Annotated in this window: 53 protein-coding genes, 3 rRNA genes and 1 pseudogene (1 of these 57 cut by a window edge); 30 read left to right on the top strand and 27 right to left on the bottom strand. The window is 71.3% G+C overall.

Annotated features, from left to right (window positions below; all coding sequences use genetic code 11):
- Positions 1–61: 61 nt before the first annotated feature.
- The 6 genes from ELQ39_RS13615 (at position 62) to proC (ending at position 4,351) form a co-directional block, all read left to right on the top strand.
- The gene (locus ELQ39_RS13615) at positions 62–412 is read left to right on the top strand and encodes an SH3 domain-containing protein (RefSeq protein ID WP_242592035.1); all 351 of its coding nucleotides are present in this window, start codon (positions 62–64) and stop codon (positions 410–412) included.
- An 85-nt stretch (positions 413–497) separates the two neighbouring features.
- Positions 498–1,007 (top strand): EamA/RhaT family transporter, encoded by a 510-nt coding sequence (locus tag ELQ39_RS13610; RefSeq protein WP_190004808.1) that lies wholly within the window; start codon positions 498–500, stop codon positions 1,005–1,007.
- Positions 1,008–1,075: 68 nt separating this feature from the next.
- Positions 1,076–1,864 carry a class I SAM-dependent methyltransferase gene (locus ELQ39_RS13605; RefSeq protein ID WP_242592034.1) on the top strand — a complete coding sequence of 263 codons (789 nt, stop codon included), beginning with the start codon at positions 1,076–1,078 and terminating at the stop codon, positions 1,862–1,864.
- A gap of 33 nt (positions 1,865–1,897) precedes the next feature.
- Positions 1,898–2,689 carry an ABC transporter ATP-binding protein gene (locus tag ELQ39_RS13600; RefSeq protein WP_242592033.1) on the top strand — a complete coding sequence of 264 codons (792 nt, stop codon included), beginning with the start codon at positions 1,898–1,900 and terminating at the stop codon, positions 2,687–2,689.
- On the top strand, positions 2,686–3,441 hold the full coding sequence (locus ELQ39_RS13595) for an ABC transporter permease (protein ID WP_190004811.1): 756 nt from the start codon (positions 2,686–2,688) through the stop codon (positions 3,439–3,441). The genes ELQ39_RS13600 and ELQ39_RS13595 overlap by 4 nt, the downstream gene beginning before the upstream one ends.
- 97 nt (positions 3,442–3,538) lie before the next feature.
- Complete coding sequence (gene proC, locus ELQ39_RS13590) at positions 3,539–4,351, top strand: pyrroline-5-carboxylate reductase (RefSeq protein ID WP_242592032.1); 813 nt, start codon at positions 3,539–3,541, stop codon at positions 4,349–4,351.
- 51 nt (positions 4,352–4,402) lie between these two features.
- Here proC and ELQ39_RS13585 read toward each other — a convergent pair whose 3' ends face one another.
- Positions 4,403–5,002, bottom strand: a complete 600-nt coding sequence (locus ELQ39_RS13585) for a cysteine hydrolase family protein (protein ID WP_242592031.1) — start codon at positions 5,000–5,002, stop codon at positions 4,403–4,405.
- 99 nt (positions 5,003–5,101) lie between these two features.
- Here ELQ39_RS13585 and ELQ39_RS13580 point away from each other — a divergent pair, with 99 nt between their 5' ends.
- Positions 5,102–6,091, top strand: coding sequence for a GlxA family transcriptional regulator (locus ELQ39_RS13580; RefSeq protein ID WP_242592030.1), 990 nt, complete (start codon positions 5,102–5,104; stop codon positions 6,089–6,091).
- Here the strand turns inward: ELQ39_RS13580 and trpS are convergent.
- Entirely contained in the window at positions 6,031–7,056 is a 1,026-nt protein-coding gene (trpS, locus tag ELQ39_RS13575; protein WP_242592029.1) for a tryptophan--tRNA ligase, read from the bottom strand. The genes ELQ39_RS13580 and trpS overlap by 61 nt on opposite strands.
- A gap of 760 nt (positions 7,057–7,816) precedes the next feature.
- Between trpS and ELQ39_RS13570 the strand changes: the two genes are divergently transcribed.
- From ELQ39_RS13570 to ELQ39_RS13520, 11 genes are all read left to right on the top strand, one after another.
- A 16S ribosomal RNA gene (locus ELQ39_RS13570) occupies positions 7,817–9,344 on the top strand.
- Between the two features lie 310 nt (positions 9,345–9,654).
- A 23S ribosomal RNA gene (locus ELQ39_RS13565) occupies positions 9,655–12,778 on the top strand.
- Between the two features lie 89 nt (positions 12,779–12,867).
- A 5S ribosomal RNA gene (gene rrf, locus ELQ39_RS13560) occupies positions 12,868–12,984 on the top strand.
- The 16S, 23S and 5S rRNA genes sit together here, the layout of an rRNA operon.
- A 61-nt stretch (positions 12,985–13,045) precedes the next feature.
- On the top strand, positions 13,046–13,711 hold the full coding sequence (locus tag ELQ39_RS13555; RefSeq protein WP_242592028.1) for an HAD family hydrolase: 666 nt from the start codon (positions 13,046–13,048) through the stop codon (positions 13,709–13,711).
- Positions 13,712–13,771: 60 nt separating this feature from the next.
- Positions 13,772–15,082, top strand: coding sequence for an MFS transporter (locus tag ELQ39_RS13550; protein WP_242592027.1), 1,311 nt, complete (start codon positions 13,772–13,774; stop codon positions 15,080–15,082).
- On the top strand, positions 14,973–16,124 hold the full coding sequence (locus ELQ39_RS13545; protein ID WP_225626994.1) for an acetoin utilization protein AcuC: 1,152 nt from the start codon (positions 14,973–14,975) through the stop codon (positions 16,122–16,124). The genes ELQ39_RS13550 and ELQ39_RS13545 overlap by 110 nt, the downstream gene beginning before the upstream one ends.
- Before the next feature lie 80 nt (positions 16,125–16,204).
- Positions 16,205–17,020 (top strand): phosphatase, encoded by an 816-nt coding sequence (locus tag ELQ39_RS13540; protein WP_242592026.1) that lies wholly within the window; start codon positions 16,205–16,207, stop codon positions 17,018–17,020.
- A 129-nt stretch (positions 17,021–17,149) separates the two neighbouring features.
- Positions 17,150–17,362, top strand: coding sequence for a helix-turn-helix domain-containing protein (locus tag ELQ39_RS13535; protein ID WP_157842153.1), 213 nt, complete (start codon positions 17,150–17,152; stop codon positions 17,360–17,362).
- A gap of 155 nt (positions 17,363–17,517) precedes the next feature.
- On the top strand, positions 17,518–17,616 hold the full coding sequence (locus tag ELQ39_RS13530; RefSeq protein ID WP_003948845.1) for a 30S ribosomal protein bS22: 99 nt from the start codon (positions 17,518–17,520) through the stop codon (positions 17,614–17,616).
- Between the two features lie 199 nt (positions 17,617–17,815).
- A complete protein-coding gene (locus ELQ39_RS13525) occupies positions 17,816–18,877 on the top strand; it encodes an NAD-dependent epimerase/dehydratase family protein (RefSeq protein WP_242592025.1) in 1,062 nt (353 codons plus the stop codon).
- 14 nt (positions 18,878–18,891) lie between these two features.
- Entirely contained in the window at positions 18,892–19,947 is a 1,056-nt protein-coding gene (locus tag ELQ39_RS13520; protein ID WP_190005309.1) for a lysophospholipid acyltransferase family protein, read from the top strand.
- Between the two features lie 63 nt (positions 19,948–20,010).
- Here the strand turns inward: ELQ39_RS13520 and ELQ39_RS13515 are convergent, their stop codons facing one another.
- From ELQ39_RS13515 to ELQ39_RS13505, 3 genes are all read right to left on the bottom strand, one after another.
- Positions 20,011–21,255, bottom strand: a complete 1,245-nt coding sequence (locus ELQ39_RS13515) for a DUF5667 domain-containing protein (protein ID WP_190005308.1) — start codon at positions 21,253–21,255, stop codon at positions 20,011–20,013.
- Positions 21,256–21,505: 250 nt separating this feature from the next.
- A complete protein-coding gene (locus ELQ39_RS13510; RefSeq protein ID WP_078492972.1) occupies positions 21,506–22,282 on the bottom strand; it encodes an ECF subfamily RNA polymerase sigma factor, BldN family in 777 nt (258 codons plus the stop codon).
- Positions 22,283–22,640: 358 nt separating this feature from the next.
- Positions 22,641–23,552, bottom strand: a complete 912-nt coding sequence (locus tag ELQ39_RS13505) for an HAD family hydrolase (RefSeq protein ID WP_225644639.1) — start codon at positions 23,550–23,552, stop codon at positions 22,641–22,643.
- Positions 23,553–23,667: 115 nt separating this feature from the next.
- Here ELQ39_RS13505 and ELQ39_RS13500 point away from each other — a divergent pair, with 115 nt between their 5' ends.
- From ELQ39_RS13500 to ELQ39_RS13480, 5 genes are all read left to right on the top strand, one after another.
- Positions 23,668–23,940, top strand: coding sequence for a glutaredoxin family protein (locus tag ELQ39_RS13500; RefSeq protein WP_242592024.1), 273 nt, complete (start codon positions 23,668–23,670; stop codon positions 23,938–23,940).
- A 288-nt stretch (positions 23,941–24,228) separates the two neighbouring features.
- Positions 24,229–25,020, top strand: a complete 792-nt coding sequence (locus tag ELQ39_RS13495; protein WP_190005305.1) for a redox-sensing transcriptional repressor Rex — start codon at positions 24,229–24,231, stop codon at positions 25,018–25,020.
- Complete coding sequence (locus ELQ39_RS13490) at positions 25,017–26,726, top strand: glutamyl-tRNA reductase (RefSeq protein ID WP_242592023.1); 1,710 nt, start codon at positions 25,017–25,019, stop codon at positions 26,724–26,726. The genes ELQ39_RS13495 and ELQ39_RS13490 overlap by 4 nt, the downstream gene beginning before the upstream one ends.
- Positions 26,723–27,682, top strand: a complete 960-nt coding sequence (gene hemC, locus ELQ39_RS13485) for a hydroxymethylbilane synthase (protein ID WP_190005303.1) — start codon at positions 26,723–26,725, stop codon at positions 27,680–27,682. Before ELQ39_RS13490 ends, hemC begins: the two co-directional genes overlap by 4 nt.
- The gene (locus ELQ39_RS13480; RefSeq protein WP_190005302.1) at positions 27,679–29,385 is read left to right on the top strand and encodes a uroporphyrinogen-III synthase; all 1,707 of its coding nucleotides are present in this window, start codon (positions 27,679–27,681) and stop codon (positions 29,383–29,385) included. The genes hemC and ELQ39_RS13480 overlap by 4 nt, the downstream gene beginning before the upstream one ends.
- Before the next feature lie 105 nt (positions 29,386–29,490).
- Here ELQ39_RS13480 and ELQ39_RS13475 read toward each other — a convergent pair whose 3' ends face one another.
- From ELQ39_RS13475 to ELQ39_RS13420, 12 genes and pseudogenes are all read right to left on the bottom strand, one after another.
- A complete protein-coding gene (locus ELQ39_RS13475) occupies positions 29,491–29,688 on the bottom strand; it encodes a DUF397 domain-containing protein (protein WP_225644647.1) in 198 nt (65 codons plus the stop codon).
- Complete coding sequence (locus ELQ39_RS13470; RefSeq protein WP_190005300.1) at positions 29,685–30,518, bottom strand: helix-turn-helix domain-containing protein; 834 nt, start codon at positions 30,516–30,518, stop codon at positions 29,685–29,687. Before ELQ39_RS13470 ends, ELQ39_RS13475 begins: the two co-directional genes overlap by 4 nt.
- Before the next feature lie 81 nt (positions 30,519–30,599).
- A pseudogene (locus ELQ39_RS13465) lies at positions 30,600–30,776 on the bottom strand (DUF4232 domain-containing protein); the annotation flags it as partial.
- A gap of 82 nt (positions 30,777–30,858) precedes the next feature.
- The gene (locus ELQ39_RS13460) at positions 30,859–31,386 is read right to left on the bottom strand and encodes an SMI1/KNR4 family protein (protein ID WP_242592022.1); all 528 of its coding nucleotides are present in this window, start codon (positions 31,384–31,386) and stop codon (positions 30,859–30,861) included.
- A gap of 33 nt (positions 31,387–31,419) precedes the next feature.
- Positions 31,420–32,646 carry a hypothetical protein gene (locus ELQ39_RS13455; protein WP_242592021.1) on the bottom strand — a complete coding sequence of 409 codons (1,227 nt, stop codon included), beginning with the start codon at positions 32,644–32,646 and terminating at the stop codon, positions 31,420–31,422.
- 90 nt (positions 32,647–32,736) lie between these two features.
- Entirely contained in the window at positions 32,737–33,129 is a 393-nt protein-coding gene (locus ELQ39_RS13450; RefSeq protein ID WP_242592020.1) for a hypothetical protein, read from the bottom strand.
- Between the two features lie 139 nt (positions 33,130–33,268).
- On the bottom strand, positions 33,269–34,738 hold the full coding sequence (pdxR, locus tag ELQ39_RS13445) for a MocR-like pyridoxine biosynthesis transcription factor PdxR (protein WP_242592019.1): 1,470 nt from the start codon (positions 34,736–34,738) through the stop codon (positions 33,269–33,271).
- Between the two features lie 14 nt (positions 34,739–34,752).
- Positions 34,753–35,469, bottom strand: coding sequence for a B3/B4 domain-containing protein (locus ELQ39_RS13440; protein WP_242592018.1), 717 nt, complete (start codon positions 35,467–35,469; stop codon positions 34,753–34,755).
- On the bottom strand, positions 35,469–36,074 hold the full coding sequence (locus ELQ39_RS13435) for a LysE family translocator (RefSeq protein WP_242592017.1): 606 nt from the start codon (positions 36,072–36,074) through the stop codon (positions 35,469–35,471). Before ELQ39_RS13435 ends, ELQ39_RS13440 begins: the two co-directional genes overlap by 1 nt.
- Positions 36,075–36,180: 106 nt before the next feature.
- Positions 36,181–37,158 (bottom strand): D-2-hydroxyacid dehydrogenase family protein, encoded by a 978-nt coding sequence (locus tag ELQ39_RS13430; RefSeq protein ID WP_242592016.1) that lies wholly within the window; start codon positions 37,156–37,158, stop codon positions 36,181–36,183.
- A 30-nt stretch (positions 37,159–37,188) separates the two neighbouring features.
- Positions 37,189–37,953, bottom strand: coding sequence for an alpha/beta fold hydrolase (locus ELQ39_RS13425; protein ID WP_242592015.1), 765 nt, complete (start codon positions 37,951–37,953; stop codon positions 37,189–37,191).
- Between the two features lie 81 nt (positions 37,954–38,034).
- Positions 38,035–39,411, bottom strand: a complete 1,377-nt coding sequence (locus ELQ39_RS13420; protein WP_242592014.1) for an FAD-binding oxidoreductase — start codon at positions 39,409–39,411, stop codon at positions 38,035–38,037.
- A gap of 261 nt (positions 39,412–39,672) precedes the next feature.
- Between ELQ39_RS13420 and hemB the strand changes: the two genes are divergently transcribed.
- Complete coding sequence (gene hemB / locus ELQ39_RS13415) at positions 39,673–40,665, top strand: porphobilinogen synthase (RefSeq protein ID WP_242592013.1); 993 nt, start codon at positions 39,673–39,675, stop codon at positions 40,663–40,665.
- 18 nt (positions 40,666–40,683) lie between these two features.
- Here the strand turns inward: hemB and ELQ39_RS13410 are convergent, their stop codons facing one another.
- Positions 40,684–41,187, bottom strand: a complete 504-nt coding sequence (locus tag ELQ39_RS13410) for a hypothetical protein (RefSeq protein WP_242592012.1) — start codon at positions 41,185–41,187, stop codon at positions 40,684–40,686.
- Between the two features lie 156 nt (positions 41,188–41,343).
- Positions 41,344–42,090, bottom strand: coding sequence for a DUF4232 domain-containing protein (locus tag ELQ39_RS13405; protein WP_242592011.1), 747 nt, complete (start codon positions 42,088–42,090; stop codon positions 41,344–41,346).
- 213 nt (positions 42,091–42,303) lie between these two features.
- On the opposite strand from ELQ39_RS13405, the gene ELQ39_RS13400 reads away from it, so the two are divergent.
- Both ELQ39_RS13400 and ELQ39_RS13395 read left to right on the top strand, forming a co-directional pair.
- Complete coding sequence (locus ELQ39_RS13400) at positions 42,304–43,668, top strand: helix-turn-helix domain-containing protein (protein ID WP_242592010.1); 1,365 nt, start codon at positions 42,304–42,306, stop codon at positions 43,666–43,668.
- Between the two features lie 105 nt (positions 43,669–43,773).
- Entirely contained in the window at positions 43,774–44,997 is a 1,224-nt protein-coding gene (locus ELQ39_RS13395; protein ID WP_242592009.1) for an aminotransferase-like domain-containing protein, read from the top strand.
- Between the two features lie 66 nt (positions 44,998–45,063).
- Here the strand turns inward: ELQ39_RS13395 and argS are convergent, their stop codons facing one another.
- Complete coding sequence (gene argS, locus ELQ39_RS13390) at positions 45,064–46,824, bottom strand: arginine--tRNA ligase (RefSeq protein ID WP_242592008.1); 1,761 nt, start codon at positions 46,822–46,824, stop codon at positions 45,064–45,066.
- A 256-nt stretch (positions 46,825–47,080) separates the two neighbouring features.
- Between argS and lysS the strand changes: the two genes are divergently transcribed.
- Positions 47,081–48,823 carry a lysine--tRNA ligase gene (gene lysS / locus ELQ39_RS13385; RefSeq protein ID WP_242592007.1) on the top strand — a complete coding sequence of 581 codons (1,743 nt, stop codon included), beginning with the start codon at positions 47,081–47,083 and terminating at the stop codon, positions 48,821–48,823.
- Positions 48,824–48,890: 67 nt separating this feature from the next.
- On the opposite strand, the gene ELQ39_RS13380 is transcribed toward lysS, so the two are convergent.
- From ELQ39_RS13380 to ELQ39_RS13370, 3 genes are all read right to left on the bottom strand, one after another.
- Positions 48,891–50,150 carry a DUF2637 domain-containing protein gene (locus tag ELQ39_RS13380; protein ID WP_225626964.1) on the bottom strand — a complete coding sequence of 420 codons (1,260 nt, stop codon included), beginning with the start codon at positions 50,148–50,150 and terminating at the stop codon, positions 48,891–48,893.
- Between the two features lie 88 nt (positions 50,151–50,238).
- Entirely contained in the window at positions 50,239–51,084 is an 846-nt protein-coding gene (locus tag ELQ39_RS13375; protein ID WP_190005282.1) for a DUF3558 family protein, read from the bottom strand.
- 118 nt (positions 51,085–51,202) lie between these two features.
- Positions 51,203–52,036 carry a DUF3558 domain-containing protein gene (locus tag ELQ39_RS13370; RefSeq protein WP_242592006.1) on the bottom strand — a complete coding sequence of 278 codons (834 nt, stop codon included), beginning with the start codon at positions 52,034–52,036 and terminating at the stop codon, positions 51,203–51,205.
- Between the two features lie 216 nt (positions 52,037–52,252).
- Here ELQ39_RS13370 and ELQ39_RS13365 point away from each other — a divergent pair, with 216 nt between their 5' ends.
- A complete protein-coding gene (locus tag ELQ39_RS13365) occupies positions 52,253–53,446 on the top strand; it encodes an RtcB family protein (RefSeq protein ID WP_242592005.1) in 1,194 nt (397 codons plus the stop codon).
- A gap of 21 nt (positions 53,447–53,467) precedes the next feature.
- Here the strand turns inward: ELQ39_RS13365 and ELQ39_RS13360 are convergent, their stop codons facing one another.
- The 4 genes from ELQ39_RS13360 to ELQ39_RS13345 form a co-directional block, all read right to left on the bottom strand.
- Positions 53,468–54,031 carry a dihydrofolate reductase family protein gene (locus ELQ39_RS13360; protein ID WP_225644687.1) on the bottom strand — a complete coding sequence of 188 codons (564 nt, stop codon included), beginning with the start codon at positions 54,029–54,031 and terminating at the stop codon, positions 53,468–53,470.
- Between the two features lie 54 nt (positions 54,032–54,085).
- Complete coding sequence (locus tag ELQ39_RS13355) at positions 54,086–54,226, bottom strand: hypothetical protein (protein ID WP_242592004.1); 141 nt, start codon at positions 54,224–54,226, stop codon at positions 54,086–54,088.
- Entirely contained in the window at positions 54,223–55,002 is a 780-nt protein-coding gene (locus tag ELQ39_RS13350) for an SDR family NAD(P)-dependent oxidoreductase (protein ID WP_242592003.1), read from the bottom strand. Before ELQ39_RS13350 ends, ELQ39_RS13355 begins: the two co-directional genes overlap by 4 nt.
- 91 nt (positions 55,003–55,093) lie before the next feature.
- Positions 55,094–55,429 (bottom strand): YnfA family protein, encoded by a 336-nt coding sequence (locus tag ELQ39_RS13345; protein WP_242592002.1) that lies wholly within the window; start codon positions 55,427–55,429, stop codon positions 55,094–55,096.
- A gap of 154 nt (positions 55,430–55,583) precedes the next feature.
- On the opposite strand from ELQ39_RS13345, the gene ELQ39_RS13340 reads away from it, so the two are divergent.
- Both ELQ39_RS13340 and ELQ39_RS13335 read left to right on the top strand, forming a co-directional pair.
- Positions 55,584–56,078 carry a MarR family winged helix-turn-helix transcriptional regulator gene (locus tag ELQ39_RS13340; RefSeq protein WP_242595606.1) on the top strand — a complete coding sequence of 165 codons (495 nt, stop codon included), beginning with the start codon at positions 55,584–55,586 and terminating at the stop codon, positions 56,076–56,078.
- Positions 56,079–56,142: 64 nt separating this feature from the next.
- Positions 56,143–56,210 carry the 5' end (the start) of an LLM class flavin-dependent oxidoreductase gene (locus tag ELQ39_RS13335; RefSeq protein ID WP_190005274.1) on the top strand. 1,042 nt of this gene lie beyond the right edge of the window, so only the first 68 of its 1,110 coding nucleotides appear in the window; the start codon lies at positions 56,143–56,145; the stop codon falls past the right edge of the window.

The following is a 56,210-nucleotide window of genomic DNA, read 5'->3' as shown; positions in this document are numbered from 1 at the left end:
ACATCACGGGAATCAACGTGGCCCCACGACAGTCGTGGGGCGCGACGGGGGAGGTTCATCCATGTCTGTCGAGCAGACCATCGGCGTCACGGGCGGGGACGCGACCGCAGGGACGGTTCCGGATGCCGAGGCCGCCCAGGGGGTGACGGCCACGGCGGCCGCGCTCGCGACGTCCTATCCGGTGGCACCCGGGTACCGGCTGAACGTCCGCAGTGGACCCGGCACCGGTTACGCCGTCGTCCGCGTCCTGTCGGAGGGGGCCCAGGTCCGGATCAGCTGCCAGACGCCGGGCACCTGGGTCACGGGCCCGTACGGCACCTCGAACATCTGGGACAACATCGGCAACGGCCAGTACGTCTCGGACGCCTACATCCGCACCGGCAGTGACGGGTACGTCGCCCCCCGCTGCTAGGACCGCCTCGGGGAGCCCTCCGTCACACGACCGAGTGGGGCGGGGGGCTCCCGCACTCCCGCGGGCGAGGGGTGACAATCGACCCGTGAGCGCAGAAGACAACCGCACGGACGGCACCCCGGCCACCCCCGCCGGCCCCCGGCCCGAACCCCTCCGCTTCTTCGGGACGACCTGGGTCGACCACTCCGGCGGCTATGCCGCCCGTCGCGCCGGTGTCGCCGTCGGGTCGCTGGCCGCCGCTGCCGCCGCCTGCTTCGCGCTGCGGTTCGCCTACCAGGGGCTCCAGATCGCCGCCGTCGGCGGCTTCGTCTCGCTGCTCGTCGTCGTGATGTTCGCGGTCTGCAGCGCCCTCGCCTTCGGGCACACCTGGTCCTCCTTCTCCACCCGCCCCGACCCCGACCGCCAGTCGTCCCTGCGCGGACTGCTGTCCATCGGGTTCGTCGGCTCGCTCCTGGCCTACTTCTTCCGGTCCCTCACCGAGGCCCCCGGCGAGAAGCTGCACCGCGCCGAGTACGAGCAGGCCCGTGAGGAGTACGACCGCCGCATCACCCGCCGCTCCGGCAACCCCGCGCGCAAGCGCCGCCGCGACGCCTGACCCGCGTCCCGGCCCGACTTCGGGAAAAAGGCCGCGTCCCCGCCCCGTCCCACGGCGACCATGGCCGTATGACGACATCCGGGGCCGACCAGGTCACCCACACCGCCCGAGCCCACTCCTTCAACGCGGTCGCCGCGCAGTACGCGGACCACCGCCCCACCTATCCGCCCGCCCTGTTCGACGCGATCGAGGACCTCACCGGCCGCCCGCTCGCGGGCTCCCGGGTGGCGGACGTCGGCGCCGGGACCGGGATGGCCACCGCCCGCCTGCTCGAGCGCGGCGCGCACGTCGTCGCCGTCGAGCCGGGCGAGGGCATGGCGGGGGAGTTCCGCCGCCGCCTCCCCGGCACACCGGTCGTCCGCGGCGACGGCAACGCCCTCCCCCTCGCCGCCGGCAGCGCCGACCTGATCACCTACGCCCAGTCCTGGCACTGGACCGACCCCGCCCGCTCCGTCCCCGAGGCCCTGCGGGTGCTGCGCCCCGGCGGCGCCCTCGCCCTGTGGTGGAACACCAGCGCCGACGACGTGCCGTGGATCGCCGAGGCGTCCGCCCGGGCCGGCCGGCACTTCGGGCGGGACTTCTCCCGCGAGAAGAACGACATCGACGCCGCGACCGCCGACCCCTCGGGCCGGCTGGACTTCACGCGCCGCGCCGTCCGCTGGAGCCGCCGCGTCCCCGTGGACGCCCACCTGGCCAACATCGGCAGCCACTCCCTCTTCCTCGTCCAGAGCCCCGACCGCACCGCCGCCTTCCTCGCCGAGGAGCGCCGCCACGTCCTCGAGGCCTTCCCGGACGGGATCGTCGAGGAGACGTACGACGTCGTCCTCCTCCTCGCCTCCAAGCGGCCGGCTGCTTGACGCGTCCGCGCCGCCGGGAGGAGTATTCATCACATGATGAATTACTCCTCCCGGCCCCCGGAGGAGCCGGCCGTGCACGCCCAGGACCTCACCGTCGTCCGGGGCTCCCGCACCGTGCTGCGCGGCCTCGGCTTCACCGTCCCGCGCGGCCGCATCACCGGCCTCCTCGGCCCCTCCGGCTGCGGCAAGTCCACGCTGATGCGCGCCGTCGTCGGCACCCAGGCCAAGGTCAGCGGCACCCTCGACGTCCTCGGCCGCCCCGCCGGCCACCCCTCCCTGCGCACCCGCATCGGCTACGTCACCCAGGCCCCGTCCGTCTACGACGACCTGACCGTCCGCCAGAACCTCGACTACTTCGCCGCGGTCCTCGACCCGGGCCGGGCAGCCGCCGACCGCCGCCACGACAACGTCACCCGGGCCATAGCCGACGTCGACCTCACCGGTCACGCCGACTCCCTCGCCGGCGCCCTCTCCGGCGGCCAGCGCAGCCGCGTCTCCCTCGCCGTCGCCCTTCTCGGCACGCCCGAGCTGCTGGTCCTCGACGAACCCACCGTCGGCCTGGACCCCGTACTCCGCCGCGACCTGTGGCGGCTCTTCCACGGCCTCGCCGCCGAGCGCGGCGCCACCCTCCTCGTCTCCTCCCATGTGATGGACGAGGCCGAGCGCTGCGACCAGCTGCTCCTCATGCGCGCGGGCGAGGTCCTCGCCGAGGGCGCGCCCGAGGCCCTGCGCACCCGCACCGGCGCCGACACCGTCGAGACCGCGTTCCTCCGCCTGGTCGACGAGGCCGCCGCGGCAACCCGTACCAAGGAGTCCACCCGATGACCGCCACGAGCGCCCTCAGCCTGCCGCGCACCTTCGCCACCGCAGCCCGGGTGCTGCGCCAGCTCCGCCACGACCCGCGCACCATCGCGCTGATGATCCTCGTCCCGTGCGTGATGCTGTTCCTGCTCCGCTACGTCTTCGACGGCAGCGCCCGCACCTTCGACACCATCGGCGCCTCGCTGCTCGGCATCTTCCCGCTGATCACGATGTTCCTGGTCACGTCGATCGCCACCCTGCGCGAACGCACCTCCGGCACCCTGGAACGCCTGCTCGCCATGCCTCTCGGCAAGGGCGACCTGATCGCCGGCTACGCCCTCGCCTTCGGCGCCGTCGCGGTCGTCCAGTCGGCCCTCGCGACCGGTCTCGCGGTGTGGTTCCTGGACCTCGACGTCATCGGCAGCCCCTGGCTGCTGCTCCTGGTCGCCCTTCTCGACGCGCTCCTCGGCACCGCCCTCGGCCTGTTCGTGTCGGCGTTCGCGGCGTCGGAGTTCCAGGCGGTGCAGTTCATGCCGGCGGTGATCTTCCCGCAGCTGCTGCTGTGCGGCCTCTTCACCCCGCGCGACGCCATGCACCCGGTCCTGGAGGCGATCTCCGACGTCCTCCCCATGTCCTACGCCGTCGACGGCATGAACGAGGTCCTCCACCACGCCGACCTCACGACGGCCTTCGTCCGCGACGTCACGGTCGTCGCGGCGGTCGCCCTCCTGGTCCTGACGCTGGGCGCGGCAACCCTGAAACGCCGCACGGTGTAGTCCGGCCCGTCCGCCCACCGGACAACCCCACCCCCACCACCCCCCGGATGGGACAATCACCCCCAGGACGACCCACCCCCGGAGGGCACCCCCAGCCATGACCCAGAAAGTCGCAGTCCTCGGCACCGGCAAGATCGGCGAAGCCCTGCTCAGCGGAATGATCCGCGCCGGCTGGTCCCCCGACGACCTCCTGGTCACCGCCCGCCGCCGGGAACGCGCCGACGAGCTCCGCGCCCGTCACGGCGTCACCCCGGTCACCAACCAGGAAGCCGCCAAGACCGCCGACACCCTGATCCTCACGGTCAAGCCGCAGGACATGGGCACCCTCCTCGACGATCTCGCCCCGCACGTCCCCGCCGACCGCCTGGTCGTCAGCGGCGCGGCGGGCATCCCCACCGCGTACTTCGAGGAGCGCCTCGCCGAGGGCACCCCGGTCGTCCGCGTCATGACTAACACGCCCGCCCTCGTCGACGAGGCCATGTCGGTCATCTCCGCCGGCCGCCACGCCACCGCGGACCACCTCGCCCACGCCGAGGAGATCTTCGGCGCCGTCGGCAAGACCCTCCGCGTCCCCGAGTCCCAGCAGGACGCCTGCACGGCGCTCTCCGGCTCCGGCCCGGCGTACTTCTTCTACCTGGTCGAGGCGATGACGGACGCCGGCATCCTGCTCGGCCTGCCCCGCGACAAGGCGCACGACCTGATCGTGCAGTCCGCGATCGGCGCCGCGACGATGCTCCGCGACAGCGGCGAACACCCCGTGAAGCTGCGGGAGAACGTCACGTCCCCCGCCGGCACGACCATCAACGCCATCCGCGAGCTGGAGAACCACGGCGTCCGCGCCGCCCTCATCGCGGCCCTGGAGGCCGCCCGCGACCGCAGCCGCGAACTCGCCTCCGGCAGCAACGGCTGACACCGGGCAGGCCGCGGCCGGCACGTCACCGCGCCGCGGTCCCCCGAGGCCTCACCGTGCCCCGGCCAGTACGTCCCCCGTCGTCACCACCCGCGCGAACCGCCCGCCGTGCAGCGACACCGCCGTGGCCCGCGTCAGCTCGTCCGCCGTCGCCGACCAGCCGAACGGCCCGGCCAGGTCGAACGTGTGCATGGCGTCCAGCGGGAACAGCACGTCGTAGCCGAGGTTCCCGCCCATACGGGCCGTCGTCTCGTTGCACATGTTCGTCTGGATGCCGGCGATCACGATCTGCCGCACCCCGGCGCCCTTCAGCCACCCGTCGAGATCCGGCTCCCCGTAGAAGGCCGAGTTCACCGACTTCGTCACCAGCAGCTCGGGTCCCGACCCCTTCCCCCGCCGCTCCTCGACGACGTCCTTGAAGTCGTTCCCCTCGTACCCCACCCGCAACGGCGACCGCGACCGAGCGGGCGAGTCGTGCCGTACGAACACCACCGGCCGCCCGGTCTCCTGCCATAGGTCGATCAGCGCGGCGATGTTCCGCTCCGCGTCCGGGTTGTTCCGCCGTCCCCAGTACGCGTCCTCGAACCCCTTCTGCACGTCGACCACGACGAGCGCGCAGTTCCCAGCAACCTCAACCGGTGTCTTCTCCATGTCCCCGATGCTCCCGCCGGGCCTCCCCGCCCACCAGTGGCAGGAAAGCTGAGCATCGATGGCTTCCTGCCACCCCCCGGGCGCGTCCATCATGAAGGGATGCAGCGCATCGCCCTCCTCGCCTTCCCCGGCATCCGCGCCTTCGACGTCTCCGTCATCACCGAGGTCTGGGGCAGCGAACGCACCCTCCCCGGCGTCCCGCCCTTCGAACTGCGCCGCACGGCCGCCGCCCCGGACGACCCGATCCCCATGCCGGGCGGCCTCACCCTCACCCCCGACCGCCCCCTCGACTGGCTCGACGACGCCGACCTGATCGTCGTCCCGGGCCTGGTCGACCACGACACCCCCGTCGCCGGACCCGTCCTCGACGCCCTGCGCCGCGCCCATCACGCCGGCACCCCGATCGCCGCCCTCTGCGCCGGCGCCTTCGTCCTCGCCCGCGCCGGACTCCTCGACGGCCGCCGCGCCGTCACCCACTGGCACCTCGCCCCGCACCTCCAGGCCCGCCACCCCCGCGTCACCGTCGAACCCGACGCGCTCTTCATCGAGGACGGCAACCTCTGGACCTCGGCCGGGACCGCCGCCGGCATCGACCTCTGCCTCCACCTGGTCCGCGTCGCCCACGGAGCCGAGGCCGCCGCCACCGTCGCCCGCTCCATGGTCACCGCGCCGTTCCGCACGGGCACCCAGGCGCAGTTCATCCAGCACCCCACACCCCGCGCCGACCGAGACGCCGACACCCTCGCCGCCGTACGCGAGTACGCACTGCGCCGCCTCCACGAACCGCTCACCGTCGCCGACCTGGCCGCCCACGCCGGCATGGCCCCGCGCACCTTCGCCCGCCGCTTCACCGCGGCGACCGGCGCCACCCCGCTCCGCTGGCTCCTCGACCAGCGCATCGCCGCCGCCCAGCGTCTCCTCGAACGCACCGACCTGCCCATGCCCGAGGTCGCCCGCCGCGCCGGCTTCGGCAGCGAGGTCACGATGCGCCAGCACTTCGCATCGCGCCTCGCCACCAGCCCCCGCGCCTACCGGGCCGCGTTCAACGGCACCTCCTCCGAGGCCGGCAGCAGTCCGATCGCCCGGTAGGCGGCGTCCACCGTCGGCCGCGCCATCCCGCGCGCCCGCTCGGCCCCCTCCCGCAGCACGCCCTCCAGAAAACCGGGATCGGCGCACAGCTCCTGGTGCCGCTCCCGCAACGGCCGCAGCACCTCGATCACCGCGTCGGTCGTGTCTCTCTTCAGCGCCCCGTACCCGTCGTAGGAGCCCGCCAGCTCCGCGGGATCCCCGCCGGTGCAGGCCGCCAGGATCTCCAGCAGATTGGCGAGCCCGGGCCGCGACTCCCGGTCGTAGACGACCTCGCTGCCGCTGTCGGTCACCGCGCGCATGACCTTCTTCCGCACCACGTCCGGCTCGTCCAGCAGATAGACGATCCCCGGCCCGGTGTCGTCGCTCTTGCCCATCTTCGAGGCGGGGTCCTGGAGGTTCATCACGCGCGCCGCCACCCCCGGGCTGGTCGCCCGCGGCACGACGAACGTGTGTCCGTACCGCTGGTTGAACCGCACCGCGATGTCCCGCGCGAGCTCCACGTGCTGCGTCTGGTCGTTCCCGACCGGCACCTCGTCCGTCCCGTACGCCAGGATGTCCGCCGCCATCAGCACCGGATACGTCAGCAGCGACAGCCGCACGCTCCCGCCCCGCCGCTGCTCGCGCGCCGCCTTCTCCTTGTACTGGATCATCCGGCGCATCTCGCCGTCCGTGGCCACGCACTCCAGCAGGTACGACAGCCGGGTGTGCTCGTCCACATGGCTCTGCACGAACACCGTGCACCGCTCCGGATCCAGCCCCGACGCCAGCAGGAGCGTGGCCGCCTGCCTGCTCAGCCGGCGCACCCGCGCCGGATCGTGGTCCACGGTCAGGGCGTGCAGGTCGACGATGCAGAACAGCGCGTCCGCCCGGTACTGGTCGACCGTGGCCCAGCGCCGCATGGCTCCGAGGTAGTTCCCCAGCGTCAGATGTCCGGTCGGCTTGATACCGCTGAAGACCCGAGTCATCTCTTCTCCCTACTCCTGTCGAGCGTCGGGACCGCCGTCCGGGCGGCCGCCCCTCGAGCTCCGGAGGGAGAAAGCGAAACGGCCGCCGAGGCGGCGGCCGTTGAGTGCATACGCAGGACGACCGCCGTCAGGCGGCCCACCAGAACTGGCTGTGCGTACGCGTCGTCATGCCCACGAGACTACGCCCCCGGGGTGGGGGACCGCAGCGAGTTGACACGCGTCCGGGGGATCCGTAGGGTTCTCCGAGTTGTCCGACGTGAGCACCGACTCCGGTCGGCCCCGGACAGCCACTCCGCAAGTACCACCACTGATCGACGTCAGCAGTCTGTCTGCCGGCGCGTCATTGTCGTGCGTATTCGCGGAATGAGGAATCCGCACCCGAAAGGGAGCAGGACCCCGATTAGGTCGGGAGCCGGGAATCCGCTAAAGTCTCACTCGTCGGAACGGCCCGCAAGGCCGGAAAGACAAACCCCGCTGACCGGGGGTCAGGTCGAGAAAAAGATCTGATAGAGTCGGAAACGCAAGACCGAAGGGAAGCGCCCGGAGGAAAGCCCGAGAGGGTGAGTACAAAGGAAGCGTCCGTTCCTTGAGAACTCAACAGCGTGCCAAAAGTCAACGCCAGATATGTTGATACCCCGTCCATCCGGTTCGGATGGTCGAGGTTCCTTTGAAGAAAACACAGCGAGGACGCTGTGAACGTCGGGTCTATTCCTCCCGATGTTCCGCTCTCGTGATGTGTGCACCCGATCACGGGTAAACATTCACGGAGAGTTTGATCCTGGCTCAGGACGAACGCTGGCGGCGTGCTTAACACATGCAAGTCGAACGATGAACCTCCTTCGGGAGGGGATTAGTGGCGAACGGGTGAGTAACACGTGGGCAATCTGCCCTGCACTCTGGGACAAGCCCTGGAAACGGGGTCTAATACCGGATACTGATCATCTTGGGCATCCTTGGTGATCGAAAGCTCCGGCGGTGCAGGATGAGCCCGCGGCCTATCAGCTTGTTGGTGAGGTAATGGCTCACCAAGGCGACGACGGGTAGCCGGCCTGAGAGGGCGACCGGCCACACTGGGACTGAGACACGGCCCAGACTCCTACGGGAGGCAGCAGTGGGGAATATTGCACAATGGGCGAAAGCCTGATGCAGCGACGCCGCGTGAGGGATGACGGCCTTCGGGTTGTAAACCTCTTTCAGCAGGGAAGAAGCGAAAGTGACGGTACCTGCAGAAGAAGCGCCGGCTAACTACGTGCCAGCAGCCGCGGTAATACGTAGGGCGCGAGCGTTGTCCGGAATTATTGGGCGTAAAGAGCTCGTAGGCGGCTTGTCGCGTCGGTTGTGAAAGCCCGGGGCTTAACCCCGGGTCTGCAGTCGATACGGGCAGGCTAGAGTTCGGTAGGGGAGATCGGAATTCCTGGTGTAGCGGTGAAATGCGCAGATATCAGGAGGAACACCGGTGGCGAAGGCGGATCTCTGGGCCGATACTGACGCTGAGGAGCGAAAGCGTGGGGAGCGAACAGGATTAGATACCCTGGTAGTCCACGCCGTAAACGGTGGGCACTAGGTGTGGGCGACATTCCACGTCGTCCGTGCCGCAGCTAACGCATTAAGTGCCCCGCCTGGGGAGTACGGCCGCAAGGCTAAAACTCAAAGGAATTGACGGGGGCCCGCACAAGCGGCGGAGCATGTGGCTTAATTCGACGCAACGCGAAGAACCTTACCAAGGCTTGACATACACCGGAAAACCCTGGAGACAGGGTCCCCCTTGTGGTCGGTGTACAGGTGGTGCATGGCTGTCGTCAGCTCGTGTCGTGAGATGTTGGGTTAAGTCCCGCAACGAGCGCAACCCTTGTCCCGTGTTGCCAGCAGGCCCTTGTGGTGCTGGGGACTCACGGGAGACCGCCGGGGTCAACTCGGAGGAAGGTGGGGACGACGTCAAGTCATCATGCCCCTTATGTCTTGGGCTGCACACGTGCTACAATGGCCGGTACAATGAGCTGCGATACCGCGAGGTGGAGCGAATCTCAAAAAGCCGGTCTCAGTTCGGATTGGGGTCTGCAACTCGACCCCATGAAGTCGGAGTCGCTAGTAATCGCAGATCAGCATTGCTGCGGTGAATACGTTCCCGGGCCTTGTACACACCGCCCGTCACGTCACGAAAGTCGGTAACACCCGAAGCCGGTGGCCCAACCCCTTGTGGGAGGGAGCTGTCGAAGGTGGGACTGGCGATTGGGACGAAGTCGTAACAAGGTAGCCGTACCGGAAGGTGCGGCTGGATCACCTCCTTTCTAAGGAGCACTTCTCACCAACTCCGGTTGGTCAGAGGCCAGCATGCGGGCGAACGTCTCGCACTGGTTGCTCATGGGTGGAACGTTGACTATTCGGCACGGTCCAGGATGGACCAGGCGCTAGTACTGCTCTTCGGGGCGTGGAACGCTGATCTGGTCAACTGACTGTGTCGGGCACGCTGTTGGGTGTCTGAGGGTTCGGCCGCATGGTCGCCTTCAGTGCCGGCCCCAGTGCACTCGAGCCGTTTGGCTTGGGGTGATGGGTGGTTGGTCGTTGTTTGAGAACTGCACAGTGGACGCGAGCATCTGTGGCCAAGTTTTTAAGGGCGCACGGTGGATGCCTTGGCACCAGGAACCGATGAAGGACGTGGGAGGCCACGATAGGCCCCGGGGAGTCGTCAACCAGGCTTTGATCCGGGGGTGTCCGAATGGGGAAACCCGGCAGTCGTCATGGGCTGTCACCCTTGCCTGAACACATAGGGCAAGTGGAGGGAACGCGGGGAAGTGAAACATCTCAGTACCCGCAGGAAGAGAAAACAACCGTGATTCCGGGAGTAGTGGCGAGCGAAACCGGATGAGGCCAAACCGTATGCGTGTGAGACCCGGCAGGGGTTGCGCATTCGGGGTTGTGGGATCTCTCTTGATCAGTCTGCCGGCTGGTCGACGAGTCAGAAACCGTTGATGTAGGCGAAGGACATGCGAAAGGTCCGGCGTAGAGGGTAAGACCCCCGTAGTCGAAACGTCAGCGGCTCGTTTGAGAGACACCCAAGTAGCACGGGGCCCGAGAAATCCCGTGTGAATCTGGCGGGACCACCCGCTAAGCCTAAATATTCCCTGGTGACCGATAGCGGATAGTACCGTGAGGGAATGGTGAAAAGTACCGCGGGAGCGGAGTGAAATAGTACCTGAAACCGTGTGCCTACAAGCCGTGGGAGCGTCGGAACAAGGCTTGCCTTGTTCTCGTGACTGCGTGCCTTTTGAAGAATGAGCCTGCGAGTTTGCGGTGTGTTGCGAGGTTAACCCGGGTGGGGAAGCCGTAGCGAAAGCGAGTCCGAACAGGGCGTTTCAGTAGCACGCTCAAGACCCGAAGCGGAGTGATCTAGCCATGGGCAGGTTGAAGCGGAGGTAAGACTTCGTGGAGGACCGAACCCACCAGGGTTGAAAACCTGGGGGATGACCTGTGGTTAGGGGTGAAAGGCCAATCAAACTCCGTGATAGCTGGTTCTCCCCGAAATGCATTTAGGTGCAGCGTCGTGTGTTTCTTGCCGGAGGTAGAGCACTGGATAGGCGATGGGCCCTACCGGGTTACTGACCTTAGCCAAACTCCGAATGCCGGTAAGTGAGAGCGCGGCAGTGAGACTGTGGGGGATAAGCTCCATGGTCGAGAGGGAAACAGCCCAGAGCATCGACTAAGGCCCCTAAGCGTACGCTAAGTGGGAAAGGATGTGGAGTCGCACAGACAACCAGGAGGTTGGCTTAGAAGCAGCCACCCTTGAAAGAGTGCGTAATAGCTCACTGGTCTAGTGATTCCGCGCCGACAATGTAGCGGGGCTCAAGCGTACCGCCGAAGTCGTGTCATTGCAGCAGATAGCCCCAACGGGTGCTGTGATGGGTAGGGGAGCGTCGTCTGCCGGGTGAAGCAGCCGCGGAAGCGAGTTGTGGACGGTTGACGAGTGAGAATGCAGGCATGAGTAGCGATTCACACGTGAGAAACGTGTGCGCCGATTGACTAAGGGTTCCTGGGTCAAGCTGATCTGCCCAGGGTAAGTCGGGACCTAAGGCGAGGCCGACAGGCGTAGTCGATGGATAACCGGTTGATATTCCGGTACCCGCTGTGAAGCGTCAAACATCGAATCCAGTGATGCTAAGCCCGTGAAGCCGTCGGCTGAGTCTTCGGACGAGGTCGGAGTGGTGGAGCCGGTGACCCGAGCTGGTAGTAGGTGAGTGATGGGGTGACGCAGGAAGGTAGTCCATCCCGGGCGGTGGTTGTCCCGGGGTAAGGGTGTAGGACGTCAGGTAGGCAAATCCGCCTGGCACATAGTCTGAGACCTGATGCCGAGCCGATTGTGGTGAAGTGGATGATCCTATGCTGTCGAGAAAAGCCTCTAGCGAGTTTCATGGCGGCCCGTACCCTAAACCGACTCAGGTGGTCAGGTAGAGAATACCGAGGCGTTCGGGTGAACTATGGTTAAGGAACTCGGCAAAATGCCCCCGTAACTTCGGGAGAAGGGGGGCCACATCCGGTGATGAGCTTCGCGCTCTGAGCTGGGGGTGGCCGCAGAGACCAGCGAGAAGCGACTGTTTACTAAAAACACAGGTCCGTGCGAAGCCGTAAGGCGATGTATACGGACTGACGCCTGCCCGGTGCTGGAACGTTAAGGGGACCGGTTAGCTCACTTTCGGGTGGGCGAAGCTGAGAACTTAAGCGCCAGTAAACGGCGGTGGTAACTATAACCATCCTAAGGTAGCGAAATTCCTTGTCGGGTAAGTTCCGACCTGCACGAATGGCGTAACGACTTCTCGACTGTCTCAACCATAGGCCCGGTGAAATTGCACTACGAGTAAAGATGCTCGTTTCGCGCAGCAGGACGGAAAGACCCCGGGACCTTTACTACAGTTTGATATTGGTGTTCGGTTCGGCTTGTGTAGGATAGCTGGGAGACTGTGAAGCTCGGACGCCAGTTCGGGTGGAGTCGTCGTTGAAATACCAGTCTGGTCGTGCTGGATGTCTAACCTGGGTCCGTGATCCGGATCAGGGACAGTGTCTGATGGGTAGTTTAACTGGGGCGGTTGCCTCCTAAAGGGTAACGGAGGCGCCCAAAGGTTCCCTCAGCCTGGTTGGCAATCAGGTGTTGAGTGTAAGTGCACAAGGGAGCTTGACTGTGAGACCGACGGGTCGAGCAGGGACGAAAGTCGGGACTAGTGATCCGGCGGTGGCTTGTGGAAGCGCCGTCGCTCAACGGATAAAAGGTACCCCGGGGATAACAGGCTGATCTTCCCCAAGAGTCCATATCGACGGGATGGTTTGGCACCTCGATGTCGGCTCGTCGCATCCTGGGGCTGGAGTCGGTCCCAAGGGTTGGGCTGTTCGCCCATTAAAGCGGTACGCGAGCTGGGTTTAGAACGTCGTGAGACAGTTCGGTCCCTATCCGCTGTGCGCGTAGGAGTCTTGAGAAGGGCTGTCCCTAGTACGAGAGGACCGGGACGGACGAACCTCTGGTGTGCCAGTTGTTCTGCCAAGGGCATGGCTGGTTGGCTACGTTCGGGAGGGATAACCGCTGAAAGCATCTAAGCGGGAAGCCTGCTTCGAGATGAGGACTCCCACCTCCTAGAGAGGGTAAGGCTCCCAGTAGACGACTGGGTTGATAGGCCGGATATGGAAGCACGGTAACGTGTGGAGTTGACCGGTACTAATAGGCCGAGGGCTTGTCCTCAGTTGCTCGCGTCCACTGTGTTGGTTCTGAAACCACGAACAACCCCATGCCATGGTCACGGCATGGTGCGGTTGTCAGTTTCATAGTGTTTCGGTGGTCATAGCGTAGGGGAAACGCCCGGTTACATTCCGAACCCGGAAGCTAAGCCTTACAGCGCCGATGGTACTGCAGGGGGGACCCTGTGGGAGAGTAGGACGCCGCCGAACAATTCTTGAGAAAGCCCCCGTGCCATTCGGCACGGGGGCTTTCTGCGTTTATGGTCGGTCCATGCGCTATGACCTGGTGATTTTCGACAGCGACGGCGTCCTCGTCGACAGCGAGCCCATGTCCAACCGACACCTCGCCGCCTACCTCACCGAGCTCGGGCACCCCACCACCTACGAGGACTCCATCCGCGACTACATGGGGTCGGCCATGCACCGGGTGCACGACCTCATCGAGGCCCGGACCGGGCAGCGGCTGCCGGCCGACTTCGACGACGTCTTCCACGCCCGTGTCTTCGCCGCGTTCGAGCGGGAGTTGAAGCCCGTGCCCGGGGTCGCCGACGTGCTGGAGAAGCTGACGGCGGACGGGGTGCCGTACTGCGTGGCGTCGTCCGGGAGCCATGAGCGGATCCGCGTCGGGCACCGGGCGGCCGGGCTGGACCGGTTCTTCGACGACGGGCGGCTCTTCAGCTCGCAGGACGTCGGCCGGGGAAAGCCCGCCCCCGACCTGTTCCTGTACGCGGCCGAGCGGATGGGCACGGCTCCCGAGCGGTGCGTGGTCGTCGAGGACAGCCCGCTCGGCGTCCAGGCGGCCGTCGCGGCCGGGATGGACGTCTACGGGTTCACCGCGATGACGCCCGCGGAGAAGCTGAACGCCGCCACCCGACTCTTCGGCGACATGCGGGAGTTGCTGCCCCTGCTCGCGGCCGGCGACCGCCCCGAGAACTGAGCACGATTCATCTTTGACCGGATCTACCCACCGGTACCCCCGAGCCCTACGCTCGCCGCCATGACTGATGTGCTGCGGCGCGGCAGGGCCTCGTTGGCGTTCAGCTTCCTGACGCAGGGTGTCGCCTTCGCTCTGCTCGTGACGCGCATCCCGGCCATCCAGAACCGGTACGGGGTCTCCGACGGGATGCTGCCCGTCTTCCTCGCCGCCGTGCCGATCCTGGCCGGCATCGGCAGTGTCTCCACGGAGCGGCTGGTGCGACGGGTGCCGCCGAGCCGGGTTCTGCGGTGGTCCCAGCCGGTCGTGCTGCTCGCGTTGCTGGTCGTCGGGGCCGGGCGGCAGATGGCCGTGCTGGCTCTGGCGCTGGCGGCGTTCGGGCTGGCCGTGGGCGCGCTGGACGCCTCGATGAACATGCTCGGGGTGAGTCTGCAGCGGGCGTACGGGCGCAGCATCATGCTGAGCTTCCACGCGGCGTACAGCCTGGGCGGGATCGCCGGGGCGTCGCTCGCCTGGGTGGGGGCGCACTACGGGCCGCCGCTGTGGGTGTCGTACCTGCCGGTGGTGCTCGTGCTGCTGCCGGCGGCGCTGGTGGGCAGCCGGTGGTACGTCGACGGGGAGGCCCAGGCGCCCGCGGAGAAGGGCGGCGAGGCCGGCGCGGGCGGTGGGCTGAAGTGGCTGCTGCCGCTGTGCCTGGTGATGACGGTGGCGTACATCGGGGACTCGACGGTCTCCAACTGGAGCGCGAAGTACCTCCAGGACGTGCTGGGCGGTTCCGAGCAGATGGCGACCGTGCCGTACAACGTCTACATGGTCACCACGCTGCTGGGGCGGACCGTCGGGGACATCGGGGTGCGGCGGTTCGGGGCCGTGGCGATGGTACGGGCGGGGGCGCTGGTGGCGGCGGCCGGGTTCGCCGTGGTGGCCGGGGCGCCCGGGGCGTGGGTGGGGATGCTCGGGTTCACGCTGGTGGGGCTCGGGCTGTGCGTCCTGGTGCCGCAGACGTTCGCGGCGGCGGGGCGGCGGGCGTACGGGACGGGGCGGCCGGGGGCGTCGGACGCGGCCGTGGCGCGGCTGAACGTCTTCAACTATGTGGGCTTCCTGGTCGGTTCGCCGCTGGTGGGTGCGCTGGGGGATGCCTGGAGCTACCGCGGGGCGATGCTGGTGCCGATGGTGTTGGTGCTGGTGACGCTTGTGCACGCCCGTTCGTTCGCGCCGGGCGCCGACCGATACGGTGGCGGGCATGAGCGGCCGCGCACAGCTGATGTGGGACGAAGCAGTAACGGGCTACGACTTCGGCCGGGACCATCCGATGGACCCGGTCCGGCTGGCGCTGACCCGCAGCCTGGTCACCGCCCTCGGCCTGGACCGTGACGTGAACGTGGTCGCGGCGAAGGCGGCGGGGGAGTCGACGCTGCGGCTCGTGCACCGGGAGGACTACATCGACGCGGTGCGGGCCGCGTCGGCCGATCCGGGGTCGGCGGACCAGGCGTACGGGCTGGGGACCCTCGACGATCCGGCGTTCGCGGGGATGCACGAGGTGTCGGCGCTGATCGCGGGACAGTCGGTGGGCGCGGCCGAGGCCGTGTGGCGGGGCGACGCGCTGCACGCGGTGAACTTCGCGGGCGGGCTGCACCACGCGATGCCGGGGGCCGCGTCCGGGTTCTGCGTGTACAACGACGCCGCGCTGGCGATCGCGCGGCTGCTCGAACTGGGTGCGGAGCGGGTGGCGTACATCGACGTCGACGTGCACCACGGGGACGGGGTGCAGGCGGCGTTCTGGGACGACCCGCGGGTGCTGACGATCTCGCTGCACGAGCACCCCCGGACGTTGTTCCCGCAGACCGGGTGGCCGGAGGAGACGGGCGCGTCGAGCGCCGAGGGCAGCGCGGTGAACGTGGCGCTCCCGGCGGGCACCGGCGACGCGGGATGGCTGCGGGCGTTCCACGCGGTGGTGCCGGAGCTGATCGCGGACTTCCGGCCGCAGGTACTGGTGACGCAGCACGGGGCCGACACGCACTTCGAGGACCCGCTGGCGCACCTGGCGGTGTCGCTGGACGCGCAGCGGGCGGTGCAGCTGGCCTGCCACGACCTGGCGCACGAGCACGCCGACGGCCGCTGGGTGGCGCTGGGCGGCGGTGGTTACGCGGTGGTCGAGGTCGTGCCGAGGTCCTGGTCGCATCTGGTGGCCGTGGCGGCCGGGCGGCCCGTGGAGCCGACGACGCTCGTGCCCGACGAGTGGCGGCGGCAGGTGTACGCGCGGACCCGGCAGCCGGCTCCGCACCGGATGACGGACGGCCGGTGGCCGGTGCCGTGGGCCGCGTGGGACGAGGGGTACGACCCGGCGGACCGGCTGGACCAGGCGATCCTGGCGACCCGGCGGGCGGTGTTCCCGCTGCGGGGCCTGCTGCCCTGACAGCCGCCCGTTACGCCGACCGTGGGGCGTGGGCCGCGTTCCGGCCCGGAGGCGCGGCCAGGTGGCGCACCATCGCGGGTGTGGTGACCGCCGACCGCCTTCGCGCGCATCTTCTGACGGCCGGGCTCGCCGGGGTGGTGGGCACCACCCGGGAACAGAGTCTGCGCAGCTACCGGCTGTTCGCCGCCCGGGACCCGCGGGTGCTGATCGGGCTCGACCCGGTCGGGGCGTGGGGCGAGCGGGAGGTGCTCGCGCTGATGGCGGACCGGTGCGGTGCGGCGGCGGATCCGGGGTGGACGTCGGGGCCCGAGATCATCGATCCGGAGCGTACGCTGGCCGCCCTGGACGCCTGTGCGGGGCGGCTGGCGGAGGCCGCGCGGCGCCGTGTCCCGGTGCTGCTGGGCACCGGGCACCCGCATCGGCTGCTCGGTTTCTACGCCGCGCTCGCAGACGCCTTGTCGGCGGCGGGATGTGAGATTCTCACCCCGGCGCAGGGTCGCTGTGTCGACATAACGACCCGGTTCGGTCTACGCACGGCCACGCTCGACTACGTCCGGGGGGTCGGGCTGGTCCGGGGCACGACCGCGCAGCGCCCCGGTTGTGAGCCGGGCGCGCACACGCACTCCCCCCTGCCGGTTCGGGCCGCTCTGGCGGCCGCCGCGGACGCCGGCGGGCCGCTGCCCGGGCTGGTGATCGGAGACCACGGCTGGATCTGCGGGGCAGGTCAGCTGGGGTTCGAGAGCGTCGGGCCGGCGGACGTGAACGACCCGGCGCCGTTCGTGGGGCAGGTCGAGGGGGCGGTCTCGGTGGTCGTTCCGGTTGACGACGGTGCGCGGTCCGATTACTACCTGCCGCTGACCCGCTACGTACTCAATCGAGCGTGTCTGTCACAGTAGGCCGCCGATGGGTGCACCTCTTCCCCACTCGCATCACCCGCCCCTACATTGGGGAGTGAGCACGCAACGACGAAGAGTCACCGGAAGGGGAAGCCGGTGGCCGTCGAGTGCGGAAGGTTCAGGTGTGTCATGGCTGCAGCTGGCGAGAGGCCTCTGAACGAGGTTCAGTTCCTTACCGTGGCGGAAGTCGCCTCGGTGATGCGAGTGTCGAAGATGACCGTGTACCGCCTGGTGCACAGCGGTCATCTGCCCGCGATCCGGGTGGGGCGGTCCTTCCGCGTCCCGGAGCAAGCGGTTCACGAGTACCTCCGCGAGAGCTACGTGGGGGTGGACACGGCCTGACGGCGATCCCGGGAGGGCCTGTACCGGGCACTCATGGGCCTTCCCGGTCACCTCGATTACGACCTCAGCGCTCGGGCGGGTAGGCTGACCCCTCGAAGGTCGTGTGGGCCCATGGCGCCCAAACACCGAGTGATGAGAAGTGAGCGAGGGTAGTCGTGGGCTCTGTTATCAAGAAGCGGCGTAAGCGGATGGCCAAGAAGAAGCACCGCAAGCTGCTCAAGCGCACGCGCGTCCAGCGTCGCAACAAGAAGTAAGCGACAGCGCGAGAGCGTGTCCCAGTGGCCCCCCACCGCGATTCGGTGGGGGGCCACTGCCCGTTGGTGCCCCGTCGCCTTGGTACGTCCGGTGTACGTCCCGGGGATGTTGTCACCTCACGTATCCGCTCGGCATCACAGGGCGACGGCGACCCGGTAGGTTGGCCGTCGGCAGCAGGGTGAGAGGAAGGCGCTGATCTTGGGGAAGGTCGTGCTCGTGACCGGGGTGGCCCGGCAGCTCGGGGGCCGCTTCGTGCGGCGGATCCAGCGGGACCCCGAGGTGGACCGGGTGGTCGCCGTGGACGCGGTGCGGCCCGAGCACCATCTGGGCGGCGCGGACTTCGTCCAGGCGGACATCCGGCAGCCCACCATCGCGCGGGTGTTGGCCGAGTCGGGCGCCGACACGGTCGTCCACCTCGACGTGACGGGCACGCCGCTGGGCGGCGGCGGCCGGGCGTCGCTGAAGGAGACGAACGTCATCGGCACCATGCAGCTGCTGGGCGCCTGCCAGAAGTCGCCGAACATCAAGCGGCTGGTGGTGAAGTCCAGCACCAACGTCTACGGCTCGGCGCCGCGCGACCCGGCGGTGTTCACCGAGTCGACGCCGCCCAAGTCGCTGCCCAGCGGCGGCTTCGCGAAGGACACGGTGGAGGTCGAGGGCTATGTGCGGGGCTTCGCCCGCCGCCGCCCGGACGTCGCCGTGTGCGTGCTGCGGTTCGCCAACATCCTGGGCCCGGCAGCGGACACCCCGCTCGCGTCGTACTTCGCGCTGCCGGTGCTGCCGACGGTGTTCGGCTACGACCCGCGGCTGCAGTTCGTGCACGAGGACGACGTCGTCGAGGTGCTGCGGATCGGCGCGCACGAGCCGAGGCGGGGCACGCTCAACAGCGGGACGTTCAACATCGCCGGGGACGGGGTGCTGCTGCTGTCGCAGTGCTCGCGGCGGCTGGGCCGGCCGACGGTGCCGCTGCTGCTTCCCGCGGTCACCTGGGCGGGGTCGCTGATGCGTACGCTGGGGATGTCGGACTTCTCGCCCGAGCAGATCCGGCTGCTGACGCACGGGCGGGTGGTGGCGACGGACCAGATGCGCGAGACGCTGGGTTTCACCCCCAAGTACTCGACTGCCGAAACGTTTGCGGAGTTCGTGCGCAGCCGCGGTCCGGGGCTGCTGCCGCCGGAGACCGTCGCGAGGGCCGTCGACCGGATCGCCGCGCTGCCCGTGCCGGGCAGCGGCCATGTGCCGGCGCACGGCGCCGACTGAGGAGCGCAGCAACGATGGCGGACGCCAAGGTCATTCCGTTCGACGACGACCACCGCTCCCGCGGGAGTGCCGCGTCGCGCCGCCGTGGTGCGGCCGGCCGGCGCCAGGGCGGGACGCGGCCGCCCGCCGCGGTGGGGGAGGTCCAGCCCCTGCCGGGGACGGCCGCGGCGCGGGAGGATGATCCCGTGACCGGTGAGGACGAGCGGGCGGTGGGCCGCGAGGGCGGTGACGGCGGCCTGGAGCAGCGCATCGCGAGCGGGCTGGCGTTCCTGCGCCGCCGCCTCACCGGGGACTACGAGGTCGACGACTTCGGCTACGACGAGGAACTCACCGACCAGGTCCTGATGTCGCTGCTGCGCCCGATGTACGAGAAGTACTTCCGGGTCGAGGTGAAGGGCATCGAGAACATCCCGTCCGAGGGCGGTGCGCTGATCGTCGCCAACCATTCCGGGACGGTCCCGGTGGACGGGCTGATGATGCAGGTCGCCGTGCACGACCACCATCCGGCCGGGCGTCATCTGCGGCTGCTGGCGGCGGACCTGGTGTTCGTGCTGCCGGTGGTGAACGAGCTGGCGCGGAAGCTGGGGCACACGCTGGCCTGCGCGGAGGACGCCGAGCGGCTGCTGGCGCAGGGCGAGTTGGTCGGGGTGATGCCGGAGGGCTTCAAGGGCATCGGCAAGCCCTTCTCCGAGCGGTACAAGCTGCAGCGGTTCGGGCGGGGCGGGTTCGTGTCGACGGCGCTGCGGCACGGGGTGCCGATCGTGCCGTGCTCGATCGTCGGGGCGGAGGAGATCTATCCGATGATCGGGAACGCGAAGACGCTGGCGCGGCTGCTGGGCTTCCCGTACTTCCCGCTCACGCCGACGTTCCCCTGGCTGGGGCCGCTGGGGGCGATTCCGCTGCCGACGAAGTGGACGATCCAGTTCGGGGAGCCGATTCCCACGGAGGGATATCCGCCGGAGGCGGCGGAGGATCCGATGCTGATGTTCAACCTGACCGACCAGGTCCGGGAGCAGATCCAGCACACGCTCTACAAGCTGCTGGTGCAGCGGCGGTCGGTGTTCTTCTGAGCTTTCCGTGACCCCGTGATGTGCACTGTGGGCGCCCCTCGCCGGCGAGGGGCGCCCACAGTGCTACTCCCGGTCCTCCGCGTCGATGCCCAGACCCGGGAGCAGCCCGGGTAGGAGAGGTGGGAGCGTGACGTCGGGGGCGGGAGGCCGGGTGGCCGAGCCCGTAGGCGGCGACGTACTGCTCTGGCCGCTCTCCTGGGGTGGGTCGAGGAGGCCGCCGGTGTTGCCGCCGAGCAGGCCGTCCTTCTCGCGCTCGGTGTCTGCGGAGCCGGTCGGTCCCGCGCTGCCCGCCTCGCCCGTGCCGGAGCCGTCCCGCCCGGTGCCGGGGGACGTCGAGGGCTCGGCCGCCGACGGGGCGTCGGAGGCCGGGGCGGAGCCGCCGCGCCGCTTCCCGTCGTCCGCCCCGTCGCTCGGCGACTGCGGCAGCAGGGACTGCAGCGGGGCGACGTCCTCGTCTATGGCGTCGAACACCGACGTGACCTGCTCACTGACGTCACCGAGCTGCACGGGGAGCCGGTCGCGCAGACTGCCCCAGGTGTCGCGGTGGGAGCGGGAGAAGGAAGAGAGCGCCTGCATGGGGCCGAGGGAGTCCGGGTTGCGCTCGTAGGCCTCGCGGAGCAGGCGGTGGCCCTCCGAGGCGTCGTGCCGCATGGCGGACAGGGCGCGGCGGATCTCGTTCAGGGACTCGTGGTCGAGGGAGCCGGCGCGGTCGCGCTCCATCAGCCGGCGGGCCTCGCCGAGCCGGGTGGAGGCGTGGTCGAGGTAGACCCGGCCGCGCTCGTCGTCGCCGTCGGCGAAGGTGAGCTTGACGTCCTCGATGCCGCGCTTGAGTCCGTAGAGGGAGTCACCGGGGAGGGCGTCGGAGCTGGCGGCGGCGACTCCGCCGAGGGCGCCGGCGGCGACGCCGACGGTGAGTCCGCCCGCGGTGAGCCCTTTGGCCAGCCGCGACCGCGGACGCAGTCTGCCCAGTGGGGTCGCCCGGTGGGCGCCCTTGCCACGGCGCGAGCGCTGTTCGGGAACGGCCCGGTCCGTCGCCTCGCCTGCGGCGGTGCCCTCCTGGAGCATGGCCTCGAACGCGGCCACCAGCTGGGCTCGCTGGACGACCTTCACCTCGGGGTCGAGTTCCGGCCGGGGCAGCGCGCGAAGACCTGAGGCCAGCGTGAGCAGCTGGGCCTGTTCGGTCTCGGCGGCGGCCGCGGCCGGTGCCGGTCCTTCGGTTCGCTCGGCCGCCGTGCCCCGGTCGGACTGCTCCTCCAGGGCCTGGGCGAAGGCGTTCGCCCGCCGGTGCGCCGATACGTTCGCGATCACTGGCGGCACCTCCTCTCGTCATGACGGTCGACTCCCCAGGGGGTCTGAGGGTTCCCGTGCCCGGACGACGCCACACGATCGGGTGAGCGGGGCCGGTCAGGGGGTGACCACAGGGAGCCTGTATCCCGCACAACGACGGGCGCGGCACTTGGGTTACGGACACCGGTGGCCCGATTGAGGATTCCAACCGGGTTTCACTCGGCGTGAGTTGAGCGTGGCTCGCTGTGCTCCGTCCGGTGGACGGGCGGGGTCAGCGGGCGTCGTCCGGGAGGAGCCGGGCGAGGGTGCGGACGGCCCGGTACTGGAGGGTCTTGATGGCGCCCTCGTTCTTGCCCATGACGCGGGCCGTCTCGGCGACGGACAGCCCCTGGAGGAATCGGAGCGTGACGCACTCCTGCTGTTGGGGGTTGAGCCGACGTACGGCTTCGAGGAGGGCGGCGTTGGACAGGGACTCGAGAACGGAATCCTCTGGGGAGCGCTCGACCTCGTTGGCGTCGAGCATCTCCCCGGTGGTGACCTCGAGGCGGAAGCGGCTGGACTTGAAGTGGTCGGCGACGAGGTTGCGGGCGATGGTCACCAGCCAGGCGCCGAAGTCGCGGCCCTGCCAGGTGAAGGTGCCGATGCGGCGCAGCGCCCGCAGAAAGGTCTCGCTGGTGAGGTCCTCGGCGGTCGCCTTGCCGCCGACGCGGTAGTAGATGTAGCGGTAGACGGTGTCGCTGTACTGGTCGTAGAGCCGTCCGAAGGCCTCCGCCTCGCCGGCCTGGGCGCGCTCCACGAGGTCCATCATCCGGGCGCTGTCGCTGTCGGCGGCGGGACGGCGGGCAGCGGGAGCGCCGGACGGGCGTCCTCGTCTGCCGACCGCGGCCGTGCCCTCGGCGAGGGCGTAGCACGGGCCGGCGGGGACGGCGGCGAATGCGGGGACGGCGTGCGCGGGGGGGACGATTCCGCGCAACATGTCTCGGGCTGTCGCGACTGTCGCGCGCAGCGTAGCCAGGCCCGAGGCGTCAACCCCGACGTGTGGGTACACGGGACTCCCAGAGGCAGAGCTTCCATCACGTGCAGTGCGGGGCCGTTCACCCGTCGTGACGAAGGGGTGGTCCCGGATTGCGTCTGAGGAGAATAACGCTTCGTACAGGCCCTGCTACACCGAGTTGCTCAAATCATCGATTACGTCGCTTCTGTAACCGATCGACGCATGTTCAGGCATGAGGAGCTGACCGGTTGGTGACCGGAAGCTTTCGAATTCCGGATAAGTCCGGGGCGAGTTGTGGCCGTGTGCAGCCAAGAGGACTGATCGGGCCGGTTGCGGGGTACGGCAGTCGGTTCGGGCGTGTCGTGGCCCGGCCCGGTCACAGCGGGCACGCGCGGGCCCGGCCGCGGGGGTGTCAGCGGCGCTTGCGGTGCAGGGCGATGGCGGCGGCCGTGCCCCCGGCCACCGCGCCCACGCCGGCGGCGGCCGGGATGCCGACCTTGGCCGCCTTGCGGCCGGTGCGGTAGTCGCGCAGCCGCCAGTCCATCTGTCGCGCGTGCTTGCGCAGCTTGGAGTCCGGGTTGATCGCGTAGGGGTGGCCCACCAGCGACAGCATCGGGATGTCGTTGTGCGAGTCGCTGTACGCGGCGCACCTGGTGAGGTCGAGCCCCTCGGCCAGGGCCAGGGCGCGGACCGCCTCCGCCTTCGCGGGACCGTGCAGGGGCTCGCCCACGAGTTTGCCCGTGTACACGCCGTCGACCGACTCGGCGACGGTGCCCAGGGCGCCGGTCAGGCCGAGGCGGCGGGCGATCACCGTGGCGATCTCCACCGGGGCGGCGGTGACCAGCCACACCCGCTGGCCCGCGTCGAGGTGCGCCTGGGCCAGCGCCCGGGTGCCGGGCCAGATCCGCTCCGCCATGTACTCGTCGTAGATCTCCTCGCCGATGGACTGCAGCTCGGAGACGCGGTGGCCCTGGACGATGGAGAGCGCCGAGTCGCGCGCCTCCTGCATGTGCTCGGGGTCCTCGACGCCTGCCAGCCGGAACCACGCCTGCTGCCAGGCGAACCTGGCCAGCTCGCGGGTGTCGAAGAACTTCCGCTTGTACAGGCCCCGCCCGAAGTGGAACAGGGCGGCGCCCTGCATGACGGTGTTGTCCAGGTCGAAGAACGCGGCGGCCTGTTCGTCACCGGGTACCGGGAACGCGGGTTCGCGTTCGGAAACTTCCTGGGTGGACTTGCGGGCGGCCTCCGCCGAGGCCTCGCCTGCCAACACGCTCCGCGCCGTGGCGGAGCGCCTACGGGGAGTGAGCCATCCGAGAGCGGCCATGGCGTGAGCATAGCCAGTGCGCCCGCCCGTTCCGGTGCCGAGAGGTCGCCACGTCGTGAACTCTGCGTGTCCCGGGCGGTGCGGCGGCCTTGTCCCGCGCGGGACAATGGCCCGCATGAGCCCTCTCTTCCGCCGCGCCGGACCCCCGCGGGACCGGCTCGTGACGCTGATCCGCAAGCCCGGCTGCCATCTGTGCGACGACGCGCAGGTGGTGGTGGAGAAGGTGTGCTCCGAGCTCGGGGTGCCGTGGGAGCGCAAGGACATCACCGAGGACCGGGAGCTGTACGAGCAGTACTGGGAGCAGATCCCGGTGGTGCTCGTCGACGGACGGCAGCACACCTTCTGGCGCGTGAACGAGGACCGTCTCCGCAAGGCCCTGGGTGACTGACCGGCCAGTTCAATCTGGCGGAAATTCGCTTAGGATCGATGGTGTCTTGGTCTCGGGGGCGGGATTCACAGAGGAGAGTGTGCGGTTTTGCCCCCGGAAGCGAAGGAGCGGCGGCGCAGGCGCGCCGGTTCCCCCCGCGTGCGCCGGGGGCGCGTGACCCCGGTCACGTTGGCCGGGCAAATCGGACACAATCTTTGTGCACGCGTTCACAAAGACATAGCCTGCATTCGACGGGGCGGTCCGGGGACGTATGACCGCCTGAAGCCCCGCTCTACCCGCAGGAGCACCGTGGCAACTGGCCGAACTCACCGACCGGCGACCCGTAGCCGAGGGATTCCCGAGGCCACCGTCGCCCGGCTTCCGCTGTACCTCCGCGCCCTGACCGCGCTCTCCGAGCGCTCGGTGCCCACGGTCTCCTCGGAGGAGCTGGCGGCCGCCGCGGGTGTCAACTCCGCGAAGCTGCGCAAGGACTTCTCCTACCTGGGTTCCTACGGCACCCGGGGCGTCGGCTACGACGTCGAGTATCTCGTGTACCAGATCTCCCGCGAACTCGGCCTCACCCAGGACTGGCCGGTTGTGATCGTAGGAATCGGTAACCTCGGCGCCGCCCTCGCCAACTACGGAGGGTTCGCCTCCCGTGGTTTCCGGGTCGCCGCGCTGATCGACGCCGACCCCGCGATGGCCGGAAAGCCCGTCGCCGGCATCCCCGTGCAGCACACCGACGAGCTCGAGGCGATCATCCGGGACAACGGCGTGTCCATCGGTGTCATCGCCACCCCGGCCGGCGCCGCCCAGCAGGTCTGCGACCGGCTCGTCGCCGCCGGCGTCACCTCCATCCTGAACTTCGCGCCGACCGTGCTGACCGTCCCGGACGGCGTCGACGTGCGCAAGGTGGACCTCTCCATCGAGCTGCAGATCCTCGCCTTCCACGAGCAGCGCAAGGCCGGCGAGGAGGCCGCCGCCGAGGTCACCGCCGCGCAGGCCGCCGGCAGCACCAACACCGCCGTCGCCGCCAAGCGCGAGGGCTCCGCCACCGACCAGGGGCCCGACGGGGACGTACCCGCCGTGATGCCGGCATGAGTCTCCTCGTCGTCGGACTGAGCCACCGCAGCGCCCCGGTCAGCGTGCTGGAGCGGGCGTCGCTGAGCGCGGAGGCGCAGACCAAGCTGCTGCAGGACACGGTCGCCGCGGAGCCCGCCTCCGAGGGCGCGGTCCTCGCCACCTGCAACCGCATCGAGCTGTACGCCGACGTGGACAAGTTCCACGCCGGTGTCGCCGAGCTGTCCACGCTGCTCGCCCAGCACAGCGGCGTCGGCCTGGAGGAGCTCACTCCTTATCTTTATGTGCACTACGAGGACCGGGCCGTCCACCACCTGTTCTCGGTGGCCTGCGGACTGGACTCGATGGTCGTGGGCGAGGGACAGATCCTCGGCCAGATCAAGGACTCGCTGGCCCGCGCGCAGGCGACGCACACCGCCGGACGGCTGCTGAACGACCTGTTCCAGCAGGCGCTGCGGGTCGGCAAGCGCGCCCACTCCGAGACCGGCATCGACCGCGCCGGGCAGTCCCTGGTCACCTTCGGCCTGGAGCAGCTCGCGCTCGGCACCCCCGTTACGTCCTGGGCCCGCGGCAAGAAGGCCCTCGTCATAGGCGCCGGGTCGATGTCCTCGCTGTCCGCGGCCACGCTCGCGCGCGCCGGGGTCGCCGAGGTCGTGGTCGCGAACCGCACGCCCGACCGCGCCGAGCGGCTGGTACGGATCCTCACCGAGGGCGGCGACACGGACGTGACGGCCCGCGCGGTCCCGATGACATCGGTGCCGTTCGAGCTGACACGTGCCGATGTGGTCGTTTCCTGCACCGGTGCGACCGGCCTGGTGCTGACCGGCGACATGGTGGCCGCGGGTGTCGAGGGACGCGTCGACGCGACGCCGGTCGTCGACCTGGACGCCGTCGCCGAGGAGGACGCCCGCGAGAGCGCCCCGGTCGCGCAGCCGCCCGCCGAGGACGGCTGCCCGGTGGACCTGCCCACGGTGCGGCCCGGCTTTTCCGTCATGGGGGAGGCGGCCGTCGCCGGGATGGACGCGGCCACGCTGGAGCAGCACGGCGCGTGGGCGGCGGGTTCCGCCGTCGAGCGCCGGGACGCCGCCCGCGGCACCGGACCCGAGGCGGACGCCGAGGTCATCGGCGCGCTCGCCGCGGCCGCGTCCGCGATCGGCCGCATCCCCGAGCGCCGGCGGCCCGAGCCGGTGGACGTGCCGCAGCGCCCCGAGCCCGTGCTCTTCCTGCTGGACCTCGCCATGCCGCGGGACGTCGACGCGGCGGCCCACCGCCTGCCCGGCGTGCGGCTCGTCGACATCGAGTCGCTCGCGGAGGCGTCCGCGGACGCTCCGATGGCTGCCGATGTGGACCAGGTCCGGCGTATCGTCTCCGACGAGGTCGCCGCGTTCGGGGCGGCACAGCGGGCGGCGCACATCACGCCGACCGTCGTCGCCCTGCGGACCATGGCGGCCGACGTGGTGGCCGGAGAGATGGCCCGCCTGGAGGGGCGGCTCCCCGGCCTGGACGACAAGCACCGCGCGGAGATCACCCAGACCGTGCGACGGGTGGTCGACAAGCTGCTGCACGCCCCGACGGTCCGGGTCAAGCAGCTCGCGGCCGAGCCCGGCGGGGCCGGGTACGCGGACGCGCTGCGCACCCTGTTCGACCTCGACCCCGAGACGGTGGCCTCCGTCTCCCGCGCCGAGGAAAGCACCGAGAAGAACGCAGAGAACCGAGGGCCGGGATGACTGAGAAGGCACTGAGGCTGGGGACCAGGCGGAGCAAGCTCGCCATGGCCCAGTCCGGGCAGGTGGCGGATGCCGTGAGCCAGGTGACCGGACGGCCCGTCGAGCTCGTCGAGATCACCACGTACGGCGACGTCTCGCGTGAGCACCTCGCGCAGATCGGCGGCACGGGCGTCTTCGTCGCCGCGCTGCGGGAGGCGCTGGCGCGCGGCGAGGTGGACTTCGCGGTGCACTCCCTGAAGGACCTGCCGACCACCCAGCCCGACGAGCTGGTCGTCGCCGCGATACCGGTCCGCGAGGATCCGCGGGACGTGATCATCGCGCGGGACACGCTGAAGCTCGCCGACCTGCCGCGCGGGGCGCGCATCGGCACCGGTTCGCCGCGCCGCATGGCGCAGTTGAACGCGTACGCGCGCAGCCACGGCATGGACATCGAGACGGTCCCGATCCGGGGCAACGTCGACACCCGCATCGGGTACGTCACCAAGGGCGACCTGGACGCGGTGGTGCTGGCGGCCGCCGGGCTCAACCGGGTCGGCCGCAGCGACGAGGTGACCGACTTCCTGTCGGTCGACACGGTTCTGCCCGCCCCCGGCCAGGGGGCACTGGCGGTCGAGACCACCGCGGACAACGCGGACCTCATCGCCGCGCTCGCCCAGCTCGACGACCCGTTCACGCGGGCCGCCGTGACGGCCGAGCGGTCACTGCTCGCCGCCCTGGAGGCCGGCTGCAGCGCACCCGTGGGGGCGCTCGCCGACCTTCTGGTTGACGGGCAGATTGTCAAGGAAATGCGCCTGCGGGGCGTCGTCGGCACGACCGACGGTTCCACGCTGGTGCAGCTGTCCACCACCGGTCCCGTGCCCGAGACGCACGAGGCGGCGACGGCGCTCGGTCGCGAACTCGCCACCGAGATGCTTGCGCAGGGCGCGGCCGGTCTGATGGGGGAGCGAGCACTTTGAGCCCCACCACTCTTCCCGCCCCTCCGGAACAAGGGCACGTCACCTTCCTCGGTGCCGGACCCGGGGATCCGGGACTGCTGACCCTGCGCGCCGTGGAGGCCCTGGCGAACGCGGACGTCCTCGTCGCCGAGCACGACGTGCTCGATGTCGTACGGACGCACGCCAGGCAGGGCGTCGCCGAGGTGCACACGGACGCGGACACGACTGCGTCGTCCACGCCGGGCACGGGCACGCCCCAGCTGACGGTCGTTGACGGCGCGTCAACAACCGCCGGTGTCCCCGTGAATAGGGATGCCGCACATCTTGTCATGGAGGCCGCGCGGGGCGGCAAGCGGGTCGTCCGTGCGGTGTCCGGCGACCCCGGCCTCGACGCGTACGCCGCCGAGGAGATGCTGGCGTGCGCCTCGGCCGGGGTGCCGTTCGAGGTCGTGCCCGGTGTCGCCACCGCGGTCGGCGTGCCCGCGTACGCCGGTGTGCCGCTGCGGGACGCGCAGGGCACCGACGTGCGGTTCGTCGACGCGCGCACGGCGTCCGACCGGTGCTGGACGGAGGTCGGCGCCTCCGACGGCACGGTGGTCGTCTCCACCACGCTGGACTCGGTGGCCGCCGCCGCGGGCGAACTGGTGTCCGCCGGACGTAAGCCCGACACCCCCCTGACGGTGACCGTCGCGGGCACCACGACCCGGCAGCGCACCTGGACGGCGACGCTCGGCACGATCGCGCAGACGCTGAAGCAGGCGAAGGTGCTGCCCTCCCCGGAGGGCGCACGGCCCGTGATAGCCGTGGTCGGTGAGCGTTCCGCCGCCGCCCAGCGGGACCGGCTGGCGTGGTTCGAGTCCAAGCCGCTGTTCGGCTGGAAGGTGCTCGTGCCGCGCACCAAGGAGCAGGCGGCGTCGCTCTCCGACCAACTGCGGTCCTACGGGGCCGTGCCGCACGAGGTGCCGACCATCGCGGTCGAGCCGCCGCGCACCCCGCAGCAGATGGAGCGCGCGGTCAAGGGCCTGGTCACCGGCCGCTACGAGTGGATCGCGTTCACCTCGGTCAACGCGGTCAAGGCGGTCCGCGAGAAGTTCGAGGAGTACGGGCTCGACGCCCGCGCCTTCGCCGGGATCAAGGTCGCGGCGGTGGGCGAGCAGACCGCGAAGGCGCTGATCGCCTTCGGCGTGAAGCCGGACCTGGTGCCGTCGGGTGAGCAGTCGGCTGCCGGTCTGCTGGAGGACTGGCCGCCGTACGACCCGGTCTTCGACCCGATCGACCGTGTCTTCCTGCCGCGCGCCGACATCGCGACCGAGACGCTGGTCGCGGGGCTCATCGAGCTGGGCTGGGAGGTCGACGACGTCACGGCGTACCGCACCGTGCGCGCCTCGCCGCCTCCGGCGGAGACCCGCGAGGCGATCAAGGGCGGCGGCTTCGACGCGGTGCTGTTCACCTCGTCGTCGACGGTCCGGAACCTGGTGGGCATCGCAGGCAAGCCGCACAACGTGACGGTGATCGCGTGCATCGGCCCGGCCACGGCGAAGACGGCCGAGGAGCACGGGCTGCGGGTGGATGTGATGGCTCCCGAGCCGTCGGTCCACAAGCTGGCCGAGGCCCTCGCCGACTTCGGCGCGCGGCGCCGGCTGGCCGCGCTGGAGGCGGGCGACCCGGTCACCCGCCCGAGTGAGCGGCGGCCGGGGGCGCGGAGGCGTCGGTCGACGACGTGAGGTGAGCCGGGGTTCGTGACGGCGGGGCGTGTCCGTGGACACGCCCCGCCGTCGTGCGTCCGGGGCAGCCCCCTACGGTGCGGGTCGTCCTCGACGGGAGGCCGTTCAGCGGCGGTTCGAGGCGTAGGGGAGGAAGGCCGCCCAGGCGGTGGGGGCGAGGGTGAGGCGGGGGCCTTGGGGGGTCTTGGAGTCGCGGACGAGGATGTGGACGGGGGTGGCGGCTACTTCGACGCAGTCGGGGCCCTCGTCCGTGCTGTAGCTGCTCTTCGTCCACACGGTGTGTGTGTCGGCCTTGAGGGTCATGTCTCTCCCAGCACTTTCTCGATGAGGGCCAGTGATTCCCGCGGGCTGAGAGCCTGCGCCCGGATGGCTCCGTAACGCATGTCGAGGAGCTGTACTTCCTTCCGGTCGGTGACCACACGGCTGATGTGCTGTACCTCCAGGTGCCCGACCGTGGTGCCGTCCCTGAGCCTGAGCAGCCGGAACGATCCGGCGAGGCCCGGGTTCTCCTCATGGCTCAGCGGGAGCACCTGAAGATCGACGTGGGGGAACGTGCCGACGGTCAACAGGCGTTCGAGCTGCCCGCGCATCACCATCCTGCCCCCGAGGGGCCGGCGAAGCGTCGACTCGCACTGGACGAAGCTGAACAGAGGACGGGACGTCGTCTCGCCGATGATCTCCTGGCGGGCGACGCGGGCGGACAAGCGCTGTTCGAGTTCGTCCGCGGTGAACGGAGGCCGCCGCGCACTGAAGACGGCGCGGGCGTAGTCCGGCGTCTGCAACAGGCCGTGAATCACGGAGTTGTTATAGGCACCGAGCTCGACAGCTTCGGCCTCCAGCTTCTTCAGGTCGCGCACGGTCTTGGGGTACCTGATCTCCGCGACATCCCTCGCCATCGCGGAGATCTTCCCGCCGGCGCCCAGCGCCGCGTCGACCGCGTCCAGATACTCAGGGCGAGGAATGCGCCGCCCCCGCTCCACCGAGGAGACCAGTTCCTCGCCGTAGCCGATGGCCGCGCCGAACTCGGCCTGCGTGAGGCCGGCCGCCTCCCGCCACAGCTTGAGCTGCCGTACGACCGTGCGCATGACGGCCCCGGCCTCCTCGTCGCCCAGCCACGCTTCCCACCCGCTCATCCCCGCCGCCCTTCTGGTCGCGCGCCCTTGCCAGGAACAACGCGGGTCCGACGGCCCGGGTCACCCAGGTGACTCGGGTGGTCAGCCGCCCTGGCCCGCGCCGCCGACGGGGCCGACCTTCACCGGGGCGCCGGAGCCGTCCGTGACGGGGAGGGAGGCGGTGCCCGGCCAGTCGAGGGTGACGGACTTGGTCTCGTTCGGCGGGGTGACGACCAGGCCCGTGACGCGGGCGCCCGAGCCGCCGGAGTCGTTGACGGGCGCCACCTCGTCCACCGTTTCGCCCGGACGGGCTCTCGTACGCGTCTGTGACGCACGTGACCCGGTGGTGACGCCCTTGAGGTCAGAGGCGCAGGTCGCCGACGAAGGACGGGAAGTCCGGGAACTCCCCGCGGGCCTCCGCCTTGATCGTGCGGGGCTCGCGGCGCGGTGTGGTGGCGTGAAGGGCGGCCAGATCCGGGAGCGCCCCCTCGGGGTGAGGGGTGTCCTCGTCGAGGACCACTGCCTCCCAGGGGCCGATGCCGTCGGCGAGCAGCCACAGGAAGTCGGAGAGGTTGCCGGCGACGACCCCGCACTCGCCCTCGGAGCCGAGGAAGACCACGGGCTGCTCGGCGAGGGGGCGGCCGGGGCGGGCCCGCCAGAGTGCGGCGAGGCCGCCCGAGCCGTCCTGGCCGAAGATGCGGAGGGCGGAACCGTCCGCGTCCGGGTTCCCCGTCCAGTCCCGCACCCAGGCCGTGGTCTCCTCGGCCGGGCAGAACTCCTCGTACGGCTCGAAGTCGATGCCCTTGCCGTCCGCGTAGTCGACGGGAGCGCGGGCCAGGTCGGCCAGGGCGGGCGGGAGACGGCGGTCGTCGCCGGTGGTGTCGGTCATGCGCGGAACCGTAGTCGCCCGCACCGACACCCATCACCGACGCGGTGACCCGGGCGCGGCCTTCAGGGCGCGGGTGCGGTCGACGTACGGGCGGGAGGCGACCGTCACGCACACCGACACCGCCGCCAGCGCCGTGATCGTCACCGTCGGGGAGAGGACCTGCGCCGTCGCTCCCGCGATCGCCGCGCCGATGCCCTGCCAGGTCATGCGGCCCGCCGACTCGACGCCCTGCACCTGACCGCGCACCTGCTCGGGTGTGAGGGCGAGGAGCCGTTCCTGGAGGGGAAGTGTGGCCGCGAAGCCCGCGCTCGCGACGAACACCGCGACCGCCGCGACAGGCGTCGGCGGGTGCAGCGCGAAGAGGAGGTACGGGGCGGCGAGCAGCAGGCGCAGGGGGAACGCGCAGCGGCGTCGCCATGCGGCGGTCAGCAGGCGGCCGACGGTCAGGTCGCCCAGGAGCATGCCGCCCGATGCGGCGGCCAGCAGGACACCCGCGTTCTCCCCGGCGTACGGGATGAACAGGGCCTCGCAGCCCACGATCAGGCCGTTGGGCACCCACAGGTTGAGGAGCAGGGCGCGCGGGCCGCCACGGGAGAGAAGGGCCGCGTTGGCCGTCCATGTCTCGCGCAGGCCGGGGCGGCGAGGCGGACGGACGGAGCGTTCCCGTACGGTCGCCGCCGTCACGGCGAGAGCGGCCGCCGTCAGTGCCCCTGCCGCGAGGAACAGGCCCTGCGGGGTGAGGTGGCGCAGCAGCACCGCGCCGAGCGTGAAACCGAGGACGGAGGTGCCGCCCGCGGTGATGTTCATCAGCGAGCGGGCCGGGACGTAGGCGGAGGCGGGCACCACCTCGGCGAGCAGGCCCATGCGCGTCCCGGTGTTGAGGGACTGGAAGAAGCCGAGCAGCAGGAGCAGGGCGAAGCGGGCGGCGAGCGGCATGCCGGGGACCGCCTGCGCGCAGGCTCCCGCGAGGGCGACGCACTGGAGCGCGACCAGGGTGCGGCGCGGACGGCTGCCGTCCGCGACCGACATCAGCGTGGTCGCGCCCAGCACGGTCGCGAAGGTCGCGCCGTACATGCTCACGGCGGTGAGGAACGGGGAGCCGGTCGACCGGTCGACGAGCGTGCCGAGCGCGAAGCCGGAAAGGGTGCTCGCGCCGACGGTGAGCGTGAAACCGGCGTACAGGCCGGCGAACTCGCGGTTGCGGAGCAGGGCTCGGTAACCGGGCCGGGGGTCAGGTGCGTTGGTGTCGTCCGAAGGCATGAAAAAAGCCTTTGTGCTGCCCCGCCGGGGCGCGCCAAAGGCTGACCGAGGGACCATAGCAGGTCCGGCAGCGGCTGCCGGGACCCATTCTCAGACCAGGCCGGCCGACACCAGACCGCCCGTCGCGGCGACCGTGGCGGCGAGACCGCGCAGGCCCGGGGTGACGGCCCTGCGGCCGCCCCGCGTGGACAGCCGGAGCACGGCGGTGGCGGTGAACGCGGGGAGCAGCACGCCGAACATCGCGACGGTGGCGAGCGCGTCGACGGTCGGTTCGACGGACAGGGTGAGGGCGCCGGCCGCCGTCGCCGCAGCGGCGATCCCGTACAGCGCCGCCGGTACGAAGGTGAGGTCCTCCCGCGGCCGCGGGGCGGGACCGCGTCCCTCGGCGTGGGCCCGGTGGCGTCGCTCGGTGCCGACCCGCGCCGACACCATGACGACCACCTCGGCCGCCAGGACGATCACGGCGATGTGCTCGATCGACACGGCGTTCCCCTGTCCTGCCGTTGCTCCCGCGCCCCTGCGTTCGTGCTCGTGCTCGTACTTTCGACCGTACGCAGCCGTCGGCGGGCGGTGAAGCGACTTGAGCAAGTTCAGAGGCTCTTGCCCGGCCCGGGCCGCCGTTTCAGGCCAGGGTGCGCAGCGCCTTGCCCAGCAGGGCCACGCCCTCGGTGAGGGTGCCGGGCGGGTCGGCGGCGTACCCGAGGACCAGACCGGGGCGGCCGGGGAGCTGCCGGTGCCAGGAGAGGGGGTGGCACTTGACGCCCAAGGCCAAGGCAGCGGCCGCCAGTTCGATGTCGGGGACGTCCGGCGTGTACGTCACCGTCAGGTGCAGGCCCGCCGCCGCGCCGTGCACGGCCGCGCCCGGGAGATGTTCGCGGACGGCGGCGATCACCGCGTCCCGGCGGTGGACGTGCCGGGCGCGCAGCAGCCGCAGATGCCGCTCCAGTTGCCCCGTCTCCATCAGCCGGGCCAGGACGAGCTGCGGGAGCACCGCGCTGCCCAGGTCGGTGAAGCGTTTCGCGTCGGTCAGCGCCTCCAGGTGCCGCCGGGGCGGGAGCAGCCAGCCGGTGCGCAGGGCGGGGGCGAGCAGTTTGGAGACGCTGCCCATGTAGCAGAGGCGGTCGCTGAGCAGGGAGCGCAGCGCGGGGACCGGCGGGCGGTCGTAGCGGTGCTCCGCGTCGTAGTCGTCCTCCAGGATCAGCCCGCCGTCCGCCGCCCACCGCAGCAGCTCGCGGCGGCGCTCCCCGCTGGTCACCACGCCGGTGGGGAACTGGTGGGCCGGGGTGAGGAGCACGGCGGGGGCGCCGGTGGCGCGCAGGGCGGTGACGTCCGGTCCGTGTGCGTCGACCGGCACGGGCGGGGTGGACAGACCGCCGTGCGCGAGGTGCTGGCGGGTGCCGAGCGAACCGGGCTCCTCGACCGCGACGGCCGTGATGCCGTCCGCGCGCAGCACCGGGTGCAGCAGGGTGAGCGCCTGCGCGATGCCCGCGACGATCAGGATGCCGTCCGGGTCGACCGCGATGCCCCGGCTGCGCGCCAGCCAGTCGGCGACCGCGCGGCGCAGCCGGGGCGCGCCGCGCGGGTCGCCGTATCCCAGGTCCGCGCTGGACAGTTCGGCGAGCACCGCCCGTTCGGCGCGCAGCCATGCCGTGCGAGGGAAGGCGGACAGGTCGGGACGGCCCGGGGTGAGGTCGATGCGGGCGTCGGCCGCGCGCAGGGCGTCGAAGGCGCGGGAGTCGGGAGAGCTCGTGAACGGCCCGGCGGGCACGTGCTGTTCCGTGCGGGAGGGCAGGGGCGGCGGGGGCGCCGCGACCACGACCGTGCCGCCGCGTCGGCGCCCCTCGACATGCCCGTCCTCCGCGAGCCTGCGGTACGCCTCGGTGACCACGCCCCGTGAGACGCGCAGTTCGGCGGCGAGCAGGCGGGTGGCAGGGAGCCTGCTGCCCACGGTCAGGCGACTGTCGGTGATCGCCTGCCGTACCTGACGCGCGAGCCAGTCGGCCTTGCCGTCCGCGGGCACGTCGTCCGCCCGCAGCTGCAGGAAGTCCGAGCCGTGTGCCGTCCCGCCGTCCCTGTCGGTCACCGGATTCATGGTGCCATGCCCGGCTACCGGACCCGGGCGGTGTCGTCGAGCGTGAACTCCGGTGCCGCGTCGGTCAGTAGGGACGTCACAGGCGTGACCGGCCAGTGCGCGCCCAGCTCGTCCGCGAGGGTTTCCAGCACCCGCGCGACCGTGTCCGCCCCGCCCTCGTGCATCGCCTCCGCCACCACGAGGATCCGGCGCGTGCCGTCCCGTACCGCCGAGTGGCCGCTCTGCCGGTTCGTCCAGCGGCGGGCGTGCGCGCGCCCCGCCGAGTCGGCGTACGTCACCTCGCCGAGGGCCGGGTGCTCGGTGCGGCCGTCGAAGGTCGTGTACTCCTCGTCGCCGTGCGCGGGCCGCACCTCCAGCAGCGGACCGGTGATCCGGTCGGCGTCGAGCACCGCGATCGGCACGGCGTACGCGACGGAGACCGCGTTGCACAGGTCGACGACCGGGTGGATGCGGGGCAGGGAGCCCTCCTTGCGCAGGCGGCGCAGCAGGGACTCGGAGGCGCAGCGGTACTGCGTCGGACGCAGCCCCGTGCGGGCGAACGTCCGCCGCCACGCCAGCACTTCGGGAAACCGGCTCTCGGGGCCGTCGGCGAGCCGGGCGAGGGCGCGGGCGGTGTGGTCCGCCACGCGCGCCTCCACGTCCGCCGTGCCGTCGACGCCCGTGGCGTGCAGCGCGCCCGCCGCCAGGCCCGGGTGGGCGGTCCTGACCTCCTCCGCGTGCCGGAAGATCATCACGCCACCGCCATCCGGGCGCTCAGCCCGACGAAGCTCGCCGTGAAGACGGCGCGCAGGCCGGTCGTGATCCGGGGGTGGGCCAGCAGCCGGTCCCGTACCGCCGCCGCGCACACCCCGTACGCGGCGAAGACCACGAACGTCAGGGCCATGAAGGCCCCGCCGAGCTGGAGCATCAGGCCGAGGGAGCCGGTGGGGCCGGCCGGGACGAACTGGGGCAGGAAGGCGACGAAGAACAGCGTCGGCTTGGGGTTCAGCACATTGATCAGCACGGCGGTCGTGATCACACGGAGCGCGGGGCGCGGCTCGGACTCGGGCCGGACGGTGAACGCCTCCTTGTCGCGCAGCATCGCCCACGCCATGTACAGCAGGTAGGCGACGCCCGCGTACTTCACCACCGCGTAGGCGAGCGGGCTGGAGGCGAGCAGGGCGGCGAGGCCGGTGACGGACGCCAGCAGATGGGGCACGACGGCGAGCGTGCAGCCGAAAGCGGCCACCAGGCCCGCGCGCCGGCCGTGGGAGAGGCCGACGGCGAGCGTGTAGACCACGCCGGTGCCGGGGGTGACCACCACGGCGAGGGCGGCCAGCAGGAACGCGAGACTCAAGAGGACCTCCGGGGGAGCGTCGGTGTTCTCCCAGCCTCGCGGCGTCATGGACCGGTGGACAGAGCCAAAGAGGGGCCGCCGGACAGAGCCAAAGAGAGACAGCGGGTCAGGCCCACGCCCCGCCCTGGTGGAGTCTGCGGACCGGCGCGCCCGACAGGTACGCCTCGATGTCCTCGACCGCCTCCGCGTAGTACGTGCGGTAGTTGAGCTCGGAGACGTAGCCCAGGTGCGGGGTGGCCAGCAGGCGCGGCGCCGTGCGCAGGGGGTGGTCGAAGGGGAGCGGCTCGGTGTCGAAGACGTCCACCGCCGCGCCCGCGATCCTGCCCTCACGCAGGGCGGCGAGCAGGGCGTCCTGGTCGACGAGCCCGGCGCGGGAGGTGTTGACCAGGTAGGCGGTCGGCTTCATCAAAGCCAGTTCGGGCGCGCCGAGCAGACCCCGGGTGGTGTCGCCGAGGACGAGGTGCAGGGACACGAAGTCACTGGTGCGCAGCAACTCCTCCCTGGAGACCGCCAGTCCGACGCCCACCTCGTCCGCGCGCTCCCCGGTGAGGTGAGGGCTCCACGCCGTGACCTCCATGCCGAAGGCGAGACCCACCCGTGCCACCCGGCTGCCGATCTTGCCCAGGCCGATCAGGCCGAGGCGGCGGCCGTGCAGGTCGGCGCCGACCGTCGACTGCCAGGGGCCGTTCGCGCGCAGGGCGTTGTTCTCGGTGACCAGACCCCGGGCGAGCCCGAGCAGCAGCGCCCAGGTCAGCTCCACGGGCGGGGTGGGGAAGCTGCGGGTGCCGCAGACGGTGACGCCGTTGCGCCCGGCGGCCGCGAAGTCGATGACCGAGTTGCGCATGCCGGACGCGACGATCAGCTTCAGCCGGGGGAGCCGGTCCAGCAGCGAGGCGGGGAACGGGACCCGCTCGCGCAGGGTCACCACGATGTCGAAGTCGGCCAGCCGCGCCGCGAGTTCGCCCTCCTCGGCGATGTGCTCGCGGAACGCGGTCACGTCCACCCGGTCCCGTACGGGACCCCAGTCGGCGAGCGTGGTGGCGACGCCCTGGAAGTCGTCCAGCACGGCACAGCGCAGTCGCATGTCGGTCCCTCCGGCGGATCGGGAAGCAGGTCAGGCCAGTGCCTCGGCCGTCTCGCGGGCGAAGGCCTCCGGGTTGTCCAGCATGACGTTGTGGCCGCAGTCCGGGACCGGGACGACGCGGACGCCCGCCGCCTCCAGGACCGGCGCGCCGGGGAAGGGGCCGTCGGCCTCCGGGTACAGGAAGGTGCGCGGGACGGGCAGGCCGAGCAGCAGCTCCCGCATGGTGGGGGTCGTGCCGCGGACCAGATGCACGGCGCTGCGGTGCAGGGCCTCCCGGCCCGCCAGCCGCATCGTCGACCACCACAGCTCGCCCGCCCGGTCGCGCACCTCCCGCCAGCCGCCCGCGAGGAACTCCTCCTCGCCGTACGCCGCGATGCCCCGGCTGCCGAGGGCGCCCCGCCGCGGTGTCAGCGGGTCCAGGTTGGCGTCGACGAGGACCAGCCGCGACACCAGCTCCGGGTGACGGGCGGCCAGGACCACGGCGACCGAGCCGCCCATGCTGTGCGCGACCACCTCGGCGCCGGTGACCTCCGCGGCGCGCAACGCTTCGGCGAGGGCGTCCGCGTGGTCCTCCAGGGTGTAGGCGAACGTGGTGGGCCGGTCGCTGTGGCCGTGGCCGAGCAGGTCGACCAGCAGGGAGCGGTGCCCGGCGAGCAGCGGATGGACGGCCGTCCCCGTGAAGTAGGCGGGGGAGGTGGCGCCCAGGCCGTGGACGTACACCCGGGCCGGGTCCCGGCCCGGCAGCTCGACCCATCGGATGCGGTCGCCCTCGGTCGTCACGGCGGCGCTGCGCACGCTCCGGTGCCCCCTTCGTCGTACGGTCGCGGAGTACGTCCGCGGAAGACGAGCACCGTATCCGACGGGTCCCGCGCCGGCTCAGGGGGTGTGGCCGAAGCGGAGCAGGTCCGCGGGGTCGTGGGCGTGCTTGAGGCGCAGCAGATCGGCGTGGACCTCCGGGGTCCAGGCGCGGGCCCGGTCGGCGGTGTCGCCCGGGGCGCCGTGGATGTTGACCATCGTGCGGCCGGTGCCGTACGGCGACATCGCGGTGTGCAGAGCGGCAGTGGCGTGTTCGACGGCCACCGCGTCGGGTGGGGTGGCGACCACCCCGACCGACTCCAGGAGGTGTTCGGCGTCCCGGGCGCAGATCATGTCCGGGCCGGACCCCGGGCGGGACAGGGCGCCGCCCATGTGCCGGAGGCCGACGAGCAGCAGCGGGCAGTCGCCCGCGTCCGGGCCCACCTGGTCGAGGAACGTCCGGACCGCGACCGGCGTCAGCTCGTGCAGCAGCAGGCACGACTCCCGCGCCGGAAGCGGATCCTGCGGGTCCGTGTAGATGCGGTCCACCTCCGTGTACGGCATGACCTCCACTGTGTCGACGGCCACCGGGGCTGCCTCCCGCACGGGCGCCAGCAGTTCCTCACCCTCGTCCGGATCGCCGGTCCACGCGACCGCGACCCGCGCCCAGAAGCCGCCCCGCAGCGGCTCCGGGACCTGTGGGAGCGGCGGCAGCCGCAGCAGCGTGAACGACGTGCACATCCGGTCCGGCACCGTGGAAATCCATCCGGACCAGGTGGTCAGCACGGCCTCCGCGTGCTCGCCGGGGAACCAGATGCCACCGCCGAGCAGGGTCCGCAGCGGCAGCAGCTCCGTGACCATCGACGTCACCACGCCGACCGCGCCCTTGCCGCCGCGCAGCGCCCGGAACAGGTCGGGCTCGCGGTCCCGGTCCGTCTCGTGGAGCGTCCCGTCGGGGGTCACGACGTGGAAGGAGCGGACCAGGTCGGCGCCGTACCCGTAGGCGCGGCCCAGGACGGGCAGGCCACCGCCCACCGTGTAGCCGACCGCGCCCACGCCCGAGGAGGTGCCGGACAGCCCCACGAGGCCGTACGGGGCGGCCGCCTCCGTCACGTCCCGCCAGCGCACCCCGGCCGCGACGGTCGCGGTGCCCCGTTCCGGGTCCACCCGTACGTCCGTCATCCGCGCGGTGCTGATCAGCAGCCCGTGGTCGAGCGGGTAGTTGGCGCCGTGGCCGGTCGCCTGGACGGCGACGGGCGTCCCGGTGGCCGACGCCCAGCGCAGCGCGGTCACCACGTCGTCGGCGCCCGTCGCCCCGACCACCACGTCGGGAGTGCGGCGGGCGGCCAGGTTGAAGCCCGTGACCTCCTGCGCGTAGCCGTCGTCGCCGGGGCGCAGCACCGGGCCGCGGATCTCCGACAGGGCGAACAGGTCGGGCGTCCCGTGCAGGGTGACCATGGCGACCTCCGTGGCGCGCGGTACGGAGGGACGGTGGCGGGCCGGGTCCGGGGCGGTCCCGGCGCCGGCCGTCCGGGCCCTTCCTCCAGCATGGTCCCGCCACGCGGGAGCCGCACGGCGGGCCTCCGGAGCCCTCGTCCGGCCCCGGACCCGCTCACGTCCCGGAGCCGTCCGGCCCCCGTCCGCTGCCCCCTCCGGCCCCCGTCCGCGCCGACTGGGCGTCGGCAAAGGCACGGGTCGGGCGGGCGTAGCGTAGGTGATATGACGACGTACGGATCCTTCCCCGGCACGCGCCCGCGGCGTCTGCGCACCTCCCCGGTGATGCGGCGCATGGTCGCCGAGACCCGCCTGCACCCCGCCGACCTCATCCTCCCGGCCTTCGTGCGCGAGGGCGTCACGGAGCCGGTGCCGATCTCGTCGATGCCGGGTGTCGTGCAGCACACCCGGGACAGCCTGAAGAAGGCCGCCGCCGAGGCCGTCGCCGCCGGCATCTCCGGGATCATGCTGTTCGGTGTGCCGGAGGAGCCCAAGAAGGACGGCGTCGGCACCGCGGGCACCGACCCGGACGGCATCCTCCAGGTCGCCCTGCGGGACGTCCGCGCGGAGGTCGGCGACGACCTGCTCGTCATGTCCGACCTGTGCCTCGACGAGTTCACCGACCACGGCCACTGCGGCGTCCTCGACGAGCAGGGCCGCGTCGACAACGACGCCACTCTCGAGCGGTACGCCGAGATGGCGCAGGTCCAGGCCGACGCGGGCGCCCACGTGGTCGGCCCGAGCGGGATGATGGACGGGCAGATCGGCGTCATCCGCGACGCCCTCGACCAGATCGGCCGGGACGACGTCGCGATCCTCGCGTACACCGCGAAGTACGCCTCGGCCTTCTACGGTCCCTTCCGGGAGGCCGTGGGCTCCTCGCTCCAGGGCGACCGCCGCACCTACCAGCAGGACCCGGCCAACCTCCGCGAGTCGATGCGCGAGCTGGAGCTCGACCTGGAGGAGGGCGCCGACATGGTCATGGTCAAACCGGCCGGCCCCTACCTCGACGTCCTCGCGAAGGTCGCGGACGCGGTGGACGTGCCGGTCGTGGCGTACCAGATCTCCGGGGAGTACGCGATGATCGAGGCCGCCGCCGAGAAGGGCTGGATCGACCGCGACAAGGCGATCCTCGAGTCCCTCACCGGCATCCGCCGCGCCGGGGCGCGCAGCATCCTCACCTACTGGGCCACCGAGGTCGCCCTCACCCTGCGCTGACCCGCGCTCCCCCGGGGCTCAGACCCACTGGAAGTACCGGTCGGCCCAGACCGGCGTGCGGTCCTCGCCGTCCTCGTCGTCGACCGGCTCGCCGGCCGCCTCGAGGGCCCGTACGAGCGCCTCGTCCTCGTCCGCCCACGTCGGGGACGGGCCGTCGTACGGCTCCAGCAGCAGGTCGAGCGGGACGAACACGCATCCCGCCGCCGCGCAGACCGCGTCGAGCCAGGTGACGTACTCCGCGGGCAGGTCCGTGGCCGCACCGGGCGCGTCCCAGCCGCTGCCCGCGCCCGCGGTGACGAAGCTGCCGAAGTTGCTCAGCTCGACCCACAGCGCCAGACCGAAGCCCGTCGCCTCCGTGGGCACCCGGACGACGCCGTGGACACTCGCGTCCTGGAACAGGCCCGTACGACAGGACGGCCCGAAGCGCCCTTCGAGTGCCTCGGCGAGACGGGTGAAGCGCCCCACCGTCGCCTCCGCGTCGTGGTCACGGGGGGCGTCGAGGTGACGGGGGTCGTCGTACACCCTCAGGAGGGTCCGGAGCCGGTCCCTGGACTGCACAGTGCGTTCCTCACATGGTCGTGGGCGGGTTCCCCTCCCGCTGCCGCAGGGGAACCCGCCCATCGTCGACGTGGACGGCCGGCGCCCGCACCCGGTTTACGGGCGCGCCCGGCGCCCGGCTCAGTAGGTGAGCGCGTCGTCCATCGAGTACTGCCAGTACGTCACCGTCAGGCTGCTGTCGTAGTACACGCCCGCGGCTGGCAGGGACGGGATCGCGGCGGGGCCGCCGTCGCTGTTCGGGGTGCGGCCCTGGAAGCCGACGGCGAGCTTCTTGCCGGTGGCGCCGCCCGAGCCGCTGCCGTCGGCCGCCGACAGCAGGACGCCCGCGTACGCCGACTCACCCGGGGCCAGGGTGACCACGGCCTGCGGCTTGGACTCCTCGACCGGCTGCGGCACCCACTGCATCTCGTCGAAGCGCAGCACCGGGTAGTAGGTCAGGTCGCAGTTCTTCGAGCCGGTGTTCTTCACCGTGATCAGCATGTGGTTCACCGGGCGGGAGACCGGCGCGGCGCTGACGGAGGTGTTCGAGCCGTTGCAGGGGTTGAACGTCGCCGGAGCGTCGTCGGACCCGCCCGAGGCGGTGCCCTTGCCGGCCGAGGACCCCTTGCTGCCGTTGTCGCCGGAGCCGGCCGCGTCCCCTCCGGACCCGTTCGAGCCGGACCCGTTCGCGGTGGAGCCGTTCCCGCCGCTGCCCGAGGCGGACTCCTCCGGCGTCTGCGAGGAGGCTGCCGAGGGCGCCGACGCGACGGGCTGCGTGTCGGAGGCGCCCTCGTCGCGGGTGCCCGTGCCGTCCTGGCAGGCGGTCAGGGCGAGCGAGGCGACGGCGACACCGGCGGCGGCGAGCAGCTGAAGGCGAGAGGTACGCATGGCGGATTCCTTGTCATCGATAGGGACTTGGCGCAGCCGCTCGACCGGTCGGAGGGAGCGGCGTGCTTGGATGACCAGAGCGTGCGGTGTGAACCGTCCCGGCCGCCACAGCCGACGGGCCTTCCGGGACGCTGGAACGCTCATACCGCTCCGACCTGGGGGAACGGCCGTCCCCTGGAACGGTGGAACGGGACACGGGGGAGTGGAGGAACGGTGTCGGAACAGACGGCCGCGGCGGATTTCGCCGCGCTGCTGCGGGAGTTGAAGGACCGGTCGGGGCTCAGCTACGGGGTGCTCGCCAAGCGGCTCCACATGAGTACGTCGACCCTGCACCGGTACTGCAACGGGGACGCGGTGCCGGCCGACTACGCCCCGGTCGAGCGGCTGGCCCGGCTGTGCAAGGCGCGGCCCGAGGAACTCGTCGAGCTGCACCGGCGGTGGGTGCTGGCGGACGCCGTGCGGGGGCGGAAGGGCGCGGCTGTCGCCGGGACGCCTTCGGCGGAGGTGGACGCGGGCACAGGACCGGGGGAGACGGCCACCGATGACGCACCTCCGGCACAGGCGCCGTCCGGGGACCCGGTTGGCCCAACGATTACCGGCCCCGTAGGAGGGGACCGGGCGACGGAAACCGGCGGGGACTCGGACGCGGACCCCGCCCCCGCCCGCCGTCGTACCCGTATGGCCGTCCTCGCGGGCATCGCGGTCGCCGCCGTGGCCGCCGGGGTCACCTTCGCCGTCGGACTGCCGGGCGGTGGCGGCTCGGACGGTGACGCCGGCACCGGACGGGACCGCCCGGCCGGCGCGGCCGGGGTGACCGCCGGGGGACGCGTCCTCACATCCGCCCCGCCGTCGTCCTCCTCCGGCGCCTCCCCGTCCGCCTCGGCCAAGGAGAGGAGCCCGGCCACGACGCCGGCCGGCTCGGCGCCCGCCGGCGCCCCGGACGGCGAGCGGCGGAGGAGCGGTGTGCCGGTCACCGTGCAGGTGGACCCGTACGCGTGGGAGAGCCCCTGCTCGCAGCGGTACCTGGCCGACAAGCCGGCGGGCGAGATGAAACCGCCGCCGCTGGAGGAAGGCGCCGCGGCCTGGGTCGCGGCGCACGGCGCGGTGTCCTCGGGGCAGCAGTACCTGCGGCTCACCGTGCAGGGCACCGGCCCCGAGACCGTGGTCGTCGACGGCCTCACCGTGCGGGTCGCCGGCAAGCGGGCGCCGCTCGCCTGGAACGACTACGCCATGGCCTACCCCGGCGTGGGCTGCGGTGGCGGCGTCCCGACACGGGCGTTCGCCGTCTCCCTGGACTCGGCGCGGCCGTCCCTGACGCCCGAACCGGGCAACGACGACTTCCCGTTCAAGGTCAGCGAGTCCGACCCGGAGGTGTACCACATCACCGCCTCCGTCTCCGCCTACGACGTCGACTGGTACCTGGAGCTGAAGTGGTCCAGCGGCGACCGCAGCGGCACCCTCACCGTCGACGACGAGGGCCGGCCCTTCCGCACCAGCGGCAACACGGGCCGCCCGGCGTACGAGTTCCCCATCGGCGGCGACGGCTGGGTGCCCGAGGGGACGACGAAACTGGAGTAGGCGAACGCGGCGGGCGTCCGGATCGCGGAAAGGCGCATGTAGAAGGCACGCGTTTTTCTAGGCTGCGGGCACGCACCGTCACCCAGCCAGCCCCAGGAGCCGTGCATGACCGTCACCGAGCCGCCCGCCGCCCCCGCTCCGGCCGCCCCCGCTCCCACCCCCCGCCTCGCCGCGCGGACCTCGGCGGTCGGCGGCTCCCCCGTCCGGGACATCCTCGCCGTCACCGCCCGCCCCGAGGTGATCAACTTCGCGGGCGGTCTCCCGGCGCCGGAGCTGTTCGACGCGGACGGCATGGCGGAGGCGTACCGCGCGGTGTTCGCCGAGATGCCCGCGCGGGCGCTGCAGTACTCCACGACCGAGGGCGAACCGGCGCTGCGGGCCGCGCTCGCCGAACGCGCCCGCGCACGCGGGCTGGTGACCTCGCCCGACGAACTGCTCGTCACCACCGGCTCCCAGCAGGCGCTGTCCCTCCTCGCTACGGCGCTGCTCGAACCCGGCGACACGGTGCTGGTCGAAGACCCCAGCTATCTCGCGGCACTTCAGTCCTTCGGCCTCGCCGGAGCACGGGTCGTCGCGGTGCCCGGCGACGAACACGGCCTGGACCCGGAGGCGTTGGAGGAGCTGGTGGCCCGCGAGCGGCCCAAGCTGCTCTACACCGTGCCGACGTTCCAGAACCCCACCGGCCGCACCCTCCCCGCCGCCCGCCGGGCGGCCGTCGCCGAGGTCGCCGCGCGGCGCGGCCTGTGGATCGTCGAGGACGACCCGTACGGCGAACTGCGGTACGAGGGCGAGCGGGTGCCGTGGATCGCCGCCCACCCGGGCGCGGAGGACCGCACGGTGCTGCTGGGCAGCCTCTCCAAGATCATGGCGCCCGGGCTGCGGCTGGGCTGGCTGCGCGCGCCCGAGGGGATCCGCCGCGCCTGCGCCGTCGCCAAGCAGGCCGCCGACCTGCACACCCCGACCGTCAACCAGCTCGCCGCCGCCCGCTACCTCGCCGACCGCGACCTGGACGCCCACGTCCGCCGGGTGGCGGGCGTCTACGGCGAGCGCCGGGACGCCATGCTGGCCGGCCTCCCCGACGCGCTCCCCGACGGCTCGGTCTGGTCGCGTCCCGAGGGCGGCATGTTCCTCTGGGTCCGCCTGCCGTCCTCGTACGACACCACGGCCCTGCTGCCCGAGGTGGTCCGGCACGACGTGGCGTACGTCCCCGGCGCCCCCTTCCACGCGGGTGAGCCGGACCGCTCCACCCTCCGCCTGTGCTTCGTCACGCAGACGCCGGAGGAGATCGCGGAGGGGCTGCGGAGGCTGGGGACGGCGCTGCGGGCCTGACGACCGCGGCCCGTCCGCTCCCCCCGAGGGAGTGGACGGGCCGCGTGCCGTAGGGCCGTCAGGGCGTCAGAGCCGCTCGGGCGTCCTGATGCCCAGCAGGGCCATGCCCTTGGTCAGCGTGCGGGCCGTGAGGTCGCACAGGAACAGGCGGTTCTCCGCCACGTCCTGCGGCGGCTGCGGCTTGATCACCGGGCACTTGTCGTAGAACGACGTGTACAGCGACGCCAGCTGGTACAGGTACGCCGTCAGCTTGTGCGGCGCGTACTCCGCCGCCGCCTCGAACACCGTGTCCCCGAACGCGTCCAGGTGCAGCCCCAGCGCCCGCTCGGCCTCGTGCAGCTCCAGCTCCGGGTGCGCGGCAGGACGCACGTCCCCGGCCTTCCGCAGGATCGACTGGATACGCGCGTACGCGTACTGGAGGTACACCGAGGTGTCGCCGTTGAGCGAGACCATCTGGTCCAGGTCGAACTTGTAGTCGCGGCTCGGCGACGTCGACAGGTCCGCGTACTTCACGGCGCCGATGCCGACCTGCGCGGCCCGCTCCTGGATCTCCTCCTCGGTGAGGTCCTTGGCCTTCTCCCGGACCACCTCGGCGGCCCGCTGCACGGCCTCGTCCAGCAGGTCCTCCAGCCGGACGGTCTCGCCCTCACGGGTCTTGAACGGCTTGCCGTCCGCGCCCAGCACCGTGCCGTAGCCCATGTTGTGCGCGGTGACGTCGTCGTTCAGCCAGCCGGCCCGGCGGGCGGTCTCGAAGACCATCTTGAAGTGCAGCGACTGCCGCACGTCCACCACGTACAGCAGGGTCGTGGCGTGCAGGCCGAAGACCCGGTCGCGGATCGCGGTGAGGTCGGAGGCCGCGTAGCCGAAGCCCCCGTCGGCCTTCTGCACGATCAGCGGGACCGGCTTGTCGTCCTTGCCGCGGATGTCGTCGAAGAACACCACCAGCGCGCCCTCGGAGCGCTCCGCGACGCCCATCTCCTCCAGCAGCCGCGCCGTCTCGGGCATGCCCTCGTTGTAGGCGGACTCGCCGACGATCTCGTCGTCGCGGATCTCCATGTCGAGCTTCTCGAAGACCGAGTAGAAGTAGACCTTCGACTCGTCCACGAACTGCTGCCACAGCTCGAGGGTCTCCTTGTCGCCGGACTGCAGGGCGACGACCCGCTTGCGTGCCCGCTCCTTGAACGCCTCGTCGGCGTCGAAGAGGGCCCGCGAGGCCTTGTAGACCCGGTTGAGGTTCGACATGGCCTGCTCGCCGTCGACCTCGGAGGCCGGGGCCAGCTCGCCCGGGTGCTCCATCAGGTACTGGATGAGCATGCCGAACTGGGTGCCCCAGTCGCCGATGTGGTGCCGGCCGATCGTCTTCTCGCCGGTGAAGTCGAGCATGCCGCGCAGGGCGTCGCCGATCACCGCGGACCGCAGGTGACCGACGTGCATCTCCTTGGCCACGTTCGGCTGGGCGTAGTCGATCACCGTGATGCCCGGCTTCTCGGCGAGGGGCACGCCGAGGCGGCCCGTGTCGTCCGCGTACCGGGCGGCCAGGTTCTCCAGGACGGCCCGGTCGGCGATCGTGATGTTGAGGAAGCCGGGGCCGGACACCTCGACGTCCTTGATCACGTCACCGGTGGTGATGCGGGAGACGACCTCGGTGGCCAGGTCCCGCGGGTTGGCCTTCGCCTTCTTCGCCAGCGCGAGGATCCCGTTGGCCTGGAAGTCCGCCCGGTCGCTGCGTCGCAGCAGCGGGTCCGCGGACGCCTCCGGCCGGGTGGCGGAGAGGGCGGACGTGAGCTGCTTGCTGACGAGATCGGTGAGCGATGTGACCGAGGCCATGGAGTGGGTGCCGTTCTCCTCGTGGGTTCAGATAGACACGGTCAGTATCCCACGGGGGGTAAAGCGGTTTTTCCCGCGCGCGGGGGCGCGGGCGGCCTCCCGCGGGCTCTCCCGGGCCGTGCACCGGGCCGCGCCCGGGCCGCGCCCGGGCCGTGCTCGGGCCGGTGAAAAGGGGTTTTCGCGGTGGCCGGGGGAGCTGGGAGAATGGCACGGTCAGCCGTGCGACCGTACCGGCTGCCCGAGCAGAAAGAAGGACGTGCCGATCGTGGCTCAGAGCACCGAGACCACCGACTGGGTCTCCCGTTTCGCGGATGAGGTCATCGAGGAGTCGGAGCGTCGGGCCCCGGGCAAACCGGTCGTCGTCGCGTCCGGGCTGTCCCCCTCGGGCCCCATCCACCTGGGCAACCTGCGCGAGGTCATGACCCCGCACCTGGTCGCCGACGAGATCCGCCGCCGCGGGTACCAGGTGCGCCACCTGATCTCCTGGGACGACTACGACCGCTACCGCAAGGTGCCGGCGGGCGTCCCCGGCGTGGACGAGACCTGGGCCGAGCACATCGGCAAGCCGCTCACCTCGGTCCCGGCCCCGAAGGGCTCGGCGTACCCGAACTGGGCCGAGCACTTCAAGGCCGCGATGGTCGAGTCGCTGGCCGAGCTGGGCGTGGAGTTCGACGGGATCAGCCAGACGCAGCAGTACACCTCCGGCGTCTACCGCGAACAGATCCTGCACGCCATGAGGCACCGCGGGGACATCGACGCGATCCTCGCGCAGTACCGCACCAAGAAGACCCCGGCGAAGAAGCAGCAGCAGAAGCCGGTGGACGAGGCGGAGCTGGAGGCCGCCGAGGGGTCCGGCGCCGCCGCCGAGGACGACGGCAGCTCCGGCTCCGCCGGGTACTTCCCGTACAAGCCGTACTGCGGCAACTGCGAGAAGGACCTCACCACCGTCACGTCGTACGACGACGACTCCACCGAGCTGACCTACTCCTGCACCTCGTGCGGCTTCTCCGAGACGGTCCGGCTCAACGAGTTCAACCGCGGCAAGCTGGTCTGGAAGGTCGACTGGCCGATGCGCTGGGCCTACGAAGGCGTGATCTTCGAGCCCAGCGGCGTGGACCACTCCTCGCCCGGCTCGTCGTTCCAGGTCGGCGGGCAGATCGTCGGGATCTTCGGCGGCAAGCAGCCGATCGGCCCGATGTACGCGTTCGTCGGCATCAGCGGCATGGCGAAGATGTCGTCCTCCAAGGGCGGCGTGCCCACCCCGGCGGACGCCCTGAAGATCATGGAGCCGCAGCTGCTGCGCTGGCTGTACGCCCGCCGCCGGCCCAACCAGTCCTTCAAGGTCGCCTTCGACCAGGAGATCCAGCGCCTCTACGACGAGTGGGACCGGCTCGAGGCCAAGGTCGCCGACGGCTCCGCGCTGCCCGCCGACGTCGCCGCGCACTCCCGCGCGGTGCGCACGGCGAGCGGTGAACTGCCGCGCACGCCCCGCCCGCTGCCGTACCGCACGCTGGCCTCGGTGGCCGACATCACCGCCGGCCACGAGGACCAGGCGCTGCGCATCCTCAGCGACCTCGACCCGGCGAACCCGCTGGCCTCCCTCGACGAGGCCCGCCCGCGCTACGACAAGGCCGAGGCGTGGATCAACACCCACGTCCCCGCTGACCAGCGCACCATCGTCCGCGACGAGCCCGACACGGAGCTGCTGAAGACCCTGGACGAGCAGGCGCGGGAGTCCCTGCGGCTCCTCCTCGACGGCCTCGCCGGCAACTGGTCCCTGGACGGCCTGACCCACCTCGTCTACGGCGTCCCGAAGGTCCAGGCGGGCTTCTCCGCCGACGCCACGCCCAAGGAGCTCCCCCCGGAGATCAAGACGGCCCAGCGGTCCTTCTTCGCCCTCCTCTACCACCTCCTGGTCAGCCGCGACACGGGCCCGCGCCTGCCGACCCTGCTGCTGGCGGTGGGCCAGGACAGGGTGCGGCACCTGCTCGGCGCGTAGCGCGCACACCCACGACGAAGGGGCGCCCGGTGAACACCGGGCGCCCCTTCGGCGTCGTGGCCGCCGGTCAGGCGATGTGGTCCTCCTCCAGTTCCGCGTTAAAGCGGTTCGTGAAGCGGGTGACCATGCGCTTGGCCTCCTCGGGCGGGAGGGTACGGCTGAACTCGGCCTCCACGTTGTCGCCGAACTCACGGGGCGTCGGGTAGCTGCCGTTGATCGACTTCTTGAAGACCTGGTAGTAGGCCTCCTCGTCCGGCTCCGCGTCGGGTGCGGCGCCGCCCTCGCCCAGCTCCCGGGTGCGGCCGCCCGGGATGACCGGGATGGGGAAGGCGCCGGTCTCCTCCGGGGCGGGTTCCCGGAGGGGCGGCTCCTCCTGGTACTGGTCCTCGTACTGCTCCGCCTGGCGCTGCTCGGCCATCCAGCGGGCGTACTCGTCCGGGTCGAAGTCGGGGTCGTAGTCGCCGTGGTACTCCACGGACTGGGGGTCGCGGGCGTGCAGCCACGGGTTGGACGGCTCCTCGGCCCTGCGCTCCGGCTCGAGTTCCAGCCGCGGCTCACCGGACGGCACCTGCGCCGGCCCAGCGGCACGACTGCCCGCGGCGGCGGCGGGTTCGGGCGCCGGGGGCAGCAGGGCCGGTTCTATGCCCGCCGCCGCCAGACCCGCCGGAGCCGTGTCGGCGAGGGGGACGCCGTACTTGGCGAGGCGGAGCGGCATCAGGGACTCGACCGGGGCCTTGCGGCGCCAGGCGCGGCCGAAGCGGGAGCGCAGACGGGCCTGGTAGACCAGCCGCTCCTGCTCCAGCTTGATCACCTGCTCGTAGGAGCGCAGCTCCCACAGCTTCATGCGCCGCCACAGCAGGAACGTCGGCACCGGCGAGAGCAGCCAGCGGGTGAGCCGGACGCCCTCCATGTGCTTGTCGGCGGTGATGTCGGCGATCCGGCCGATCGCGTGCCGGGCGGCCTCCACGGAGACCACGAACAGCACGGGGATCACGCCGTGCATGCCCACACCGAGCGGATCCGGCCAGGCCGCGGCGCCGTTGAAGGCGATCGTGGCCGCCGTCAGCAGCCACGCCGTCTGCCGCAGCAGCGGGAACGGGATGCGGATCCACGTCAGCAGCAGATCCAGCGCCAGCAGGACGCAGATGCCGGCGTCGATGCCGATCGGAAAGACGTAACTGAAGTCGCCGAAGCCCTTCTTCAGGGCCAGCTCACGGACCGCCGCGTACGAACCGGCGAAGCCGATCCCGGCGATGACGACGGCACCGGAGACGACCACGCCGATGAGAACCCGGTGCATCCGTGTCAGCTGAATGGGCGCGGCCACCCGTACTCCCCTCCCAGTGCGTGTTGTTGCGCGCAACAGAGTGGCACATGTGTACGGGGAACGGGTGGCCGGTTCTGGTTCGGCCAGGTCAGCTCTTGCCGGAGGCGGACGCCGAGGGCGCCTCGGAGGCCGTCGCCGTCGGCCTGCCCGACGCCGGGGCGGACGGCGAACCGCTCGCCGCGCCCGGGCCGTTGGCCCGCGTCACGGACAGCACGGCCTCCTTGGCCGCCTTCCGCGCGTCCGCCATCAGGTCGTCGGCGTCCGGCGTCTTGTCACCCGCCAGGCCCGCGCCGTTGTAGTCGAGGGTGACGACCACGTTCTCCACGCGTGCCACGACCGTCTGCTGCTTGAAGGTGCCTTCCTTCTTCTTCAGGTCGTAGCGCACCGCGGTCGCCACGTCGCCGGTCCCGGTCAGCGGCTGGGCGCTCAGGCTCTTCGCGCCCGGCGTCGCACGGACCTCGCGCACCTGCTTGTCGTAGTACTCCTGGGCGAGCTTGTCGCCCGGGCCGCGCGTGGTGTCCGACTCGAAGCGCAGCAGCGACACGTTCAGCCAGCGGAACTGCGAACCCTTGACGCCGTTGTTGTCCAGGCTGCTCCAGGAGCAGCTGGCCCGCGACGCCACGTCGTCCGAGCTGCCCTCCTTGCCGGACTTCGCCTTGGGCGCCAGCTCCTTGAGGGTCTTCTTGCTCAGCACCCCGCACGCCTCGGGCAGCGTCCGGTACGCCGCCGCCTGCACGGTCGGGGACGGGCTCGCCGACGCGGAGGCGCTAGCCGCCTTCTCGCCGCCGCCGTCGTCGGAGCCGGAGTCCGAGGAGCAGCCGGTGGCGACCAGCATCACGGGGACGGCTGCCGCGCAGACAAGGACGCGGGTCAGGCGCTTGGCTCGCTCGGGCTGCTCTCGCTGTGCTCGTCGCTGCATGGTTCCTTCACTCATGACGCTCGTGTTCCCTGCGGTCGGAACGGTGTCCGAGGGGTCACGGTACGCGTCTTGTCACCCGTACGGCCGTACTTCGCGGGCTTCGCGGAGAGCGTGGAGGGGCGGTGAACGAGGGTCAGGCGCCCAGCGAGTCGGACAGCTCGACGGCCAGTTTCCGGGCCCTGTCCTGCATTTCCTTGCTGTCCGGGACCGCTCCGACGGTCACCGGCTGCTCCGCGTACTCGATGGTCACGATGACGTTGGACGTGCGGAACGCCACAGTGACGGTGCGCTCCTGGACGGTCGATCCGGAGCTGTCGAGCGCGTCGTCGAGGAACGCCTCGTCGCCGAGGTCCTCCAGCACCCGCGGCTGGAGGTCGGACGGGGCGACGGAGGGCGACGCGGTGGACGAGGGTGACGAGGGCGGACCGGACGCCGTCGCGGACCCGCGCGGGTCCGCCGGGCCGGTGCTCGCGCCGGAGCCGGTCGGGGAGGGGGAGCCGGAGCCCGTCACCGTCGGCACGGGCAGCTGAGCCGCCGTCCGCTTCCGGGCGAACAGCTCCTCGGCCTGGGCGTCGTCGCTGACCGCGTTGTCGTAGGAGACGACCCGTTCGAAGTCGACCAGCAGCCGGTCGGTCGCGGCGAGCGACTCCACCTTCCAGCGGCAGCCCACCTTGCGGTCGGTGTCGTAGGTGAGCGTCGCCTCGCCCGCGTACGCCTTCTCCCGCTGCTGCTCGTCGGTCAACTCCGTGAGGCCGGGCAGGAGTTCCTCCAGCGTGCGGTCGCCGACGGCACCGCAGGGCTCGGGAAGGGTGGCGTACCGGCCGGGCTGGGCCGCCTGGGTCGCCGTGCCGGCGCCGCCCGGGTTGGAGTCGTCCGCCTGTCCGCCGCTGTCCGGGCTGCCGGTGCAGCCGGCCAGTACGGCCGCGAGGAGCGCGGCGACGCCGGGTCCGTACGCCTTCCGCTGCACGGTCCAGGTCCTCTCGACGGTGGGTGCGGGCCGTTGCCCGCCGGATCCTTCCAGTGTCCCCGCTGGTTATTCGCTTGCCGCAGGGGGGAGCCGTTCGCAGACAATGTGTATCGCACGCACTGCCGCGGACGCCGGTCCCCTGTCCCTTTTCATCGACCTTGGCGCCGGTTTTGCGTTAAGAGACTTCTGTTGTTTTTCCGGGGGAATGAGGACGTCATGTCGTACGTGGAACTGCCGGGCGCGAAGGTGCCGATCCGGATGTGGACGGACCCGGCGACGGTGGAGGAGGGCGCGCTCCAGCAGCTGCGGAACGTCGCCACGCTGCCCTGGATCGAGGGCCTGGCCGTGATGCCGGACGTGCACTACGGGAAGGGCGCGACGGTCGGCTCGGTCATCGCGATGCGGGGCGCGGTGTGCCCGGCGGCCGTGGGTGTGGACATCGGCTGCGGCATGTCGGCGGTGAGGACGTCCCTGACGGCGAACGACCTGCCGGGCGACCTGTCCCGGCTGCGCTCGCGCATCGAGCAGGTCATTCCGGTGGGGCGGGGGATGCACGACGACCCGGTGGACCCCGGCCGGCTGCACGGCTTCGCGACGGGCGGCTGGGACGACTTCTGGACCCGGTTCGGCTCGGTCGCGGACGCGGTGAAGTTCCGTGAGGAGCGGGCGGCGAAGCAGATGGGCACGCTCGGAGGGGGCAATCATTTCGTTGAAGTTTGTACGGATACCGAGGGTTCCGTCTGGCTGATGCTGCACTCCGGTTCCCGCAACATCGGCAAGGAGCTCGCCGAGCACCACATCGGCGTCGCCCAGAGCCTCCCGCACAACCAGAACCTGGTCGACCGGGACCTCGCGGTCTTCGTCGCGGACACCCCGCAGATGGCGGCCTACCGCAACGACCTGTTCTGGGCGCAGGAATACGCGAAGTACAACCGCTCGATCATGATGGCGCTCCTGAAGGACGTGGTCCGCAAGGAGTTCAAGAAGGCCAAGCCGACCTTCGAGCCGGAGATCAGCGCGCACCACAACTACGTGGCCGAGGAGCGCTACGACGGCATGGACCTGCTCGTGACCCGCAAGGGCGCGATCCGGGCGGGCTCCGGCGAGTACGGGATCATCCCGGGCTCGATGGGCACCGGCTCGTACATCGTGAAGGGGCTGGGGAACGACAAGTCGTTCAACTCGGCGTCGCACGGCGCCGGCCGGCGGATGAGCCGGAACGCGGCCAAGCGGCGCTTCACGGCCAAGGACCTGGCGGAGCAGACCCAGGGCGTGGAGTGCCGCAAGGACTCCGGCGTGGTCGACGAGATCCCGGCCGCGTACAAGCCGATCGAGCAGGTCATCGACCAGCAGCGCGACCTCGTCGAGGTCGTGGCGAAGCTGAAGCAGGTCGTCTGCGTGAAAGGCTGAGCGCCCCCACCGCGCGCGGGGTCACCTCCGCACGCGGTGGCGGAGGTACGCCACGTTCGGTGTGAGCATGCGGGATTCCACGAGGTCCAGGTGGACGCGGCGCTCGTCGTGGGGGAAGTAGCGGGTGCCCCCGCCGACCAGGACCGGGTGGACGACCGTGCGGTACTCGTCGATCAGGTCCGCCGCGGCCGCCTCGGCGGCGAGTGCCGCGCCGCCGATCGCGATCTCACCCTCGCCCGGCTCCTCCCGCAGCCGCGCGATCTCCTCGGCGACGCTGCCGGAGGCCAGGCGGGCATTGCCCTTCACCTCCGTGAGCGTGCGGGAGAAGACCACCTTGGGCAGGGGGTTCCACACCTCGACCCACTCGCGCTCCGCGTCACCGAGCGACGGGTCGTCGGCGGCGGTCTCCCAGTAGAGCATCGTCTCGTAGAGCCGCCGGCCGAGCAGATGGACGCCGAGCTTCCGGGTCTCGTCGATCCAGAAGCGGAAGACCTCCTCCTCGGGCGCCGACCAGTCGAGGCCGCCGTCCGGCCCGGTGATGTAGCCGTCGAGCGAGATGCCCATCGCGTAGGTCACGTCGCGCATGGCCCGTCCTCCTCGGTGTCGGGGGCCGGTCCCCCGTATGCGTACAGGATGGCCCTACGGGGCGTGCCTCACCGCGTAGATCATCACGAACGCCACGATGTGGATGCCGAAGAGGAAGTAGCCGAGGTACAGCCAGACGTAGCGCTCGCGCTTCTTCTCCAGTTCCAGACGGCGCCGCTCGCCGTCCGTGGTCACCGTGCCTCCCGGTGCACCTTGGTGTTCGACGCCTGGGCGCGGGGGCGGACGACCAGCAGGTCGATGTTGACGTGCGGCGGCCGGGTCACGGCCCAGGCGATGGTGTCGGCCACGTCGTCCGCCGTGAGGGGCTCGGCGACGCCCTCGTAGACCTTGGCGGCCTTCTCCGCGTCGCCGCCGAAGCGGGTGAGGGCGAACTCCTCCGTCTTCACCATTCCGGGCGCGATCTCGATCACCCGCACCGGGCGGCCGACGATCTCCAGGCGCAGGGTCTCGGCGAGGACGTGCGCGCCGTGCTTGGCGGCGACGTAGCCCGCCCCGCCCTCGTAGGTGGCGTGCCCGGCGGTGGAGGAGACCACCACGACCGTGCCGTCGCCGCTCGCGTCCAGCTTGGGCAGCAGGGCCTGGGTGAGGTTGAGGGTGCCGATGACGTTGGTCTCGTACATCGTGCGCCAGTCCTGCGGGTCGCCGGTGGCGACCGGGTCCGCGCCGAGCGCGCCGCCCGCGTTGTTGACCAGCACGCCGACGGTGCGGAACGCGGTGGCGAACTCGTCGACGGCGGCGCGGTCGGTGACGTCGAGGGGGTACGCCGTCGCGGAGTGCCCGGCGGCGGTCAGCTCCTCGGCGAGCGCCTCGATGCGGTCCTTGCGGCGGGCGGTGAGGACGACGCGGTAGCCGGCCTCGGCGAGCCTGCGTGCCGTGGCGGCGCCGATCCCGCTGCTCGCGCCCGTGACGACGGCGATACGGGACGCGGCGGGCGGTACGGCGGTGGCCATGGGCTGCTCCTCGGGGCGGGCGGCGGGCGCGTGCGGTGCGAGCGCGCCCGGCCAGCATAAGCGGGGGCGAAAAGAGGGCGGGGGGCGCTCGTCAGCCCCCGCGAGGGGCCCACATGGTGAGCGCCATGCCGGCCAGGCACACCAGCGCGCCGGTGATGTCCCAGCGGTCCGGGCGGTAGCCGTCGGCGACGACGCCCCACAGGATCGACCCGGCGACGAAGATCCCGCCGTACGCGGCGAGCACCCGGCCGAAGTGGGCGTCGGGCTGGAAGGTGGCGACGAAGCCGTACGCGCCGAGGGCGAGCACACCGCCGGCCGCCCACATCCAGCCGCGGTGTTCGCGCACGCCCTGCCAGACCAGCCAGGCGCCGCCGATCTCCAGGATCGCGGCGAGGACGAACAGGGCGGCGGAGCGGAGGATCAGCATGTCGGCAGCTTGGCACGGGCCGCGTCACCTGTTGGAGGGCGCCTGCGCCGCCGCGGTCCGAGGGATACATGCCCCCGTGACGGACGCAGCGGACGGACGGGCCGGGGACAGGGCGACGGCGGCGGGGCCGCCGGGGGAGCGGCGGGCGTGGCTGATGGCGGAGCTGGCGGTGGTGGCCCGGCGGTACATGGCGTCGTACGCGCTGTTCAACCAGGCGCTCGCCGACCGTCTGGGCCTGCACCCGACCGACCTGCAGTGCCTGAACCTGCTCACCCTGGAGCCCGGCCCGGTGACGACCGGGCGGATCGCGGAGCTGACGGGGCTGACCACCGGGTCGGCGACGCGGCTGGTGGACCGGCTGGAGCGGGCCGGGTACGTGGTGCGGGCGCGGGACGCGGGCGACCGGCGGCTGGTGCTGGTCGCGCCGGTGCCGGAGCGGGTCGCCGAGGTGGCGCGGGTGTGGGAGCGGGTCGGGAGCGGCTGGTTCGCGCTCTTCGACGACCTGGACGACCGTGAGCTCGCGCTGTTCGTCGAGCACATGCGGCGCACCACGGAGTACGGCGCCGAGCAGGCGGCCCGGCTGCGGGCGGGGGAGCCGGTCCCGGTGGGGACGGGGGATCGCGAGGCCGTGTCCGGGCAGGCGGAATAGGACGGGGCGGGGCGTCGTTCCAGGGGTATAGTTGAACCGTCAACAACCTGGAAGGTGAGCGGCCATGCAGTTCGGGATCTTCAGCGTCGGGGACGTCACCCCCGACCCGACGACGGGGCGCACGCCGACCGA

This window comes from Streptomyces sp. GB4-14, assembly GCF_022696125.1.
Taxonomy (GTDB): Bacteria; Actinomycetota; Actinomycetes; order Streptomycetales; family Streptomycetaceae; genus Streptomyces; species Streptomyces werraensis.
Note: the sequence above shows the minus strand (reverse complement) of the source record. Positions and strands in the feature narration are given on the sequence as shown.

Excerpts from the sequence above, each read along its gene's own strand:
- ELQ39_RS13615 (WP_242592035.1), top strand. The coding sequence starts at position 62 with ATGTCTGTCGAGCAGACCATCGGCGTCACGGGCGGGGACGCGACCGCA.
- ELQ39_RS13605 (WP_242592034.1), top strand. The coding sequence starts at position 1,076 with ATGACGACATCCGGGGCCGACCAGGTCACCCACACCGCCCGAGCCCAC.
- ELQ39_RS13600 (WP_242592033.1), top strand. The coding sequence starts at position 1,898 with ATGATGAATTACTCCTCCCGGCCCCCGGAGGAGCCGGCCGTGCACGCC.
- ELQ39_RS13595 (WP_190004811.1), top strand. The coding sequence starts at position 2,686 with ATGACCGCCACGAGCGCCCTCAGCCTGCCGCGCACCTTCGCCACCGCA.
- proC (WP_242592032.1), top strand. The coding sequence starts at position 3,539 with ATGACCCAGAAAGTCGCAGTCCTCGGCACCGGCAAGATCGGCGAAGCC.
- ELQ39_RS13585 (WP_242592031.1), bottom strand. The coding sequence starts at position 5,002 with ATGGAGAAGACACCGGTTGAGGTTGCTGGGAACTGCGCGCTCGTCGTG.
- ELQ39_RS13580 (WP_242592030.1), top strand. The coding sequence starts at position 5,102 with ATGCAGCGCATCGCCCTCCTCGCCTTCCCCGGCATCCGCGCCTTCGAC.
- trpS (WP_242592029.1), bottom strand. The coding sequence starts at position 7,056 with ATGACTCGGGTCTTCAGCGGTATCAAGCCGACCGGACATCTGACGCTG.
- ELQ39_RS13555 (WP_242592028.1), top strand. The coding sequence starts at position 13,046 with ATGCGCTATGACCTGGTGATTTTCGACAGCGACGGCGTCCTCGTCGAC.
- ELQ39_RS13550 (WP_242592027.1), top strand. The coding sequence starts at position 13,772 with ATGACTGATGTGCTGCGGCGCGGCAGGGCCTCGTTGGCGTTCAGCTTC.
- ELQ39_RS13545 (WP_225626994.1), top strand. The coding sequence starts at position 14,973 with ATGTGGGACGAAGCAGTAACGGGCTACGACTTCGGCCGGGACCATCCG.
- ELQ39_RS13535 (WP_157842153.1), top strand. The coding sequence starts at position 17,150 with ATGGCTGCAGCTGGCGAGAGGCCTCTGAACGAGGTTCAGTTCCTTACC.
- ELQ39_RS13520 (WP_190005309.1), top strand. The coding sequence starts at position 18,892 with ATGGCGGACGCCAAGGTCATTCCGTTCGACGACGACCACCGCTCCCGC.
- ELQ39_RS13505 (WP_225644639.1), bottom strand. The coding sequence starts at position 23,552 with ATGGCCGCTCTCGGATGGCTCACTCCCCGTAGGCGCTCCGCCACGGCG.
- ELQ39_RS13500 (WP_242592024.1), top strand. The coding sequence starts at position 23,668 with ATGAGCCCTCTCTTCCGCCGCGCCGGACCCCCGCGGGACCGGCTCGTG.
- ELQ39_RS13490 (WP_242592023.1), top strand. The coding sequence starts at position 25,017 with ATGAGTCTCCTCGTCGTCGGACTGAGCCACCGCAGCGCCCCGGTCAGC.
- hemC (WP_190005303.1), top strand. The coding sequence starts at position 26,723 with ATGACTGAGAAGGCACTGAGGCTGGGGACCAGGCGGAGCAAGCTCGCC.
- ELQ39_RS13475 (WP_225644647.1), bottom strand. The coding sequence starts at position 29,688 with ATGACCCTCAAGGCCGACACACACACCGTGTGGACGAAGAGCAGCTAC.
- ELQ39_RS13470 (WP_190005300.1), bottom strand. The coding sequence starts at position 30,518 with ATGAGCGGGTGGGAAGCGTGGCTGGGCGACGAGGAGGCCGGGGCCGTC.
- ELQ39_RS13460 (WP_242592022.1), bottom strand. The coding sequence starts at position 31,386 with ATGACCGACACCACCGGCGACGACCGCCGTCTCCCGCCCGCCCTGGCC.
- ELQ39_RS13455 (WP_242592021.1), bottom strand. The coding sequence starts at position 32,646 with ATGCCTTCGGACGACACCAACGCACCTGACCCCCGGCCCGGTTACCGA.
- pdxR (WP_242592019.1), bottom strand. The coding sequence starts at position 34,738 with ATGAATCCGGTGACCGACAGGGACGGCGGGACGGCACACGGCTCGGAC.
- ELQ39_RS13440 (WP_242592018.1), bottom strand. The coding sequence starts at position 35,469 with ATGATCTTCCGGCACGCGGAGGAGGTCAGGACCGCCCACCCGGGCCTG.
- ELQ39_RS13430 (WP_242592016.1), bottom strand. The coding sequence starts at position 37,158 with ATGCGACTGCGCTGTGCCGTGCTGGACGACTTCCAGGGCGTCGCCACC.
- ELQ39_RS13420 (WP_242592014.1), bottom strand. The coding sequence starts at position 39,411 with ATGGTCACCCTGCACGGGACGCCCGACCTGTTCGCCCTGTCGGAGATC.
- hemB (WP_242592013.1), top strand. The coding sequence starts at position 39,673 with ATGACGACGTACGGATCCTTCCCCGGCACGCGCCCGCGGCGTCTGCGC.
- ELQ39_RS13405 (WP_242592011.1), bottom strand. The coding sequence starts at position 42,090 with ATGCGTACCTCTCGCCTTCAGCTGCTCGCCGCCGCCGGTGTCGCCGTC.
- ELQ39_RS13395 (WP_242592009.1), top strand. The coding sequence starts at position 43,774 with ATGACCGTCACCGAGCCGCCCGCCGCCCCCGCTCCGGCCGCCCCCGCT.
- argS (WP_242592008.1), bottom strand. The coding sequence starts at position 46,824 with ATGGCCTCGGTCACATCGCTCACCGATCTCGTCAGCAAGCAGCTCACG.
- ELQ39_RS13375 (WP_190005282.1), bottom strand. The coding sequence starts at position 51,084 with ATGAGTGAAGGAACCATGCAGCGACGAGCACAGCGAGAGCAGCCCGAG.
- ELQ39_RS13365 (WP_242592005.1), top strand. The coding sequence starts at position 52,253 with ATGTCGTACGTGGAACTGCCGGGCGCGAAGGTGCCGATCCGGATGTGG.
- ELQ39_RS13360 (WP_225644687.1), bottom strand. The coding sequence starts at position 54,031 with ATGCGCGACGTGACCTACGCGATGGGCATCTCGCTCGACGGCTACATC.
- ELQ39_RS13350 (WP_242592003.1), bottom strand. The coding sequence starts at position 55,002 with ATGGCCACCGCCGTACCGCCCGCCGCGTCCCGTATCGCCGTCGTCACG.
- ELQ39_RS13345 (WP_242592002.1), bottom strand. The coding sequence starts at position 55,429 with ATGCTGATCCTCCGCTCCGCCGCCCTGTTCGTCCTCGCCGCGATCCTG.
- ELQ39_RS13340 (WP_242595606.1), top strand. The coding sequence starts at position 55,584 with ATGGCGGAGCTGGCGGTGGTGGCCCGGCGGTACATGGCGTCGTACGCG.